Origin of the sequence: Xanthomonas axonopodis pv. maculifoliigardeniae (genome assembly GCF_041519315.1) — a bacterium.
GTDB lineage: Bacteria > Pseudomonadota > Gammaproteobacteria > Xanthomonadales > Xanthomonadaceae > Xanthomonas > Xanthomonas euvesicatoria.
This window is the reverse complement of the sequence record NZ_CP167998.1, coordinates 4,816,170-4,873,070: the sequence shown is the minus strand read 5'-3', so window position 1 is coordinate 4,873,070 and position 56,901 is coordinate 4,816,170. Positions and strand designations below refer to the sequence as shown.

The window sequence follows — 56,901 nt, the reverse complement described above, 5'->3', positions numbered from 1 at the left end:
CAACGTGTGATCATCTGTTGCCGGCCGCGGGGCGCAGAAAAGCGCCGTGCTCGCAGCCCGGTAGTGAAAAGAGGATGGACCAGACTAGCACCGAGGGCAGGGTTTTCCCAGAGTTATTCACAGGGCCATCCACAGGCCGCCGCCGTCCTCCTCCGCGGTAAGGCAAGCAGGGTGTTGACCTGCGGCGCGGCAGGCCTATAGAATTGCCGGTTCTATTCGTCTCCATTCATGCAGAGGGCCCCATGGCCACCAAGCGTACTTTCCAACCCAGCAATCTCAAGCGAGCACGCGACCATGGTTTCCGCGCACGTATGGCAACCGCCGACGGCCGCAAGATCCTGGCTCGCCGCCGCGCCAAGGGCCGCAAGCGCCTGAGCGCTTGATTGCCGCGCCGCTCCCTGCGGCCGAGGCAGTCCCTACCGTGAACGCATCGAACCCGTGCAGGCGATTTCCTCGCTCTGCGCGGGTTCGTACGCGTGCGCAATATACGATCGTTTTCGATACTGCACGTCGCACCTCGGACCCACTTCTAAGCCTGCACTGGCGCACCGGCGATACACCGCCGCGCCTGGGCATGGCCGTGTCGCGCAAGGTCGATACGCGCGCGGTCGGACGTAACCGCATCAAACGTGTGCTGCGCGATGCCATGCGGCATCTATTGCCCGAGCTGGCCGGTGGTGACTACGTCATCGTGGCGCGCTCGGCGGCGGCAAAAGCGACCAATCCACAGATCCGCGATGCCTTCGTGCGTCTGCTGCGCCGTGCCGGCGCATTGCCCCTGCCTGCTGCGCCCGGCACAATGCCGCCCGCCAGGACGGTGCGCCCATCCTCCCCTTCCCCGACAGAGCCGGAACTGTAGTTCCGACTGAGCGAGTTGCTGCCCGATGAACCAGACCCGTGTTTTCCTGATTTTTGCCTGGCTGATGGTCGCGGCGTTGCTGTGGATGGAGTGGGGCAAGGACAAGGCGGCTGCCAATGCGCCGGTGGCCGCGGCGACCCAGGCGGTGCCGGCGGCGCGCGATCCGGATGCGGCAGCGCCGAGCGCGGCCAATGTGCCTTCGGCCCAGCCCATTCCGCAGGCCGGCGCGCCGGGCACGGTGCCGGCGACCAGCAGCACTGCGGCAACACCGGCTGCAGCCGGCGCTGCGCCGGTGGTGACCCTGACCTCGGATGTGCTGCGCCTGAAGCTGGACGGCCGCAGCGTGCTCGATGCCGAGCTGCTGCAATTCCCGCAGACCAAGGACGGCACCGCGCCGGTCAGCCTGCTGACCGAAGATCCGGCGCACCCGTATAACGCCACCAGCGGCTGGGCCAGCGAGCATTCGCCGGTGCCGGGTGTAGGCGGCTTCCGCGCCGAGCAGCCGGGCACGACGTTCGAAATGGCCAAGGGCCAGAACACGCTGGTGGTGCCGTTCGTCTGGAATGGCCCCGACGGCGTCTCGATCCGTCGCACCTTTACCCTGGAGCGCGGCCGCTATGCCATCTCGATCAAGGACGAGGTGATCAACAAGAGTGGCGCGCCGTGGAACGGCTACGTGTTCCGGAAGCTGAGCCGGGTGCCGACCATCCTCAGCCGCGGCATGACCAATCCGGATTCCTTCAGCTTCAATGGCGCGACCTGGTACAGCCCGCAGGAAGGCTACGAGCGGCGCGCGTTCAAGGACTACATGGACGACGGCGGCCTGAATCGCCAGATCACCGGCGGCTGGGTAGCGCTGCTGCAGCACCACTTCTTCACCGCGTGGATTCCGCAGAAGGACCAAGCCTCGCTGTACGTGCTGGCCCAGGACGGCCCGCGCGACGTGGCCGAGCTGCGCGGCCCGGCCTTCACCGTGGCACCTGGCCAGACCGCCAGCACCGAAGCGCGGCTGTGGGTAGGCCCGAAGCTGGTCAGCCTGATCGCCAAGGAAGACGTCAAGGGCCTGGACCGCGTGGTCGATTACAGCCGCTTCTCGATCATGGCCATCATCGGCCAGGGCCTGTTCTGGGTGCTGAGCCATCTGCACAGCTTCCTGCACAACTGGGGCTGGGCCATCATCGGCCTGGTGGTCCTGCTGCGCCTGGCGCTGTATCCGCTGTCGGCTGCCCAGTACAAGTCCGGTGCCAAGATGCGCCGCTTCCAGCCGCGCCTGGCGCAGCTCAAGGAGCGCTACGGCGACGATCGCGTCAAGTACCAGCAGGCGACGATGGAGCTGTTCAAGAAGGAAAAGATCAACCCGATGGGCGGCTGCCTGCCGCTGCTGATCCAGATGCCGATCTTCTTCGCGCTGTACTGGGTGCTGGTGGAGTCGGTGGAACTGCGCCAGGCGCCGTGGCTGGGCTGGATCCAGGATCTGACTGCGCGCGACCCGTACTTCATCCTGCCGCTGCTCAACATCTCGATCATGTGGGCGACGCAGAAGCTGACCCCGACCCCGGGCATGGACCCGATGCAGGCCAAGATGATGCAGTTCATGCCGCTGGTGTTCGGCGTCATGATGGCCTTCATGCCGGCCGGCCTGGTGCTGTACTGGGTGGTCAACGGCGGGCTGGGCCTGTTGATCCAGTGGTGGATGATCCGCCAGCACGGCGAGAAGCCGAGCAAGATCATCCAGGCCAACGCCAAGTAAGTACACGAAGGCCCGCCGCAAGGCGGGCTTTCTGCATATCAGCCCGCATTGAGTGCCTGTTGTCTCTTTCGCCAAGGACGCCGTCGTGACCACATCGCCGTTGCATCGCCTGTTGCTGTGCGCAAGTTGCGTCGGAGTGCTGGCACTGGCCGGCTGCGGCACGCAGGACGCCAGCGATGCTGCCGGCGCTGCGAAGCCCGCGGCTGCAACGAGCGCTGGCACGCAGGCGGACAAGACCGGGAACGCCACCGGTGCATTGATCGCGCAACTGCGCGAACAGCTGGACCGGCACCGCCGCATCATCGTGCTGCTGGCCGATGAGGACAAACAAACGCCACGCGATCGCGCCACCTCCAGCAGCGTGGGCCAGCAGTTGTTTCATGAAAACCTGGAGCAGCGCGAACGCATTGCCGCATCGTTGGACACGATTCTGGCTTCCAAGGATGCACGCCGGTTCGCGACGATTGCCGCAGTGCTGGACGAGGTGGAATCTGCGTCGGATCTGTTCGATGCCGACCGCCTGGCATTTGCCGAGGTGCTGCGCGATCTGCATGCGCGCATCGGCCGCGACTCTGCATTGCCGGCGGTGAAACTGCATCAGCGCATCGGCGAGGATCTGGAGGCGCTGGACGAGATCGAGCGCAGCTACAACAAGGAGTTGACGCAGATCTTCAGCCGTTTCGATCGCAGCCGCGCCATCGTGCCCAAGCGCGAGAAATGGGGCGACTACGTGGCGCAGTTGCGCACGCTCTATACGCGCGAGAACATCCTGCGCGACCATGGCGTGGTCGAGCCGTACCCGTTCGCCGCGCGCGACAGCGACAGCGAAGTGTTCGGCCGCGACCTGCCGCCCAAGACAGTGGTGCTCACCTTCGACGATGGCCCGCACAAGGCCTACACCGAAGAGATCGTGGCGATTCTCAAGCGCTACGATGTGCCCGGCGTGTTCTTCGAAGTGGGGCGCAACCTCGGCAGCCTGGATGCCAACGGCAAACCGCAACTTGCGCCGCTGTCGAAGATCAGTCATTCGCTGATGGAAGAAGGCTATGCGGTGGGGAACCACAGCCTCACCCACGCACAGTTGTCCAAGACCACCGGCGATGCACTGCGTCGCCAGGTTCTGGATACCGACACCTTGCTGCGTGCAGTGGACGACAAGCGCGCGCCGCTGTTCCGGTTTCCGTATGGCGCACGCAATGCGGAAGGCTTGCAGCTGCTGGGCGAAGCCGGCCTGAAATCGATCATGTGGAACATCGACTCGCTGGACTGGGCCGATCCGGTGCCGGAATCCATCGTGCAACGCGTGCTCGATCAAGTGAACAAGGAGCAGCGTGGCATCGTGCTGTTTCATGACATCCACGACCGCGCAGTGAAGGCGCTGCCGCAGATTCTGGATCGTCTGATCGCCGACGGTTACCAGTTCGCCGGCTGGAATGGCCGTGAGTTCTCGGTCGCGCGCGCACCCGGCGCGGCGGCCGATGCCACGGTGACCACCGGCTATGCGAAATCGTGGGCGATCGTGATCGGCATCGACGACTACGCGCATTGGCCCAAGCTGGAATATGCGGCCAACGATGCGCAGGCGATTGCCAGTACCCTGACCGGGCCGTTGGGATTTCCGTCCTCGCAAGTGATCGTGCTCAAGGACGGGCAGGCCACGCGCAACAATATCCTGGCCGCATTCCACGACCGCCTCGGCGAAGGCCGTGCACAAACCAACGACCGCGTGTTCGTGTTCTTTGCCGGGCATGGCGCCACACGACGGCTCGCTTCCGGTCGCGATCTGGGTTACATCATTCCGGTCGACTCGGACCCGCAGCATCTGGCCAGCGATGCGATCGCAATGAGCGATTTGCAGAACATCGCCGAAAGCCTGCAGGCCAAGCACGTCTTGTTCGTGATGGATGCGTGCTACAGCGGGCTGGGATTGACGCGTGGCGGGCCGACGTCCAGCGCGTATCTGCGCGAGAACGCGCGGCGCATCGCGCGCCAGATGCTCACCGCCGGCGGCGCCGATCAACAGGTGGCCGATAGCGGGCCCAATGGGCATTCGGTGTTCACCTGGGTGCTGTTGCAGGCATTGGCTGGCAAGGGCGACCTCAATGGCGATGGCTTGATCACCGGAACCGAACTGGCCGCGTACGTGGCGCCCGCGGTGTCGGCAGTCTCGGCGCAGACGCCGGCATTCGGCAGCCTGCCCGGTTCGCAAGGCGGCGAATTCGTGTTCCAGGTTCCCAGCGGCGAAGAATTTCTCACTGCGCAGACCGCGCAGCTGTCGGCCGATGCGATTGCGCTCAACTCACGTGTGGACGCAGCGCGCCCTGTGCCGGCCGCAGCCGGTGTGGCAGTGGCTGCAGTGCCGGTGACGGTGAAGACACTGCAAGGTGGCCAGGCCACGCTGGTGTTGCCCACCGCAGCAAAGAGCAGCGATCGCCAACGTGCACAACTGGCCAACGAACGCGGCCTGCAGTTGTACAAGGAAAAGCGCTATGCCGATGCGGCCGAGCAATTTGCCGAGGCACTGAAGCTGCGTCCGGATTTCGCGCTGGCGGCCAACAACCTGGGCTTTGTGTATTACCGTCAGGGGCGCTTTGCCGAATCGGCGCGCTGGCTGGAAAATACCTTGAAGATCGATCCCTCGCGCGCGGTGGCCTATCTCAATCTCGGCGATGCATATGCCAAGGCAGGCGATCGCGACAAGGCGCGCAAGGCCTATGCCACCTACCTGGAATTGCAGCCGCAAGGCAGTGGTGCCGAGCAGGCGCGCGCACAGCTGCAATCGTTGTGACCGGACGCGCGACACGACATGGCGTGCAGACGCCAGACAGCGCGGATGTCGTCATGGGAGGTGATTCAAAAGTGCCCGCAAATATGTGGGTCGGCGTTGTTGACTGCGCCGTTTAAACTACAGGTGTCCTTTTTCAATCCACGTAGAGCAGTGCCCATGTCGTCTTCCGCTTCGACCATCGTTGCCATCGCCAGTGCTGCCGGAATCGGCGGCGTGGGCATCGTGCGCCTGTCCGGGGCGCAGTCGGTGCAGATTGCAGCGCAACTGGGAATTGCGCGGATGCAGCCGCGGCATGCGCACTACGCGCGTTTTCGCGACGGGCAGGGCGCCATCATCGACGATGGCATTGCGCTGTGGTTCAACGCGCCGCACAGCTTTACCGGCGAAGACGTCGTCGAGCTGCAAGGCCATGGCAGCCCGGTGCTGTTGCGGCAACTGGTTGCCCGTTGCATCGAACTGGGTGCCCGCCAGGCACGCGCCGGTGAATTCAGTGAGCGTGCATTTCTCAACGGCAAGCTCGATCTTGCGCAGGCCGAAGCGATCGCCGACCTGATCGCAGCCGGCGACCTGCGGGCGGCACGCGCCGCGCGGCGCGCACTGGACGGGGTGTTTTCGCGACGGGTCGATGCGGTGGCGGACACACTGACCCGCCTGCGTATCCACGTGGAAGCGGCCATCGACTTTGCCGACGAGCCGCTCGACACCTTGGGCGGCAACCAACTACGCGATGGTCTGGGTCAGGCGCGCAACGTGCTCGCCCAGCTGCTGCGCGATGCCGAACGCGGACGCAAGTTGCGCGACGGCCTGCATGCGGTGTTGATCGGCCCGCCCAACGCCGGCAAGAGTTCCTTGCTCAATGCGCTGGCCGGAAGCGACCGGGCGATCGTCACCGATGTCGCCGGCACCACCCGCGACACCTTGCACGAAGCCATCCAGCTCGACGGCTTCGAGTTGACCCTGGTCGATACCGCCGGCCTGCGCGATGGCGGCGATGCGATCGAACGCGAAGGCATGCGCCGTGCACGCGCCGAGCTGGAGCGCGCGGACCTGGCACTGGTGGTGCTGGATGCACGCGACCCGCAGGCCGCCCGCGATGCCATTGGCGATGCCATCGATGCCGTGCCGCGTCAGCTGTGGATCCACAACAAATGCGATCTGCTCGGCAATGCCGCATCGCTCGATGCCAATGCGATCGCTGTCTCTGCCGTGACCGGACAAGGACTGGAGCAATTGCACATCCGCCTACGCGCGCTTGCGCTCGGCGATGGCGTGGACAGCGTCGAGGGCGAATTCTCTGCCCGCACGCGGCATGTTCAGGCGCTGCGTCGCGCCGAACAACACGTGGACGCTGCCGATCTGGAACTGGGTTTCGAGCAGCTGGAACTGGCTGCCGAAGAACTGCGCCTGGCACATGAAGCGCTCGGCGAGATCACCGGAAAGCTCAGTGCCGATGACCTGCTCGGCAAGATCTTCTCGAGTTTTTGCATCGGCAAGTGATGCGGCGATGCCCAGCGCGATGAGGCGCGCGGGAACCGTCGGAACCGGGCCGCACCCAGACGCAGCTGCCGCCGCACATCATCTGCGTGGACGGCGATGCGGGCGCAACCTCTCGCACGTCGTCCGAGCACCGCAGGCGCATCCGCCGTGCGCGTGCGGTGGACTACATCACCCCAGGCAATGCGGTCCCTAGCGCTTGGTTTTCCGCGTTGCACGCAGCCACCGAGGACGCAGCCGGCTGCTTGGCCTGCGCCTGTTCGATCTCGCGGCGTGCGGCGGCCAGGTCTTTTTCGAACGCAGGATTGGCGTGCAATGCGGCGACCGTGGCAGCGCCCACCACGCGGCCCTGGGTCACATCGCTCTGCCAGTGCACGTTGCAGACCAGGCGGCTGTCGCCGAAGGCGCGGCCGCGCGCGAGCAGGGCGTCGCGGTGGGCGGGGGCGATTTCGGACAGGATCAGACCCCAGGTCCAGCCGATGGCGGTGTGGCCGGAGGGGTAGGAACCGTTCTTGCGCAGGGCCGCGTCATCGGCCGGGGTGCACATCGGTTGCGCGTTGCGCATGAACGGGCGTGGACGCTGATAGCGTGCCTTGGCGGCGCTGGTCGCGGTGCTGGCATCGCGCATGCTGCGTTCGAGCAGACGGATCAGATGCGGGGTGCTGGTCTGGTCGATCTGTATGCCGAGCGCGCAGCTGAAGTGCGTGGCCGCAGCCGGAAAGCTCAGCACCGCGTCCTGCGCGGCCAGCTCCCAGCGCGGTGTCCCGCGCAGGGCGAGCATGGCCTTGGCCACTGCCTCGTCGTTGGCGAGCGCAGCGCTGCCCTCCTGCGGTGGCGGTGGCACCAGCTGCACGCTGTCGGGCAGTTGTTGTTTCTCCAGGTACCCATGCGCATCGGTGGCGAGCACCGAATCTTTCGCGGCTGCCTTGTCCCGTGCACTTGCGATGCCGCTGCCGATCAACAGCGCGGCGATGGCAACGCTGACCAGCGTCCGGTGAGAGTGGCAAGCAATGCGCTGCGACATGGCAACCTCAGACAACACGAATGGAAGAGCCCGCAGATTACGACGGCTCGATGACAGCTGCATGCCAACGCGACGCAGCAACGGCCAGGGATGCGAAACGGTTGTCGTTGCACTGTCATGTTTCGGTCGCATCGACGCAAGACAACTGTCGCACGCTTGCCGCCATCTTTTGACTCGTCCCCAACGCCGCTCATGCCCAAGACCCATCAGTTAAGTGCCGCCGTTCTCGCCGCGCTCGTGCTCGCGCCTGCCGCTTACGCCGCCGACCCTGAGGTGTCTGCCGATACCGGTGCGACCGTGCAGCAACTCGATGCGGTGTCGGTGATCGGCCAGGGCGAAACCCGCCAGGTGCAGCGCATCACCCCGCAGGACATTGCGGTGCTGCCGCCGGGCACCAGCATCCAGAAGCTGCTCAACCGCATGCCGGGCGTGAACGTGCAATCCAACGATGCGTTCGGTGCCAACGAAGAATCGCAGACGATCAGCCTGCGCGGCTTCAACGGCACGCGCCTGGGCTATACGCTCGACGGCCTGCCGCTGGGCGACAACGCCTATGGCAACTACAACGGCCTCAACATCAGCCGCGCATTGATTGCGGAAAACTTCGGCGGCGTGGAGCTGGCTTCGGGCATCGGTGCGTTGGGCACGGCGTCGACCAGCAACCTGGGCGGCACCATCCAGTATTACTCGGCAGATCCGTCCAGCGTATTCGGCGGGCAGGTATCGCAGACGGTGGGCTCCGATGCCAATCGGCGTACCTTCCTGCGCGTGGATACCGGCGATTACAACGGGTTTTCGGCATATGTGTCGGGCATCAACGCCGAAGCCGACATGTGGGCGCGCCCGGAATCGCCGACCACCACGCGGCAGTTCAATGCCAAGGGCGTGTACCAGTTCGATGGCGGCAAGCTGACCGCATTCGCCGATACCTCGCGTACTTCGCAGGCCGACTATGCGTACCTGTCCAAGAGCGGCATGGCACGCGGCCTGGGCTGGGACTGGAATCTGTACGCGCCGGACTGGAACCGCGCATTGGCTGCAGCGTATTGCGCACCGGCCACGCGCAATGCCGCGCGTTGCGGTTTCAGCGGCGGTGTCGACAACATCGACGATGCGTATTACCAGAGCCGCGCCTTGCGCGACGACGACCTGTTCTACGTGGCCGGCGATTTCCAGCCCAACGATGCGATCAGCCTGCATACGCAGGTCTATCACCATGAAAACAAGGGCCAGGGCCACTGGTGGTCGCCGGGCCAGGCGTCCAATCCGGGTACGCCGCAGGCATTGCCGATTTCCATCCGCAGCACCAATTACTGGATCAACCGCACCGGCGGCATCGCCTCGCTCGGTTGGGATCTTGGCCCGCATCATCTGGAAGCGGGCCTGTGGTACGAGCGCAATCATCACGATGTGGAGCGCAATTTCTACTGGATCGATGGTCCGGTCAGCGACGACAAGTTCCTTCAGAATCCCAATCGCCGTTTGTTCTCGCAGAACTACATCATCACCACGCGGCAGTTCTACGTGCAGGGCAATTTCAGGTTCCTGGATGAGCGTCTGAGCCTGGACCTGGGCGTCAAGAGCCCAAGCACCGAAATGACCGCGCGCGAGACGCCGGGCGTGGCAGTGGAAGCGCCGGTGGCCACCGGTTCGCTCAAGGCCAGCGAATCGGTGTTGCCGCAGATCGGCGTGGGCTATCGCCTGGCCGAAGGCCAGGAAGTGTTCGCCTCGTACGCGGAAAACATCGCCGCGTTCCAGGGCGGCGGCGCCGGCGGTCCATTGCTGGTGACCCAGGCCTCGTTCGATGCCAGCGTCGGCGCATTGGAGCCGGAGAAATCGCGCACGCTGGAAGCGGGCTATCGGTTCGTGCGCGACCGCTTCGAAGCCTCGCTGGTCGGTTACGACGTCACCTTCGATAACCGCCTGCTTTCGCTCAACCCCTGCGCCAGCATCCAGCAGGGCACCACGCCCGCATGCACCACGCGCTTCTTCAACGTGGGCTCGGTGAGCAGCCGCGGCGGCGAACTGACGGTGATCTGGAAGCCGACCAGCTACCTGCAGTGGTACAACTCGGCCTCGATCAACCGTTCGACCTACGACGACAACTACGTGCAGAACGGCGTGGTGATTCCCACCGCCGGCAAGTACACCGTCGACACGCCCAAGCGCATGTTCGCCAGCGAACTGGCCTTCAATTACGGGCCGTGGAATCTCAACCTGCGCGGCAAGTACACCGGCCAGCGCTACTACACCTACACCAACGACCAGGGCTTCGGCGGCTACACCGCCTTCGATGCGGGCGGTGGTTATGACTTCGGCCAGGTTGGCGTGCTGCAGGGGCTCAAGCTTTCGCTCAATGTCACCAACCTCACCGACAAGCGTTACGCCTCCAACCTGACGGCCTTCGCCAATAGCGATCCCAACGGCCGCCAGCTGGCCTTCCATGCCAGTGCGCCGCGGCAAGTGTTCTTGACGCTGGATGCGAAGTTCTGAGGACGGGAATCGGGATTGGGGAATCGTAAGAGCCGGTCTTGCGGTTGCTTACCGAATTCCGGTTTCGATCGACGCAGACAGTTTCAGGCTGGCGAACAAGACGTCGCGAGTGATGTTCCGGCGGGTGCTGACGATGCAGCGGAAGCGGGATGTACAGTCGTACCTCCCGCGCCGCCTATCGACCAGACTCGCCCGGCGGTCATACGTCGATTCGGTACCTGTTTTTCGTTGGAGAGATGCATGATGCAGTTCGGTCGTATCTGGTTGGTGGGAGCGATGATGGTTGGCATGAACGGCCCGGCAGTTGCCGAAGCGCCGCTGGCCAAGACGGTGCAGATCTTTGCGCACCGCGGCGCCAGTGCGCTGCGTCCGGAACACACCCTGGCCTCCTATGCCAAAGCCATTGTCGATGGCGCCGATTTTGTCGAGCCGGATCTGGTGTCCACCAAGGATGGCGTACTGATCGCGCGGCACGAGAACGAGATCGGCGGCACCACCGATGTGGCCAGCCACCCGGAATTCGCTGCGCGCAAGACCCGCAAGACCATCGACGGTCAGGCGATGGAAGGCTGGTTCACCGAAGATTTCACCCTGGCCGAGTTGAAGACGCTACGTGCGCGCGAGCGGCTGCCGCAGCTGCGCGGCACGCGCTGGGACGGGCAATTCCAGATCGTGACCTTCGAGGAGATCATCGATTTCGTCGCCGCAGAATCGGCAGCGACCGGCCGCACCATCGGGCTGATTCCGGAGATCAAGCACCCCAGCTATTTCAAGGCGCTGGGCCTGCCGATGGAAGACAAGGTGCTGGCCACCTTGCAGGCGCATGCCTATACCCGGACTGCGCCGGTGATCATCCAGTCGTTCGAGACCGGCAACCTGCGCTATCTGCGCGACAAGATCGGGCGCACCAGCAACATCGGCCTGCTGCAGTTGCTCGGTGGCGCGCAGATGGCGCTGCCCGCCGGCACGGACGATGCGCCGAAGACCTACGGGCAGATGATCACGCCGGACGGCCTGAAGCAGGTCGCGACATATGCCGATGCGATCGGCCCCGACATCCGCAGCATCATCCCGCTGGATGCGCAGCAACGTTTGGGCGCGCCCACCAGCCTGGTGCACGACGCACATGCGGCCGGGTTGCAGGTGCAGCCGTATACGTTCCGTCCAGAAAATTATTTTCTGGCCGCCAACAACCGCAGCGGCGGCGCGGTGACCGAGCGCAACGACGCCGGTGCGTTGGTCGAGTTGAAGGCGTATCTGGATGCGGGCATCGATGCGTTCTTCGCCGACGACCCGGGCCTGGCGCGGCGCGCATTGAGCGGGCGCCCCGCGCGCTAATCAGCATCTGTAGGAGCGCGCCAGAGCGCGACGGGTTCTATCGGTACGGCCCGTCGCGCAGGCACGCTCCTACGCAGGGCAGCGCAGCGCGATCGACCGATTCGTGGTTGCCTGATCCGTCTCAGGTACCTGGTGGCCGTTCGCGCGGCGGGAAATGCAGCACCACGTTGTCTGAGCCATCGTCCTGGCGCTGCCACAGCACCGGCACCTGACGCGGCGGTGGCGGTTCCAGCATCGCGTGCTCAGGGTTGCTCACCTCCCAGGCGGCGTCTTCGTCCTCGTCTTCCCAGCTGTAGCGCGGCCTGGCCTGTTGCGGGTCGCGCAGGCGCAGCAGCAGGGCGGCGATCAGGCCGGCCACCGCACCGCCCAGATGCGATTGCCAGGACACGCCGGCTTCGTGCGGCAGGATGGTCATCAGCATGCCGCCGTAGAACAGGAAGGCGATCATGCTGGTGGCGATCGCGGGGCGGTCGCGGCGCAGCAGGCCCAGCACGAACACCAGGAACATCAGCCCGTGGGTCACGCCGCTGGCGCCCAGATGCCGGCTGCCGGGTTCGCCCAGCAGCCATGCGCCCAGGCCCGAGCCCAGCCACAACAGCGGCAGCGCCATGACGGTGGCACGTGGATACACGCTGCCGGCCAGCGTGCCCAGGATCAGCAGCGCCGCGGCGTTGGCGCCCAGGTGGGCCAGCGAACCATGCAGCAGCGGTGCGGTGAGGATGCCGCGCAGGCCGTCGGCCTGCAGCGGTGCCACCGCCCAGGCGCGCAAGTCGAACATGCCCTGGGCGGTGAACACCGCCACCAGCAGCAGCACGGCGGCAAGGCTCACATTGAAGGCGCGCAAGACCCGGGAACGATCCAGGCGAGCTTGGGCGGTGGTGTCGGCGGCGGCAACAGGATGCGGTGTCATACCTTCACGGATGGCGTCGCGCGGGTTTTTTTACAAGCCTCTCAAACTCGGGATAAGCAGGCCCGGCGGCGGGATAATCCAATCCCGCCGCCGAATCCTGGCGTCGTCTGCCGCGCATGACGCAAGTGGATGAGGCGCGGCACCGCACGTGCCGCGCCATCCGCCATCTGCAAAGTCCACTTCCGGCCGATCTGCAGCTTGGCTGCAGGGCCCTTGCCCGCCCACCATCGCGGGACACGCTGCAAGTACGTCCTTGTAAGCTCTGGCGCGGCATCCATGCCGCTCAAGGTCCCGCGACGGTGGGCGGGCAAGGACCTGGCGAGATGGTCGGTGCGCATGGTTGCCAGCAGTGCAGGCTGCGCCACGATTCCCGATTCCCGATTCCCTCAGTGCCCGGCAGGCCTGGGCGGGCGCAGCAGGCTCAGCACGATGGTCGCCACCAGGATCGCAACCACCACGCCCAGCGACACCAGCACCGGGATCTTGTACAGATCGATGATCATCATCTTGATGCCGATGAACACCAGGATCACCGCCAGGCCGTAGGGCAGCAGGTGGAAGCGGTCGGCCATGCCGGCCAGCAGGAAGAACATCGCGCGCAGGCCCAGCACCGCGAACACGTTGGAGGTGAGCACGATGAACGGGTCGGTGGTGATCGCGAAGATCGCCGGGATGCTGTCCACCGCGAAGATCACATCGATCACCGCGATCAAAATCAGCACCACGAACAGCGGCGTAAACCAGCGCTTGCCGTCCTTGATCACGCTGAGCAGGTTGCCGTGGTACTGCGGGCTCAGGCGCAGGTGCCCGCGCATCCAGCGCAGCACCGGGTTGGCTTCCAGATCCGGCTCCTTGCCGGCGGAGAACCACATCTTGATGCCGGTCAGCAGCAGGAACGCACCGAACACGTAGAGCAGCCAATGGAACTTGGCCAGCAGCATCGAGCCGGCAAAGATCATGATCGCGCGCAGCACGATCGCGCCCAGCACGCCGATGATCAGCACGCGCTGGCGCTGTTCTTCGGGCACGCCGAAGTAGGTCATCACCATCAGGAAGACGAAGATGTTGTCGACCGCCAGGGATTTTTCCACCAGGTAGCCGGTGAGGAACTGCAGCCCGATCTGGTCGGCCTGGGCGTCGCCGACGCTGCCTTGCAGGTACCACCACAGCCCGGCATTGAAGGCCAGCGCCAGCAGCACCCAACCGATGCTCCACCAGGTGGCCTCCTTGAAGGTGACCTTGTGGGCGCCGCCGTGGCGCATCAGCACCAGATCGATCAGCAGCGCGGCGATCACCACCACCGCGAAGCCACCCCATAACCACACGTTGCCAATGGTTTGCATAAGAATCCCGAAAAAAGTGAAAGCGGCCTGGACAGCCGGCGGGCTGAGGCCTTGTGACACGGAAATCGTGGATTCCGGGTGACGGACCTTCGCCTGCGCGGCGAAGGTCTCGCTCGCAACCGGCCGGGCCGGTTGCCGTTGCACCGGAGCGCTGCACATGGCGGGCTCGTAATGACGGCGACAACGCTGGGAGCTACTCCCCTTCTGCGCCCGATTCTGCGTGCACGGCGCAGGCACGTCAATCCAGCCGGATACAATGGACCGATGAATATTCCAGTCCCCGTCGTCCGTCTCAAGAATGCCTGGCGCTCCAGCCACCCGTGGATCTTCCAGAAGCTGGTGGAAAAGCCCGCCGCCAAGCCCAAGCCCGGCACCATCGTCGATGTGGTCGGCGTGGATGGGGAATGGATTGGCCGCGGCTTCTACAACGGCCATTCGCGCATTGCCGCGCGCATCCTGGAAACCGACCGGTCGGTACCGGTGGATGCGGGCTGGTTCTCGCGCAAGATCGCCGCGGCAGTGAGCCTGCGCCGCGACTGGCTCAAGCTCGATGGCGTGTCCGACGCTTGGCGCGTGGTGCACAGCGAAGGCGACGGCCTGTCCGGCCTGGTGGTGGACCGCTACGGCGACCTGGTGGTGGTGGAGTTCTTCGCCGCCGGCATGTTCCGTCATCGCGAATGGATCTACGAGGCGCTGCGCGAACAGTTCCCTGGCTGCCGCTTCCACAGCTTTGCCGACGAACATGTGCAAAAGCAGGAAAGCTTCGATTTCCACAGCAACACCACCACCGAAGCGGCGGTGATCACCGAGCACGGCATCAAGTTCCGCGCCGACCCGGCCGGTGCGCACAAGACCGGTTTTTTCGCCGACCAGCGCGACAACCGCCAGTGGCTGAGCGAGCAGGTCGAAGGCAAGAGCGTGCTGGACCTGTGCTGCAACACCGGCGGCTTTGCGGTGTATGCGGCCGCCCGCGGTGCGGCCGAAGTGCTGGGCGTGGACATCGACGAAGACGTGATTGCCATTGCCAAGGGCAACGCCAAGCTCAATAACGTGCGGCCCAAGTTCGTGCAGGCCGACATCTTTCCGTGGCTGCGCGATGCGGCCAACCGCGGCGAGCAGTTCGATGTGGTGATCCTGGATCCGGCCAAGATGACCCGCGACCGCGATCAGGTGATTCCGGCGCTGAAGAAATACCTGGACATGAACAAGCTGGCCTTGGGCGTGGTCAAGCCGGGCGGCCTGTTCGCCACCTTCTCGTGCACCGGTCTGGTGGCCGAGCAGGAGTTCCTGGACATGCTGCGGCGCGCCTCATATTTCTCCGGGCGCACCATCCAGATCCTGAAAGTGGCCGGGGCCGGTCCCGATCATCCGTTCATGGCGCACGTGCAGGAATCGCGCTATCTGAAGGCGGTGTTCTGCCGGGTGATGTAGCAGCGCGTTGCGGCGAAAGACGCCCGCTGCCGTGTGGCAGGTAGCGTCTTTCGCGGCGCGATGCCATCGTCGGCCAGCAGTAGGTCAACGCAGACATGCAACCAGGAGCCGGCAGCCGATGACCTCCAGCGACGAAGACGAACGCAAGGCCCTGCGCCGCTTGCTGCGGCAGATCGAGCGGCCCAATGCCAGCCTGCTGGCCAGCAACTGGCCGGTGTTCGGCGTCTGGCTGCTGTTTTCCGGGGCTTTCATGTATCTGTTCCAGACCGGCGACGGTTCGCCGCTGCACCCGTTGCTGCTGGCGCTGGGCTCGACCTGTCTGGGCGTGTTCGGTGCGTGGATCGTGTTCCGTTCGGTGTGGGCGCGGCAGTGGCCGCATGTGCGCGAACACATCGATGTGGACAGCGTGCGCGCGCGTCTGGCAGAACTGGACGACTGAGCGATATAGCGCGCGAGGCGGTTTGCGCGCGCTGCCAGGCAGATCAAACCGATCTGCAACGACGAGCGGCCGCCCGCGCCGTGGTTGCCGGCATGGCGGCGTCGCTCGACAGCATCGCGCGTGCGCACGCCATCGGCATCGCCGCAGAACTGCGCTTGCATCGCGCGTATCGCACGCCACGCCGTGCGGATCGACCGCAGCGCTGCAGCGTCCCACGTGTGGCCGCAGTGCGTGTAGCCAGCCGCTATGATCGGCTCACCCCCACTGCCTGTGAGATCGCATGCACCTGCGTTCGCTTTGCCTGTCTGCCACGTTGTTGCTGGCCGCTGCGCTGCCCGCACATGCGCTGGAGTTTTCCAAGGCCGAACTGGCGCGCGCGACTGCCCTGCAGAAACGCCTGGTCACGCTGGATTCGCATCTGGACACGCCTGCCAATCTGGAACGCGCCGACTTCGACGTCTTGCAGGCGCATGCCGGCAACCGCCTGTCCCAGGTGGATTACCCGCGCATGGTCGAAGGCGCGCTGGATGGTGGGTTCTGGGCGGTCTACACCGGGCAGGGCGATCGCAGTGCAGCCGCGCACCTGGACGATCGCGATGCCGGTCTGCAGCGCCTGCTGAAGATCCACACATTGGTGGCCGCGCAACCGCAGCGTTTTGCACTGGCCACCACGCCGGCCGACGCCGCGCGCATCAAGGCCGCCGGCAAGCGCGTGGTGTACATCAGCATGGAAAACGCCAGCCCGCTGGTAGCCGACCCCACCTTGCTGCGCTTCTATTACGCGCAGGGGCTGCGCTTGATGAGCACCGTGCACTTTCTCAACAACGAGTTCGCCGACTCGGCCACCGACCCCAAGGGCGCGGAGTGGAACGGCCTGAGCCCGGCCGGCAAACAGCTGGTGCAACAGGCGCAGGCGTTGGGCATCGTGATCGATCAATCGCATGCCTCCGATGCGGTGTTCGACCAGTTGATCGCGCTGTCGCCGGTGCCGATCGTGCTCTCGCACAGCGGTGCGCGCGCGGTCTACAACCACCCGCGCAATATCGACGATGCGCGCCTGAAGGTGCTGGCCGCGCATGGCGGGGTGATCCAGGTCAATTCCTACGGCGGCTACCTGGTGGACAGCGGCGCCAGCCCCGAGCGCAAGGCCGCCGAGAAGGCGCTCACCGACCAATACGGCGGCTGGGAGCACGTCAAGATCGCCGACGGTACCAAGCTCAGCGCCGCGCTGAAGGAGCTGGATGCGCGCTACCCGATCAAGCGCGCCACCGAAGAAGACTTCTTCGCGCATCTTGAGCACTTATTGGCAGTGGTCGGGCCCGAGCACGTGGGCATCGGCATGGATTGGGACGGCGGTGGCGGGGTGGTGGGCCTGGAAGATGTCTCCGACCTGCCGCGCATCACCGCGTGGCTGTTGCGCAAGGGCTACACCGAGCAGCAGATCGCCGGCATCTGGGGCGGCAACCTGTTGCGGGTGATGGGCCAGGCGCAGGCGTATGCGGCCGGGAAACGGGAATCGGGAGTGGGGAGGTAGTGCTGGGGGACCAGGGATTCGGGATTCGGGAATCGGGATTCGCAAAGCCGAGGCGGTGTGTCGTGTGGGGCTGGGTGCTGGCCGCCGGCTTGGTTGTGGGTGCAGGGCTGGGGTAGAGGCAGCGTTGCTGCCGCGGGCTTCTTCGCCGGATGGGCTGGTTGGGGCGCGCGCGGAGTGCGCCGGCGCTAGGTGTCAGCCAAGCGGTTGGGTGGCGGGGCGCCGTCGCTGCATCGGGGCGGCCAGCCCTGCACCAACAGCATGGTGGCTGTTGCGTTCCGAGCCCGGCACACGCCGGGAGCGGTTGCAGTTGATTTGGGCATTTGCACGAAAATTTGCGCGTGCCAGCCGGCAGACAGGCAACACCCTGACGATGATTCCGGGAAAACGCTCAATCTAAAATGCGTCGACCACCTGCCTGGTGTCGGTGCTGCCGCACTGCGCACCGGCTGGCCTTCCGACTGCTGGAGCGTGCGATGACCCAAGCCACCCGGCCCCTGCCGCCCTCCGATGACATGGGTCCGACCTACCGCAAGATCCTGTGGCGGCTGATCCCGTTCCTGTTCGTCTGCTACCTGTTCAATTACCTGGACCGGGTCAACGTGGGCTTTGCCAAGCTGCAGATGCTGGGCGACCTGGGCATGAGCGAGACCGTGTACGGGCTGGGCGCGGGCATTTTCTTCATCGGTTACCTGGCCTGCGGGGTGCCGAGCAATCTGATCCTGCAGCGCATCGGTGCCCGACGCTGGGTGGCGATCATGATGGTCAGCTGGGGCCTGCTCTCCACCTGCCTGCTGTTCGTGCGCACCCCGGCCGGGTTCTACACCCTGCGCCTGCTCACCGGTGCGGCCGAGGCGGGCTTCTTTCCCGGCATCGTGCTGTACCTGACCCGCTGGTTCCCGCGTGCCCGGCATGGCCGGGTCATGACCGTGTTCATGTCGGCGATCCCGATCTCCGGGGTGCTGGGCGGGCCGTTGTCCGGCTGGATCCTGGATCACTTCTCGGCCGGGCAGGGCGGCCTGGCCGGCTGGCAATGGATGTTCCTGCTGCAGGGCCTGCCGACCGTGTTGCTGGGCATCGGGGTGTGGTTCCTGCTCAGCGACGGCGTGCAACAGGCTAGCTGGCTCAACCCGCAGGAAAAACAGGCCTTGGCACGCGTGCTGGCCGAGGACGAAGCAGGCAAGCCGGCCGGCGCGTCCACCTCACTGGGCGCGGTGCTGCGCAATCCGGCGGTGTGGCTGCTGGGCACGGTGTACTTCTGCATCCAGAGCGGGGTGTATGCGATCAACTTCTGGCTGCCGTCGATCATCCAGGGCAGCGGTGTCACCGACCCGATCCGCATCGGTCTGATGAGCGCGATCCCGTACCTGGCCGCGGCGGTGTTCATGGTGCTGATGGGCCGCTCGGCCGATCGCCGCTGCGAGCGCCGCTGGCACCTGGTACTCCCGTTGCTGATGGGAGCGGCCGGGCTGTGCATCGCCGCCAGCGTCACCGACAACCTGGCTCTGGCCCTGTTCGGCATGACCCTGGCCACGATGGGCGCGGTCAGTGGCTTGCCGCTGTTCTGGCCGCTGACCAACGGCTTTCTCACCGCCGCCGCCGCGGCTGGTGGGCTGGCGCTGATCAACTCCACCGGCCAGGTCGCCGGCTTCGTCAGCCCGTACCTGGTGGGCTGGATCAAGGACGCCACCCACAGCACCGAGCTGGCGCTGTATGTGCTGGCCGGGGCCATGCTGCTGGGCGCCGCGCTGGTGCTGCGGGTGCCGGCACGCGCGGTGAACCAGTGATGCGTCCGTCCCAGCGAGTGTGCCCATGAAGATCGTCATCGCCCCCGATTCCTACAAGGAAAGCCTGTCCGCGCTGGAGGTCGCCACCCAGATCGAGGCCGGTTTCCGCGAGGTGTTCCCCGACTGGCAGTACCGCAAGGTGCCGGTCGCCGATGGCGGCGAAGGCACGGTCGATGCGCTGGTGGCGGCCACCGGCGGGCGGGTGATCGACTGCACGGTCAGCGGCCCGCTCGGCACCCCGGTGCAGGCGTTCTTCGGCCTGACCGGCGACGGCCGTACCGCGGTGATCGAAATGGCCGCCGCCAGCGGCCTGGCCCTGGTGCCGCCGGCCGAGCGCGCGCCGCTGCGCACCAGTACCGCGGGCGTGGGCGAGTTGATCCTGGCCGCGCTGGATGCCGGCGCGCGGCGCTTCATCATCGGCATCGGCGGCAGCGCCACCAACGACGGCGGCGCCGGCCTGGCGCAGGCGCTGGGCGTGCGGCTGCTGGATGCGCAGGGCGAGTCGATCGGCCCCGGTGGCGGCGCGCTGGCGACGCTGGCGCGGATCGATACCCAGGACCTGGACCGGCGGCTGCAGGACTGCCAGTTCGAAGTGGCCTGCGATGTGGACAACCCGCTGATCGGCCCGACCGGCGCCTCGGCGGTATTCGGCCCGCAGAAGGGTGCCACCCCCAGCATGGTGCGCCAGCTCGACAGCAACCTGCAGCGCTACGCCGATGTGCTGCAACGCGACCTGGGACTGCGCCTGCACGACCTGCCCGGCGGCGGTGCGGCCGGCGGCCTGGGCGCGGCGCTGGTGGCCTACCTGGGTGCGCAGTTGCGGCCCGGGGTGGAGATCGTCGCGCAGGCGCTCGGGCTGGATGCCCTGGTCGCCCAGGCCGATCTGGTCATCACCGGCGAAGGCCGCCTGGACAGCCAGAGCCTGCACGGCAAGACCCCGGTGGGCGTGGCGCGGGTGGCGCAACGACACAGCAAGCCGGTGATCGCCATCGCCGGTTGCCTGGGCAACGGCGCCGCGCTGCTGCATGGGCACGGCATCGACGCGATGTTTGCGGTGGTGCATCGCGCCTGCACGGTGGAGCAGGCTCTGGCCGAAGCCGCCAGCAACGTGCGCATCGCCGCCCGCAATGTGGCCGCGGCGCTGCAGCTGGGCGGGGCATTGGCACAGGTCGGGTCGGGGCGCGAGCGGGGCTGACGGCAGTGCCCGGGTGGCTCGGAGGGGTGGGGCACCTGCGCTTGCGTTCGGGGCGGCCTCCTGGACAGGGTGCGTGCCCACTGCATGTACGGCCGATCCGCAAAGGTAATCAGCGTTCTTCGCACCGATCCCGGGCATCGGCCGCAACTGCTCCCGTCACACACCTGCCAAACATCCGCGAAGCGAACATGCCACCGTGACCGCCCCTGATCGCGGCAACAGACCCCCGCCCATGCTCACGCTCGACCGCACCCTGGCGCAGTCCATTGTCGACCGCGCGATGACCATCATCGACGGCAACGTCAATGTGATGGACCACTCCGGCGTCATCATCGCCAGCGGCGAGCCGGCCCGGATCGGCCAGCTGCACGAAGGTGCGTTGCTGGTGCTGTCCCGGCAGGGCCGGGTGGAGATCGACGCCGCCCTGGCGCAGCAGCTGGATGCGGTGCGCCCCGGCGTCAACCTGCCGCTGATCGCCGAGGGCCGCATCGTCGGCTGCGTCGGGCTGACCGGCGACCCGCAGCGCATCGGGCAGCAGGCCGAGCTGGTGCGCATGGCCGCCGAAGCGATGCTGGAACAGGCCGGGCTGCTGCGCCTGCTGGCACGCGACGCGCGCCTGCGCGAAGAGGTCACGCTGGGCCTGATCCGGCCCGATGGCCCGACCCCGGCGCTGGCCGGCTGGGCCGAGCGGCTCGGGATCGCGCTGGACCTGCCGCGCGTGGCCGCGGTGATCGAAGTGGAAAGCGATAGCCTGGACCTGGACGCGATGCTGGTGGAACTGCAGCGCCTGCACACCCTGCTGTCCACGCCCGAGCGCGGCAACCTGATCGCCGCCACCGCGCTCAACGAGCTGGTGGTGCTCAAGCCGGCACTGGACCGGCGTGGCCACTGGGACGTGGAGGAGCAACGCCGTCGCGCGCACAGCCTGCTCGAGCGCATGCGCGCCAGCAGCCGGCTGCGCATCCGGCTGGCCCTGGGCCAGTATTTTCCGCAGGCCAACGGCCTGGCGTTGTCGCATCAGATCGCGCGCACCACCATGCGCATCGGCAAGGCGCGCACCCCGCATGCCGACGCCTTCTTCTACGACGATTACCGCCTGCCGGTGCTGGTGGACGACCTGCGCCAGGCCTGGCAGGCCGAGGAATTGCGCAAGCCGCTGCAGGCACTGCTGGCGCAGGACCGTCGCAGTCAGTTGCTGAAGACCTTGTCGGTCTGGTTCGGCGCCGGCATGCGCATGGCCCCCACCGCCAAGGCGCTGGGCATTCATCGCAACACCCTGGATTACCGCATGCAGCGCATCCAGGAACTGTGCGCGGTGGACCTGGGCAATACCGACGACTGCATGCGCCTGTACCTGGCGCTGCAGATGCGCCACGACAGCGCCGCAACCACGCCGGACACCGACGCGCACGCCCCCGACTGAGCGAGGCCACAACCGCCGCAACGCTGCCCTGTGCAGTGGCGCACGGAACGCCGCCTTGGCTGGTATGCGCAGTCCGCTAGACTGCGCGGATTGCCCGGCCGCGAGCGCTCCGTTGAACCAGTGCGATACCGTCGTGTCATCTGCGTCTAGCGAGGCCCAGCGCCTGGCACGTCTGGCGCTGTTGCAGGTGGTCGACACCGCCGCCGAGCCGTTCTTCGACGCGCTGGCCGCTGCCGCGCAGGCGATCGCCGGTACCCCCATCGCACTGGTCTCGCTGGTGGACGAACATCGGCAGTGGTGGAAGGCCAACATCGGCCTGCCGGGGGTTTCGGAAACCCCACGCGAGCTGGCGTTCTGCGCCTACACCATCCAGGGCGATGCGGTGATGGAAGTGCGCGATGCGCCGGCCGACCCACGCTTCCACGACAACGCCCTGGTCACCGATGCGCCCGGTATCCGTTATTACGCCGGCGCCCCCATCGTGCTGCCGGATGGCTTACGCATGGGCACGGTGTGCGTGATCGACCAGCGCCCGCGCGCGCTGGAGCCGGCGCAGTTGCAGGCCTTGCAGCAACTGGCCAGGGTGGCCGCCGAAGGCCTGGAGCAACGCCGTGTGATGCTCGAGCGCGAGGCGGCCAATGCCCAGCTGCAGCAGCGGCTGCGCGAGAGCGAAGCGTTTCTGGAGCGCACCGGCCGGGTGGCCGGGGTCGGCGGGTGGGAGGTGGACGTGGCCAGCGGCACGCTGATCTGGTCGGACCAGACCTGCCGCCTGCACGATGTTCCGCCCGGTTACCGGCCCAGCCTGACCGAGGCGATCGGCTTCTATCCGCTGGAGGCGCGCGCGGTCATCACCGAAGCGGTCGAAGCCTGCGTGCGGGACGGCACGTCCTGGGATCTGGAGCTGCCGCTGACCAGCGCCACCGGGCGGCGGCTATGGGTGCACAGCACCGGATCGGTGGAACACGTGGATGGGCGCATGCGCCTGATCGGTGCGGTCCAGGACGTGACCGACCGGCACCAGGCCGTGGACGCGCTGGCCGCCAGCGAGCGCAAGTTCCGCAAGATGTTCCAGTACAGCCTGGGCCTGATCTGCACCCACGACATGCATGGCCGGCTGGTCAGCATCAACCCGGCCGCCGCACGCTCGCTCGGCCGCAGCGTCGAGCAGATGGAAGGCCGCTCGCTGGTGGAATTCGTGCGCCCCGAGCGCCACGCCGCCTTGCGCGGGTACCTCTCGCGGATGGTGCTCGATGGCCAGGATTCGGGAGTGATCGAACTGGTGGCCGGCGACGGCAGCCTGCGCCATTGGCAGTACCACAACGTGCTGGACGTGGAATCCGACGCCACGGTGGTGCTGGCGCATGCCCAGGACATCACCAACCAGTACCGGCAGGAGAAGCAGCTGCTGGAATGGTCGTTCACCGACCCGCTGACCAACTGCTACAACCGCCGCTTCCTGGACGAACTGGACAAGCGCGACCCCAGCGTGCGCTGGGGCTGCATCGTGGTGGACCTGGACAAGTTCAAACTGGTCAACGACACCCATGGCCATCAACGCGGCGACGAGGTGTTGGTGCAGATGGCATGGTTCCTCAACCAGCCGCTGCGCACCCAGGACCGCCTGGTACGCCTGGGCGGCGACGAATTCCTGGTGTTGCTGCACCAGGCCACCCAGGCACAGCTGGATGCGTTGACGCGCGACTACATGGGGGCCATCGAGGACGCGCCGATCCGCTTCACCCTCGGCACCGCCCTGCGCCAGGACGGCGAAGCGCTGGCGGCGGTGGTCGATCGCGCCGACCACTCGCTGTACTCGCTGCGCCGCGCCCGCCGCGGCACCGGCACCAGCGACCAGCGCTGAGCCTGCGCACACCCGGAAGCTGCACCGGACCCATGTGACCGGCTGCGGGGAAGCGTGCCGATGAATACGCGATCGCCTATCATGTAAACGTTTACAACTACATGGATTGGAATGGATACCTTCGATCGCACCCAGCTCAGCCCCAAGTGGCAATTCCGCTTCGCCTTCTTCGACCGTCACGGCGGTCCCAGGGACCCTGCCTACAAAGAGGCGCTCAAGACCCTGCCGTTCGGGGAGAAGCTCAAGGTGGGCATGAACTTCTACGCGTTGTTCTTCGGCTTCATCTATTTCTTCATCCTGGGCCTGTGGCGCAAGGCGCTGGGCCTGATCGGCGTCGGCCTGGTGGTCGGCATCGTAGCCTCGTTCCTGCCCGCATCGATCGGTAACGCGCTGAGCATTCCACTGGCCCTGCTGGCCGGCATGAGCGCCAACTACGCCTACTACCTGGACAAGGTGAAGGGCAGCACCAGCTTCAACCCGTTCGAAGGCATGCGCTGGTAAGCCACCGCCGGGCCGCGGACCCTCCCACCGACGCCCTGCCGCCAAGCCCGGTCCTGTGACCGGGCTTTTTTGTGGGCCAAGCGCGCCGGCCTGAGGACAAACGTGTGGGCATCATTTGCATGCCAGATGGCAGGGGATCGCGGGAAAAGCGCATTCAATCCTCGCCGTACGCGACTCAGGCCGCGCGGGTGCAGACGCGATCGCAGCAACGCCAGGATTTGAGAATAGGCCTCGCTGCACGGCCATGCGTCCTGGGCAGCCTCCCGCGCACGCTGCGAGCGGGGTTGTCGGCGCAGAGCACCCTCCGATCCGGCAGCGCCACGGCTGCCGCAGCGGCGTTTGGCCCTGGAAATGGGCGCCGGACCAACTGCCGTCCCGGCAGCGTCGGAAGTCACAGCCGGACTCATCCGTTAGCGAAGCTGGCAAGGCGTTTGGGTTAATACTCCAAACCATTGATCCAAAAGACGTCTCTACCTCGAAGACGCGCTTGAGACCGCCCGGATTGTTGCGTCGCGGCGTGGTGTGGGTGCTGCCGCATGCTTAATCTTTGCCAACACATGACACACCGCCCTCCTGGGTTTAGATCGATCCAAGCGCGCCCATCGCCCGCAAGTGTTTGAAAAGAAATTGTCTTTCCGTCGCACTATCATCCTCGACGAGACGCTTGAATGACCGCTTTTCGCCATTGCCGCCACACCCGCCTGTCGCAGGCGCTGCTGCTCGCATCACTGTCGCCCCTGGCTGGCCTGGCCCAGCAGACCCCCGCCCCGCAACAGCTGGACGCGGTCACCGTCACCGGCTCGCGCATCAAGCGCGTGCAGGCCGAAGGCCCGGCGCCGGTGCAGATCATCGGCGCCGACGAGATCCGCGCGCAGGGCTTCACCACCGTCTACGACATGCTCGGCACCCTCAACCAGGCCATCGGCACGGTGGAGGCGGACGTCAGCTGGGGCTCGCATACGCCCAATGCCAGCCCGCTCAACCTGCGCAACCTCGGCCCCAACCGCAGCCTGTTGCTGGTCAACGGCCGCCGTGTGGCCGATTACCCGTTGCCGTACAACGGCCAGAGCAACGTTTCCAACTACAGCAACATCCCGGCCGCGGCGGTGGACCGGGTGGAAGTGCTCACCGGCGGCGCCTCGGCCATCTACGGCTCGGACGCGATCGCCGGCGTGGTCAACGTGATCCTCAAGCAGAACTACAGCGGCGACCAGTTCCGCATGCGCGGTGGCACCTCCACCGAGGGCGGCCGCGACACCGCCGACGTGTCCTGGGCCGGCGGGCGCACCGGCGACCACTGGAGCGTGACCTACGCGCTGCAGTACACCAGCCGCGACCCGCTGTTCGGCCGCGACCGCCCTCAAATGGACGATGCCAGCGATGCGCCCTACAGCGCCTGGACCACCGAACAGCGGCGGGTGGGGTTTCGCCCCAGCAGCGGCATTGCGCTGATCGACAATGCCACCGGCACCCGCCAGGCGCCGCCGCCCGGTGCCTGCGATCAGTTCGGCGGCGAGTACTACCTGGCCGACCGGCTGCTCTACAACCGCAATACCGGCGTCACCACCAATACCGGCCAGCTGTGCGGGCTGAGCGCCGACTACGGCCAATGGCTGCTGCGCAGCGGCGGCAAGGACCTGTCCGGGTATCTGTACGGCACCTGGGAGTTCGGCAACGGCGTACAGGCCTGGACCAACCTGGCGGTGTTCGACTCCGAAGCGCAATGGGGCACCTCGCCGCCCTATGTGCAACTGCCGGCCGAGCTGGACTATCCGGCCTTTTACGATACCGCCAGCGGCCAGCAGCTGATCGGCGTGCGCCAGTTCACCGCCAGCGAGGTCGGCAGCCAGGCCGGCCTGCGCAACCGCAATCGCGAGCGCTCCTGGGACATCAGCGCCGGGCTGCGCGGCACCCTGGCCGACGGCCGCCTCGACTGGGAAGCCTCGCTGGGGCGCTCGTACTACCGGGTACAGGAGCGCATTTCCACGGTCGATTGGCAGCGCGCCAACGACTACTTCCTGGGCCCGCAGCAGGGCACGGTGGACGGGCTGCCGGCCTACACGCTGGACCGCGCGCGCTGGTGGACGCCGCTGACGCCGGGCCAGTACGCGCAGATCGGCGCGCATTCGGTCAACCGCGCCGCGTCCTGGGTCAACCAGGGAGCGCTCAGCCTGAGCGGTCGGCTGTTCGAGGGCTGGGCCGGGCCGGTCGAATTCGCCGCGGTGCTGGAAGCGGCCCAGCAAGGGTATCGGCTCAATCCGGACCCGCGTGCCAATGTCGATTACGAAGTGCAGAACGTCGACCGCGGCGGCGGCGAGCGCACCCGCTACTCGGGCGGCCTGGAGTTCGGCGTGCCGTTGACCGCCACGCTCACCGCCACCCTGGCCGGCCGCTTTGATCGCTATGGCGACTACACCGCATTCAACGACGCCGCCGACCAGTTGGACATCGGCACCCAGAAGGAATCCACCTGGAGCGCCGGCCTGCAGTGGCGGCCGATCGACAGCCTGCTGCTGCGCGGCAGCTACGCCACCAGCTTCCGCGCCCCGGACATGCATTACCTGCTCGGACAACCCAGCTCGGCGCAGGTGCGCACGCTCGACCAGTACCGCTGCATCGCCAGCGGTGCCTACCAGATCAACAACTGCACCGGCGACAACACCGAGGTGACCTATCCCTTCGCGATCAATCGCCGCGGCACCCCGGATCTGGAGTCGGAACTGGGCAATTCCTGGACGGTGGGGTTTGTCTGGGATGCGTTCGAGAACCTGTCGTTGACCGCCGACTTCTGGCGCATCCATCTGGAAGAAGAGATCCGCGACATCGATGAAACCACCATCCTGCGCGACGAGGCCGGCTGCCGCACCGGGCTGACCATCACGCCTGGGCAGGCCTGGTCCAACCCGGGCGGCGCCGATTACTGCGCCTCGATCCTGGCGCGCGTGCAGCGCAATGCGGCCGGCGCCATCACCGCCATCGAGCGCGGTCCGATCAACCTGGCCCAGCGCGATGTCAGCGGCATCGACCTGTCGGCGCGCTACCAGCTCAAGACCGGTGTCGGCGATTTCCAGATGGGGCTCGACTACACCAACCTGCGCTCGATGCGCGAGCAGACCTACCGTACCGACCCCAACCCCGAGCGTCGCGACCGCGACATCCGCAGCAAGCTGCGCGGCAGCGTGAGCTGGCTGTACGGCAACTGGAATGCCACCGTCTATGGCGATCGCGTCGGCGCGGTGCCGGGCGTGCGTTCGCACTGGGGCCTGGACCGGCTGGACAACCCCGGCGGCTGCGTGCCGTTTGCCGATGGCGGCGTGCCCGACGACCGCGCCAACTGCACCGACACCGATCCGGCCAGCCCCACCTTCGGCCAGAGCACCCGCAAGTACTACGGCCGCATCGGCCCGGCCATCACCTGGAATGTCAATGTCGGCTACCGCATCACGCCGGCGATGAAGCTCAACCTGTACGTCAACAACGTTTTCAACAGCACCGGCTACAACCACAAGGATCCGTACAAACTCGATTACGAGTTCTATAACAGCCGCCTGTTCAGCCCGGCCGGGCGCGAGATCGCGGCAGAATACGTGTTCGATTTTTGAAGCGCGCAATCGGCGACGCGTGCGTCGGATATGGACAGGTGGTGTTTGCGGCATCGTCCGGGCACGCAAGATGCCTGTCGATTCCGGGCACGGCCAAAACGCACGACGATGCCGGCGCTTGGTGTCTCGTGTTGCGCGCACGTGTCGTGCGTCGGTCGCTGCGCATCGCAGCGGCGGGCACGCGCCTTCCACCTGCGGCTTTGGCCGCCCTCTCCCCCAAGGGGTTCTGCATGCTGTCAGTCGTACCGCCCAACCGTTCCACCGCGCGTGCTGCGCGCACGCCGTTCTGGCGCCGCGCCGCGGTCGGTCTGTGCCTGCTTGGCGTGGCCATGTCCGGCCCGCTGGCCGCGCAAGACCCGGCGCAGGTCAACACCTTCATCGGCAGCAAGGACGACGGCAATACCTATCCGGGCGCCTCGGCGCCATTCGGCCTGATCCAGGTCAGCCCGATCGGCGCGCACTACGCCGGCTGGCGCTATGACGACCCCAGCATTCGCGGCTTCGGCCATTCGTTCCTGTCCGGCGCCGGCTGCTGGGAGCAGGGCGGCCAGGTCTCGGTGCTGCCGGTGACCGGCCGCATCGGCCCCGGCGGCCACTTCGACACCAACGATGCCAAGGCCTTCGACCAGAAACGCTATGCCGCGCGCTACACGCACGATGGCGAAGTCGGCCAGGCCGGCTATTACAAGGTGCGGCTCACCGATTACGGCGGCATCGACGCCGAAGCCAGCGCGCTGACCCGCGCCGCGACCGAGCGCTACACCTTCGCGCCGGGCGCCGACACCGGCCATGTGCTGGTCAACGTGGCGCAGGCCAACGACCGCCATGTGGTGATCGGCAGCCAGGTGCAGATCGTCGGCGACCGCGTGGTCGAGGGCAAACTGACCACGCAGAGTTTCTGCGGTGGCCACGAATACACCACCTGGTTCCGGCTGGAATTCGATCGCCCGTTCACCGCGCATGGCGTCTGGGGCGAAGAGGGCGGTGTGCCCGGCGCGCGTCACGGCATGGGCGGCGAACTCAAACCCAACGGTGCCTGGCTCAGCTTCCCGCTGGGCAAAGACAAGCGCGCGCGTGCGGTGACTGTGGTCAGCGCCATCTCGCATGTGGATGCGCAAGGCGCCCGCAGCAACCTGCGTGCCGATGGCATGCAGGGCGGCAAACTGCTCAGTCTTGAACAGATGCGCCAACGCGCGCAGCAGGCCTGGCGCAATGCGTTGGCCAGCATGCAAGTGGAAGGCGCCAGCAACGACGAGCGTTCCGTGGCCTATACCGCGCTGTATCACGCCTTGCTGCAGCCGCTGACCGGCAGCGATGCCGATGGCCGCTATCGCGGCTACGACGATGCGATCCATCGCGCCGATGGCTGGACCTACTACGAGTATTTTTCGCTGTGGGATACCTACCGCTCGCAAAACCAGCTGCTGGCCTTGCTGCAGCCAACGCGCGCGCGCGACATCGGCCGCTCGTTGCTGGCGATCCGGCAGCAAGGCGGCTGGCTGCCGCGTTGGGGCTATGCCAACTACGACACCAACATCATGACCGGCGACCCGGTCACCCCGTTCCTGGTGGATCTGTGGCGCTTCGGCGCGTTGCAGGGTAACGAGGCGCAGGCGTATGCAGCGCTGCGCCAGAATGCGTTCGGCCAGCCGCCGATCAATTCGCGCCACGCCGGGCGCTCGGGCAATGCCAACTATCTGGCCAACGGCTTCGTGCAATACGACCGTGCGTTTCCCTCCAAGGGCATGGACGTGGACCCGCATCACGGCGGTTCGGCCACGCTGGAATACGCGCTGGCCGATTGCGCGCTCGCACAGATGGCGCAAGCGCTGGGCCACGGCGATGACAGCGCGCAGCTGCGCAAACGCGGCGGCAACTGGCACAACGTCTGGGATGCGGATGTGGGCGATACCGAGACCGGCTTTGCCGGCTTCCCGCGCCCGCGGCTGGAAGACGGCAGCTGGTATGCGCCATCCGACGATCGCTACAGCCCACGCTCCGAGCACGGCTTCCACGAAGGCACAGCCTGGCAATACCAGTGGCTGGTCCAGCAGGACATCCCCGGCATGCTGCAGGCCATGCATGGCCGCGAACACACCGGTAAACGCCTGGACGCTTTCTTCGCCTACGACGATCTACTGAAAGATCCGCTCACTGCCGCACGCACGCACTGGGTGGTCGGCCCGTACAGCTATTACAACCAGTACCGCTACAACCCCAACAACGAACCGGACCTGCACGCACCGTGGATGTACACGCTGATCGGGCAACCATGGAAGACCGCCACCGTGGTGCGCGCCGCGCAGCAGTTGTTCACCAATGCGCCTAACGGCGTCACCGGGAACGACGACCTTGGCACCATGTCGGCCTGGTATCTGTTCAGCGCGCTCGGCCTGTATCCGGCAGTGCCGGGCAGCGGGCAATTCCTGCTGCATGCGCCGCGTTTCAAGCGGGTCACGCTGAATCTGGGCAACGGCAAGCGCCTGCGCATCGACGCGCCCGGGGCCAACGGCCGCGCGCTGCAATACGTGGACAGCGTGCGTTGGAATGGAAAGCCGCAGCCGCAGGTGTTCCTGGATTGGGCGCAGCTGCAGCAGGGCGGCACGCTGTCGTTTGCGCTCACCCCGCAGGCGCCCACCCAAGGCTGGGGTACGCAAGCGGATGCATTGCCCACTTCATTCTGCGCCACACCTCAGGCGCAGTAACACCACGGCGGTTGAAGCCCTCTCCCTGCGGGGCGAAAAGGCACAGCTTGCGCGCTACTGGCGCGCGTGCCTTGGAGAGAGAAGGACGCTCAGCCCGCCTGATTCAACCGGCTATTGCGTCGCCCATATGCCAGGTACACCACCACGCCCAGCGCATTCCATAGCAGGAACCAGACCTGCGTCTTGCTCGGCAAACTCCAGAACAGGTACAGACAGCCGCCGATCGCCACCGGTCCCACCACCCACGCCAGCGGCGTGCGGAAGGCGCGCGCGCGGCCGGGCTCGCGCACGCGCAACACCAACAGGCAAGCCGCCACCGCGGTGAATGCGGCCAGCGTGCCGGCATTGGCCAACGCGGCAATTTCGTCCAGCCGGGCCACGCCCGCCAGTGCTGCCACCAGCACCGCGGTGAACAGCGTGATCGCCACCGGCGTGCCGGTGCGTGCATTGACCTTGGACAGGCCGCGCGGCAACAAGCCATCGCGCGACATCACGAAGAAGATGCGGCTCTGCCCGTACAAGAACGCCAACAACACCGTCGGCAACGCAATGATCGCCACCGCACCGATCACCAGGGCCGCCTTGCCGTGGCCGAGTTCGCGCAGGATCAGCGCCAACGGCTCGGGGCTCTTGCCGAACACGGTAAAGCTCATCGCACCCACCGCCGCCAGCGCCACCAGCACATAGATCAAGGTGCAGCCGATCATCGAACCGACGATGCCGATCGACAGATCGCGTCCGGGGTTCTTGGTTTCTTCGGCGGCGGTGGAAATCGCATCGAAGCCATAGAACGCGAAGAAGATGATGGCCGCCGCTGCCATCACGCCGCGCTCCACGCCATCGGGACCCATTGCCTTGGAGAAGCCATACGGCATGAACGGCTGCAGGTTGGCGCTGTTGAAGGCCGGCAGCGCAATGGCCACGAACACGCCCAGCGCGATGATCTTCAGCACCACCAGCACGGCATTGAGCGTGGCGCTTTCCTTGGTACCGGCCATCAACAGGCCAGCCACCAGGAAGGTGATCACCACCGCCGGCAGGTTCACGATGCCGCCGGCATGCGGCCCGGCAATGAGTTCATGCGGCAAGCCCACTCCCAGCCATTGCAGGAACCCGACGAAATAGCCCGACCAGCCGACCGCCACGGTGCTGACCACCAGCGAGTATTCCAGCACCAGGCTCCAGCCCACCACCCAGGCAATGCTCTCGCCCAGCGCGGTGTAGCTGTAGGTATACGCACTGCCGGCAGCCGGCATCATCGTGGCCATCTCCGCATACGCCAGCGCCGCGCAGGCGCAGACGATGCCAGCCGCCACGAACGACAGCAGCACCGCGGGGCCGGCCTTGTCGGCGCCCACGCCGATCAGCGTGTAGATACCGGTACCGACGATGGCGCCGATGCCTAGCGCGATCAGATGCGGCCAGCTCAGGCTGCGGACCAGTTGCCGGCCAGTCTCGTGCACGGTGACCTGATCGATGGATTTGCGCCTGAGCCAAGACGACATGCGGACCTCGCAGGAATCAAAAGAATGCGCGAGTGTCGCCCAACGCAGCGCAGCAAAGCTATCGGTCCAAGGTCATGCGGTGGCTATGCCCGGGCAAGGCGGGCACGCGATGGCATCAACTCATGCGCGGCGCATCGTGCCTATCCTTGGCCAAGCACCACCATCCATCACGGCGTGCGCGATCGACGGCACGCGTTCGCCCACCACACTGCCGCTCACTCAATCGAGGCGCGATGCGGCGGGCGCGCGTTGCGATAGATCAGCTGCACCGCCCAGGCACCGGCAAGCCCGACTACACCGGCAGCGAAGTGGCTCCAGTCCAGCACCCGCGGCGCCGCGCCATTGGCGTCATGGCCCCACAGGTTAAACCACAGCAGCACCAACGCGGTGATGCCCATGCCCATCCAGAACCACAGCCGGGTTCCGCCGATTGCGTAGATCAAAAACGGCAACGCCGCTCCGATCAGAAAATGCACCGGAAAAAAATACGCCGTGCCGTAGGGGCGCATCAGGTACCAGACGATCGCTGCGAACGTGCCCAGAAAAACGAACAGGCCAAGCGCCAGCAGGCGGGTTTGGTTGGTGGCAGTGGTCATCGGCAAGTCTCGCAAAAGCAGACCCTCACCCTACCCATGCCCAGGTCAATGCAGTGCGAGCGTGCTGCATGCATCGCTTCGGCGGTCTGGTTCGCTTCGCACAAAGGCGACGTGCAGCATCACGGTGCCGTGCAGCCATGGCGCTGAAATCCGGCGCGTGTCTGCAAGTGTGCGTAATACGCCGCCACCGCAGGCAATGCCGCATGCGCGATGGGGCTGGCGACCCAGCGCTGTGTCGACACCCCCAGCACGATGTCGGCAAGCGTAAAGCATGCGCCCAGGACGAACGGACCGCCGCGCTGCAGCTGCGCATCGAGGATCGCCATGTGGCGGTTCCACTGCTCCACGCTCGCCGCAATCGCCTGCGCATCGGTATGCGCGGCGCTGCCACGCACGGTGGCCATGAATGCGTAGCGCCAGGCGGTATTGAGTTCGGTGGCCTGCCAATCCATCCATTGCTCGACCAATGCGCGCGCGGCGGGCGCGGCCGGCAGCAGATCATCGCGTTGGCTGCGCGCGGCCAGGTAGCGGCAGATCGTGTTCGATTCCCACAGCACCAGTTCACCCGCGCGGATGACCGGCACCAACGCATTGGGGTTGAGTGCGCGAAATTCCGGCGTCTGCACCGACGCAAAACCGCTGCCATAGGCATGCAGCGTGTAGTCCAGCCCCAGCTCATCGCACAACCACAACACTTTGCGCACATTGATCGAGCTCGGCTTTCCGTAGATCTCCAGCATGTGTTCCTCAGTGACGCGCGTAATGGCCGGCCGTTGGCGGTGGTGATCCGTGCTGCCTGCAACCCCGCACGCGCCTTGTGCAGCGCGTGCAGCCGGGTGCATCCATGCACGCTGCGGTCAGTCGCAGAGCGGTGCATTCTCGCCGCTGCACTCTTGCGCCGCTACAGCTCGATCTTGCCCGCGTATGCATCGCGCACGCTCTGGCTGATGTAGGTGCTCAGCCCGCGTCCGGCCGTGGCAAGCCGCTGCATGGTCGCGACCGCCTCGGCACCGGCGCTATCGGCGGTATACACATAGGTCTCGCCGCTGCGAAAGCGCACGGCGATGGCGTCGTCGGCCAGCGCGTAGGCCACCACGCCCGAGTGGCCGTCGCGATTGCCATAGCGCTGCATGCGAACCGGGCGGGGTGCGGTCATGCCGGCAGGCTAGAACCGCTGCAGTGATGGGCGCTTCAACGAACACGGCAATAACGCGCTACAGCCCGCAGGCCATGCGACATCGAAACAGGTGTGCTGGCCATTTCAGCGTCATGGCCCAGCCGTGCAGCCACCGTTTGCACGCCGGCCACGCGAGGGCCGCCGTGATGGCAGGTACCGCGCGTGTGGCAGATGGCGCAGCGCATGCAGGTGTGGCGTGTGGATGATGCGCGTCTGCGCGCATCGCATCGACCGCCGGCCTTCTGTCTAGCCAAGCGATCGCGCCGATCGCGCCACTGCGATCACCGCATCACCCCATACCAACCCCATCGGCCTGCAGCGGGTACAACGCCGTCAGCGCCTGGCAGCGCTGCGCAAACAGCGCATGCAATTGCCGGATCGCTGGCGAAAACTGCTTGCGGTGCGGGCACACCAGCTGCAGCGGCAGCCGATCGCCGTACTCGGGCAACAGCGCCTCCAGCCGCCCGGCCTGCACGTCTGCGCACACATCCAGCCACGACTTGTAGGCAATGCCTTCGCCGGCGACTGCCCAACGCCGCACCACATCGGCGTCGTCGCACAGCATCGCCCCGCGCACCGGCACCACGTGGCGGCGGCCGTCCAGGTCGAATTGCCAACGGTCGTAGGCGCGCCCGGCCAGCACGTACAGCAGGCAGGCGTGCTCGCGTAGCGCATCCAGCGTGGCGGGGCGCCCGTGGCGCTGCAGGTAGGCGGGCGCGGCCACCAGTACGCGGCGGTTGTCCGGTGCCAGCGGCAATGCCACATGCTCTGCATCGTCGATACGGCCGAGCCGAAATGCCACATCCACCGGCGCGCGATACAGGTCGGCCACCTGATCGGACAGGTGCAGGCGCAGGGTCAGCTTCGGGTGCGCGGCGCGGAATTCGGTCAGCCACGGCAGCAGCACGTTGCGCCCCAGGTCCGACGGCGCCGTCACCTGCAGCAACCCCTGCAGCGCACTGTCGGCGCCCCGCACATGCTCGCGCCCGTCGCGCAGCAACTCCAGCACGCCGCGCGCATAGGGCAGGTACTGCTCGCCCTCGGCGTCAGCCGCAGGCTGCGCGTAGACCGGGCGAACAGACGCAGATCCAGCGCGCGTTCCAGCCGGGCCACCGCCGCGCTGGCCTGTCCCGGCAACAGATCGGCCTCGCGCGCTGCGCTGGAAAAACTGCCCAGCGCCGCGGTCCGCACGAACAGCGCCAGGTCGTCGAAGCGGACCATCTTCACTCCAGTGGTGAAAGTGCTTGTGCAGTTTGCCGGTTTTTCCGTGAATCCAGGTGGTTGACGATGCAACTCCCTCCCGCACGACGCCTGCCATGAAAGCCATCGCCTACCCGCAACACGGCCTGCCCATCGACGATGCGCGCGCGCTGATCGAACTCGAGCTGCCGCTGCCCACCCCCGGCCCGCGCGACCTGCGCGTGCGCATCCACGCCGTGTCGGTCAACCCGGTCGACACCAAGGTGCGCAGCAACGCGGCGGTGGATGCCCCGCGCGTGCTGGGCTGGGACGCCAGCGGCGTGGTCGATGCGGTCGGCGAGGCGGTCAGCCTGTTCCGCCCCGGCGATGCGGTGTACTACGCCGGCGCGCTGACCCGCCCGGGCACCAATGCCGAGTTCCACCTGGTCGACGAGCGCCTGGTCGGGCGCAAGCCGGCCACGCTCGACGACGCTGCGGCCGCCGCATTGCCGCTCACGGCCATCACCGCCTGGGAGCTGCTGTTCGACCGGCTCGGCATTGCCGAAGGCGGCGGCGAAGGCCAGGCATTGCTGGTGGTCGGTGCGGGCGGGGGCGTGGGCTCGATCCTGGTGCAGCTGGCGCGCACGCTGACCAAGCTGACCGTCATCGGCACCGCCTCGCGCCCGGAAACCCAGGATTGGGTGCACGCACTCGGCGCGCATCACGTGATCGACCACAGCCAGCCCCTGGGCGAGGGCCTGCAGCGGATCGGCATCGCGCAGGTGCAGCACGTCGCCAGCCTCACCCACACCGACCAGCACTTCGCCCAACTGGTCGAGGTGCTGGCCCCGCAAGGTCAGCTGGCGCTGATCGACGACCCGGCCACGCTGGACGCACTGCCGCTCAAGCGCAAGAGCCTGTCGCTGCACTGGGAACTGATGTTTACCCGCTCGCTGTTCGAAACCCAGGACATGATCGCCCAGCACCATCTGCTCAATCGCGTCGCCGAGCTGGTGGACACCGGCGTGCTGCGCACCACCCTGGGCGAGCACTACGGCCGCATCACCGCCGACAACCTGCGCCGCGCCCACGCCGCGCTGGAATCGCACCGCACCCGCGGCAAGCTGGTGCTGGAAGGCTTCTGAGCGCAGAGGCCTCACGCACGACAGCGCTCTGTCATGGCCGCTGTCGTGCAGCCGCACCCTGCAGCGTTGGCACGCGATCGCCGCTGGCCAAGATCCGCGACGCAGCTATTGCGACAGGCGCCGCTACACTGCGCGCATGTCATCTCAATCCCTGATCCTTCTCGGGCTGCTTGTCGTAGTCCTCGTGTTGCAGCTGCTGGCGCTGCTGCGACGTCCGTCCACCACCGCGCTGGAACATGCACTGCGCGCCGAGCAACGCGATGGCCGCGGCGAATTGCGCGAGCAACTCGAAGGCCTGGCGCGGCAGCAGGACGCCCGCCTGGAAACCTTCGCGCGCAACCTCACCGAGTTGTCCACGCGCACCGACCAACGCCTGGACCTGCTGCGCGACGCGCTCGGCGAAGACGCCCGCAAGGCGCGCGAAGAAAGCGGCCTTGCACAACAACGCACCGGCGAGCTGCTGACCCTGCGGCTCACCGAATTGCGCACCCAGCTCGAAGGCTTCGGCCAGCAACAGGAAACCCGCATCCACGTGTTCGGCCAGCAACTGACCGAGCTGATCGCGCGCACCGATACGCACATGGCCGCGCTGCGCGACGCGCTGGCCGAAGACGCCCGCAAGGGCCGCCAGGAAGCCGGCCAATCGCAACAACGCTTCACCGAAGCGCTGGGCCAGCGCTTGAACGAACTCACCCAGCGCAACGAACTGCGCATCGGCGAGATGCGCGCCACGCTCGAGCAACAGCTGGCCAACCTGCAACACGACAACGCCAGCAAGCTCGAATTGATGCGCGCCACCGTCGATGAAAAACTGCAGACCACGCTTAACACACGCCTGGATGCCTCGTTCAAGCTGGTCTCCGAACGGCTGGAACAGGTGCAACGCGGCCTGGGCGAAATGCAGCAGCTGGCCACCGGCGTGGGCGACCTCAAGCGCGTGCTCACCAACGTCAAGGACCGCGGCGGCTGGGGCGAAGTGCAGCTGGACAACATCCTCGAGCAGACGCTGACGATGGAGCAATACGCCCGCGGCGTGCGGGTCAAGCCCGACAGTGCCGAAGCGGTGGATTTTGCGATCCGCCTGCCCGGACGCGGCGACGAGCAGGTGGTCTGGCTGCCGGTGGACGCCAAGTTCCCGCGCGAGGACTACGAACGCCTGATCGACGCGCAGGAAAAGGGCGACCTCGACGCGATCAAGCAATCGACCGCGCAACTGGAACGCGCCATCCGCATCCAGGCCAAGTCGATCAGCGACAAGTACGTCTGCCCGCCGCACACCACCGATTTCGCGGTGATGTTTCTGCCCACCGAAGGGCTGTATGCCGAAGTGATCCGGCGTGCCGGCCTGGTCGATCTGCTGCAGCGCGAACACCGCGTGGTGCTGGCCGGCCCCACCACGTTTACCGCCTTGCTCAACAGCCTGCAGATGGGCTTTCGCACGTTGGCGATCGAAAAGCGCTCCAGCGAGGTCTGGCAGGTGCTGGGCGCGGTGAAGAGCGAGTTCGGCAAGTTCGCCGGCATTCTGGAAAAGGCCGAGCGGCAGATCAGCACCGTCGGCAAGAGCCTGGGCGAAGCCAGCCGCAAGACCCGCACCATCGAACGCCGCCTACGCGGAGTGGAAACCCTGGCCGGCGAGCAATCGCAGGCGCTGCTGGACGATGGCAGCGACGACACCGGCAACAGCAGCGAAGACGACAGCACCGACGAGCAGGCGTGATTGGCTGCCGACGCCAATGCATGGCCTGCACAGGCGACAGCACACGTAGGAGCGCACCCGGGCGCGAGCCGCTTTACCGATAACGCTTCATCGCGCCCGGGTACGCTCCTACGAATGCAGGTTTGCGGCACGTGCTTGCGCCGATCGCCAGCACATCGTGCAGACATCGCCACCGCGATGCTTGCATCCACCTGATTCAAGACGAGAGTTTCAACATGGCGACCCGATGGATCCACGCAGGGCTCTGCGCGCTGCTGCTGACTGCCTGCAGCAATGCGCCAACCGCCTCCCCTGCCTCGCCAGCCGCGCAGGCCCCTGCTGCACAGACGAGCGCCGACGCCGCTGCCTGCACCGCAAAGGGTGGCCAACTGCGGCCGGTCGGCCGCATGCAGATTCCGCGCTGCATCGTGCCGTATGCCGATGCCGGCAAGACCTGCACCGACAACAGCGATTGCAGCGGCGACTGCCTGGCCACCAACATCGTGCCGACCGGCGCGGCGGCCACCGGGACCTGTCAGCGCGACAGCGATCGTTTCGGTTGCCGCCAGGAGGTGGTCGGCGGCAAGGGCCAGGCGGCGTTGTGCATCGATTGAGGGCTTCGAAAATGGCCGGACGCGTGTCCTGGCCGGTCAGCCGTTCGGCCCGTGGGCGTCGCTGCAGACAACCGCCAGCCGCCTGAGCCAGCGGCATCGCTCGCTCCACCCTGGCCGTTTATGCTTTCGGCTCTACCTGTCCAGGACGCATCGATGAGCCAGACGCTGTATGACATTCCCGTGACCCGCATCGACGGCCAGCCCACCACCCTGGCCGACTACCGCGGCAAGGTGCTGCTGGTGGTCAACGTCGCCTCCAAGTGCGGCCTGACCCCGCAGTACGAAGGCCTGGAAGCGCTGTATCGCGACAAGCGCGCACAGGGCCTGGAAGTGCTGGGGTTTCCGGCCAACGACTTCAACGGCCAGGAGCCGGGCAGCGAAGCGGAAATCGCGCAGTTCTGCCAGCTCACCTACGATGTCACCTTCCCGATGTTTGCCAAAATCGCCGTCACCGGCGACCAGGCGCACCCGCTGTATCGCGCACTGACCAGCACGCACCCGCACACCACCGGCGAGGGCCCGATGCGCGAAAAACTGGCTGGCTACGGCATCGCCCCCAACCCCGCGCCCGGGGTGGTGTGGAACTTCGAAAAATTCCTGATCGGCCGCGACGGCAAGATCGTCGACCGCTTCGCTCCGGACATCCCCGCCGACGATGCGCGCCTGCGTGCGGCAGTGGATGCGGCGCTGGCCACCCACGCATAGCGCGCTGGCGGTATTGCGATGACGCGTCACGTTCTTATCGGGAGCCAGGGAACAGGCAATGACCTTCAATCACTTCTTCAGCTCTTCAATACTCGCGTTGTCGATGGTGACTGGCTGCTCGCACATGCCCGGCACGGCGTCCACCCCTGACACGCAGGCGGAGCGGTACATCGTCGACTGTTCTCGCGACTGGGCAGAGTCTGTCGTGACAGGAGATCGGTCAAAGCGCAGGATTTACTTTGCCGACGACTTCATCGGGACTGACACCAAGGGCCGCAGATACGATAAATCCCAGGTCACTCGCGAGACTGGTCCTGCCAAACAGATCATGTCCAACACACTCGACGAGATCAACGTCAGATTCTTCGGAGAGACCGCAATCGCGCACGGGAGCGAAACGTGGACCCGTAAAGACGGGTCTACGGGCCGGTATGTCTGGACCGATATCTGGATCAAGCGGAGTGGTCGGTGGCAAATCATCGCTGCGCAGGATGCAGCGGTACCGGTACCGACACCGCCTCGCAACGACGGCACCTAGCACTGCTGTCACACCGAGGCGCTTGGCAATGCGGGCGTTCGTCGTGACGTCGCAACGGGTCCGCCTGGTGCCCAACACACAAAAAGCCCGGGATCGCTCCCGGGCTTTTACATTCATCACTCGCCAAAACCCTAACCGCTCAACGCACCCAGTTCGGGATCGGCATGGCGTTACCCGGCACGGTATTGTCCTTGTCGTCGCGCAGGTATTCCGGCAGCTCGTTGTTCTTTTCGCGATGGCTGCGCAGATCGCGGGTGATCTGGTAATTGCGGCGCTGCATCCACGCATCGCGGGTCAGCGCGTATTCGTCCGGCGCCTGGTCGCGCAGCGAATCCAGAGACATCAGCTGCGCGCGCGTGTCCACCAGCTGCAAGCCCTGCAGGGCGAAGCGCGTACCGCCGTCGTCCACCTGGCGAATCCACGACAGCGGAATATCGCCCGCCAGCCCGAAGGTGTCGCGCACGGTGCGCGGGCCGAACAACGGCAGTTCGAAGTAACGCGAGTTACGCCAGCCCCACGCGCCCAGCGTCTGGCCGAAGTCTTCGCTGCGCCGCGGGATGCCGGCCGCCGAGGCGGGGTCGAACAGCCCAGCCACACCCAGGGTGCTGTTCATCACAAAGCGCCCCAGCGACTGCATCGCATGGACCGGGTGGCCTTGCAGCAGCTGGTTGACCATGGTCAGCGGCGTGCCCAGGTTGTCGAAGAAGTTGGTCACGCCCAGACGCGCCGGGCTCGGCACCACCTTGGTGTAGGCCGTCGCCAACGGACGCGCCACGCCACGGTCAACCGCCATGTTGAAGCGGTGCATGCCGCGGTTGTAGCGCTCCCACGGGTCGTATGCCGGCGCCGCGCCCGGTTGTGCCGGCGCACCGTTGGCACCTGCTTGCGGGGTGGTCGGGCCATACAGCGCATCGAAATCGCTTTCGGCATCGGTGGGCGCGCCTGCAGCGGCGGTGCCGGTACCCGCCGCTGCAGGCGCATCGGCAGGAGCAGCAGCGCTCGCCGGCAGCGCGTCCGGGGCGGCCATCCCGGCGGCGGCCGGCTGCGCGGTCACTCCGGCATCGTCGCGTACCGGCGCCTCGGTCGCAGGCGCGATGGCGGTACCGCCCGACGGCGGTGCGGATTTGGGCGCCTGGCTGGCGCAGGCACCCAGCAGCAGGCTGGCCAACAACGGGAGAGAACGGAACTGGGTCATGGGCTGGCGCTCAGGCCTGAAAATCGAGAGTGGGGGACAACCGGTAGGCGGCGCGCAATTCGTCCAGACCGGACGCCTCGCCCACCACCGCGCCGCTGCCGGCTTGGCGTAACCGGGCAGCCAGTTCGGCCAGCATCGCCACGCCGGCACTGTCCAGGCGTTGTACACCCGACAGGTCCAGCGTGCGCGCGCCATCCAGCTGTGCGATCGCCTGCGGCCAGGCCGCGGTGACCGCCGCACGGTCGAGCACGCCGGTGATGACCAGCGTGTCGCCCGAGCGTTGCACGGTATCAGTTGCCATTGGCCGGTGCCGTACCGACCTGCAGGTTGCCGCTACGCAGCTCGGCGGCCACCTTGGCGATGCCCTTCTCGCGCAGCGGGCCGTCGAACTGGGTCTTGAAGGTCTGCACGTAGGAAATGCCTTCGATCATCACGTCGAAGATCTTCCACTGGCCGCCGGTATTGCGCATCAGGTAGTCGACCGGGGTCGGGTCGTTGCCGGCACGCAGCAGGTCGGTGGAGACCTTGACGCCGCGGTTGCCCGGCAGCGCGCTCTCGGACTTGGCGCGGAAGGTCGGCTTGCCTTCGAAATTCAGCAGCGCGGTGCCATACCGCTGCATCAGGTTGTCGGCCAGCGCATCGGCAAACAGCTTGACGTCGGCATCGGAGGCGCCACGGCCATGCACGCCCAGCACCAGGCGGGCCGAGTAGTCGCGGTCGAAGGCCTTGTTCAATTCGCCATTGATGAACTGACGCAGCGCCGCCGGATTGCTGCGGAACTCGGCACGGCGCTGGTCCAGCGTGCTCAGGATGCGGGTGCTGCTGTCGATGACGGTCTTGGTCGCCGCGCCCTGCGCAGGTGCGCTGGCAGCGGCCGGCTGCGCCAGCACGGTGGCCGGTGCGCACACCAGCAGGGTCGAGGCCAGGACGGCAGAAAGCACAGTGGTCTTCATTGGTGTGGTTCCGTAGAGGGAGGAGCGGTTTGGGCAGGCGCAGGCGCCTGGCCGTTGGCGGCGGCCGGGGCATTGCTGCCGCCACCGCCACCACTGAACATGTATTTGCCGACCAGCTGCAGCAGATCCACCGCCGGCTGGGTGAAGCCGATTTCGTCGCCCGGCTTGAGGGTGTCCGGGTCGCCGCCCGGCTGCAGCCCGATATAACTCTCGCCCAGCAAGCCGCTGGTGAAGATGCCGGCCGAGGTGTCGGCCGGCAGGTCCTTGTATTTGGTATCCAGCGACAGGGTCACGATCGAATCGAACTTGGTCGGGTCCAGGCTGATGTTGGACACCTTGCCGATGGTCACCCCGCCGATCTTTACCGGTGCCTGCGCGCGCAGCTGGCCGATCTGGCTGAAGCGGGCGGTCAGCGTGTACTGGCTGGAGCCAAAGCCCCAGCGCTGGTTGGTCGAGGCCACCGCCAGCACCAGCAGCGAGGCCAGGGTCAGCAGCAAAAAGGCGCCGACGGCGAATTCGAGTCGTGGTCCACGCATGGCCATAGTTATTCCACTCACCTAAACAACATTGCAGAAAGGACGAAGTTGAACATCAGCACCAGCAAAGAGGCATTCACCACCGCGCGGGTGGTGGCGACCGAGGTGCCTTCGATGGTCGGTTCGGCATGGAAGCCCACGTAGGCGGCAACCAGTGCAGCGGTGCCGCCGAAAATCGCCGACTTGAGCATCGCCACGCCGAAGTCGTCCCAGACGTCCACGCTATTGCTCAGCCCGGACCAGAACGTGCCGTTGTCGATCCCCAGCACATGCACCGCTTCGAAATAGCCACCGGTGATGGCCAGCGAGCAGAACACGCCGGTGAGCAACGGCACCGTCAGCACCGCCGCCCAGAAGCGTGGCGCCACGGCCTTGGCCACCGGGTCGATGGCCATCAGCTCCAGCGCCTTGATCTGGTCGGTGGCGCGCATCAGGCCGAGCTCGGCGGCGATCGAACTGCCGGCGCGGCCAATGAACAACAAGGCGGTCAGCACCGGCGCCAGTTCGCGATACAGCGACAGGCCCAACAAGGTGGACAACGCATCGGACGCACCGTAGGTGGTGAGCGTGCGGTAGCCCTGCAAGGTCAGCACCAGGCCGACGAAGGCGCCGCCCACCGCAATGATCGGCAGCGAGCGCGCGCCGACCTTGTAGATCTCGCGGACCAGTTCGGCAATGAAATCGCGCGTGGGCAGCGAGCCGCGCAGCACCGTCAGCGAAAACAGCCCGGCGCGGCCGAAGGCGCGAATGGAATCGGCGAAGGCCATCAGGCAGCACTCCGGTCGCGGCGCGGGGCGGCATCGAAGGCGATCGGGCCGTCCGGCTGGCCGTGCAGGAATTGCTGCACTAGCGGGTCGGTACTGTCCTGCAGCTGCGCCGGCGTGCCGGCGAACACGATGCCGCCATTGGCGATCACCACCGCCTGGTCGCAGATCGGCAGCGTCTCGTGCACATGGTGGCTGACGATGATGCTGGTCAGCCCCAGGCTGTCGTTGAGGCGCTGGATCAGGCTCATGATCACGCCCGAGGCGATCGGGTCCAGTCCGGTCAGCGGCTCGTCGTAGATCATCAGCGGCGGGTCCAGCGCCAGCGCGCGCGCCAGTGCCACGCGCCGTGCCATGCCGCCGGACAACTCGCGCGGCCAGGCATCGGCTGCGGCCAGCAGGCCCACTGCATGCAACTTCATCTGCACCAGGCGCTGCAGCACCGCTGCCGGCAACCGCGTGTGGGTGCGCAGCGGCAGTGCGACGTTCTCGGCCACGCTGAGGTCGGTGAGCAGGCCATTGCCCTGCAGCAGCACGCCGACGTTGCGACGCATCTCCAGCAACGCGCGGCTGCCGGTGGGAATGGGATTGCCGAACAACGTGACCGTGCCTGCGACCGGGCGCAGCTCGCCGGTCAGCGCCGCCAGCATGGTGGATTTGCCGCTACCGGACGGACCGAGCACGGCCGTGATGCTGCCGCGTGGCACCTCCAGCGACACATCGCGCAGGATCGTGCGCCCGCCGCGATCGATGCGGACACCGGACAACTGCACGACAGGGGAAGTGGAAGCCGTCATCGGTGCCTTTAACAAAATTACAACGCGATAGAGTAGCCCGTGCACCGCTGAACATAACCAGACTGGCGCGTGCAGTATTGTCGCATTCACCGAAGGGCGATGTGCGGGTTGCGTGTCGCTGTCTGCGTAACAGCGTGTCCTGCAACGCAACCAGGCCCACGCATACGGGCGTGATCGGCAAACGTACGCTGCGGTAGGGACGTAAGCGAGGTTGCCACAGCACGCAGTGTGTACCTTGAGACTGGCAGGTGCCCCTGGTCGTCTTGCCTGTCGCAGTTGCGCAACGATCTGCCTAGCATGTCGCGTTGTCGGCAGCGGCATCTTGTCGAACCGGCCACAAAACGTGACGATCCACGCTACTTCGTCGCTGCAGGAATCTTCCATGGAGTTGCTGACGCTTGAACACTTTGCCGGCAGCGTCAACGAGACCTTTGCCGCCGCTTTGAATGAGGGCGAGGTGCCGTTCGTGCTGGTGGAGGCGCGGCCCTTGCAGCACGCGCGCAATTCGCAACGTGCGCCGTTCTCGCTGCTGTTTCGGAATGGTTCGGCCTTTTTGTTTCCGCAGCAGACCTATCAGATGCGGCATGCGCGGCTCGGCGAGATCGGTATCTTCCTGGTGCCGGTGGCGCGCGAGCGCGACGGGTTCTTGTATCAGGCCGTATTCAATTGAATACGGCCAGCTGCACGTTCAACTGAGCAGGTGATCGTGCCGATGCCAGTGCATCTGCAGATGGGTCTGGGTGCTGTCGCCTGCAACGAATCCGAGGCGGGCATACAGGCGTTGCGCGGCGGGGTTGGCGTGCAGCACATGCAATGACAAAGCACATCCCGCATCGCGGGCGCACGCCTGCGCATGTGCAATCAACTGCGTGCCGATGCCCTTGCCATGCCAGTCCGGCAGCAGGCTGATATCGACCAGCGTGTGGTGTGCGGCGCCGCGGTGCAGATACAGCCGGCCGATCGCTAGAGCTTTGGTCTGCACGATCAGAAAGTCCGCATCGGCAAACTGCTGCCGGTAATGCGCGCGCTGCAGGGCGAACTGCTGCTGCAGGAAGGCGCGCTTGGTCGCTTCCGGCCAAGGCACCGGTGCCAGCTCCTCGCGACGCGTGCTGGCGTACAGATCCTGCAACCAGGGCAGATCCGCATCCTGCTCTTCGCGCAATGCAATGGCGTGCGCACCCGGCAACGTGGTCTGGCTTGCGCCGCCGGATGCCTTCACGACCTCGCCGGAAAGCGGGCGTGTCATGACATCAACTGAAGACAGGGTAGTCGCCGGACAGCGCGATGCAGAAGTTTACCGCCAGATACGGCTGCCGGTTCTCGTGGGCCTGGCCGTTGCCGGTGGGAATCAACATAACGGGAGAGAACTGCTTGTCGGGCGCAATTGCGTTATATGGACGTGCGCTGCTGCTACCTGGCGACGACAGCGCGGCGCCGCCGACGGGCGCACCGCTCTTCTTCGTCTGGTCCGCTAAGGAGAACGAGTTGACGCCGTGCTGGTGCATCGGCATCTCCGAGCCCGACAGATTCACCCCTGCGGAACCAAAATTGCTGCCCAGCGTGTGCGGGGTCAGGCCAGGGCCCGGGCCCTGCTGACAGCCAGCGCGCGCGGTGAAGTTCGGCAGCTGAAACGTACTGGAGCCATTGCCGCCGTAGGCGATGCCGAGCAGCGAATACAGCGCGCTGTTCTGCGTGATCGGCAGGACGGCACCATTGCACAGGGCCCAGCCGTAAGGGTTGTAGTCGAAGCCGAACAACTGGATTTCGCCGAGATAGGGTTCGGTCATGAGCGGATTCCTCCGATGGAGCGGATGCGTGCCGCAGCCACGTCGACGCGGCGCATGGGATCAGGCTTGCTGCGGAAAGATGCCGGTGGTGGCAATGCAGTACTGCACCGTCAGTGTGGGCATGACGTTGTCGTGCGGCTGGTTACCACCGGCGAATGAGGTGCTCTGCCCCGACATCGCTTGCGCCGTGGCGCCGCCGGTGGTGGTGAGATAGAAAGTGTCGCCGCTCACCGCTGCAGGCAACAGGCCCGAGGGTGCCGTCGCTGTCGCCCCCGCGGTGGTAGCTTGCGCGACGTGCGTATGCGCCGGCATCTGCAGATCGGTCAACGTCACCGTCTCGGTACCGGCACGCTGGGCAAGCACGTAGTTGCTCAGTCCCGGCCCCTGGCCCTGGTGGACCGGCACGCGGCCGCGCAGGTCAGGCACTGCAAAGGTGCTGGTGCCATTTCCACCGTAGGCGGTGCCGAGCAGGACATATAACGGCTCGTATTCGGAGATCTGCAGCAATGAGCCATCGCACGCTTGCCAGCCCTGAGGAGTGCGGCCAAAGCCGAACAGGCGGATTTCGCCGATGAAGGGAGTACCCATGAGATTCTTCCTGGTCGATGAGGTGATCCGCGCACCAGTGCGCTGCGCACCCGAGTGCGGATGCGCCTAGCTGCGCGAAGGGAAGATGCCGGACAGCGCGATGCAGAAATTGATCGTGGTGTATGGCTGCACGTTCGGATGCGCCTGGCCGCCGCCCTCTGCGCCTACCGTGGCTTGCGAGAGCGGGACCACGCTCCCCGGCGCGGCGTACAGCGGTGTCGCCGTTCCCGACGTGGCGCCATTGTTGGCGAATAGGCGCCCGGTTGGGTTGCGGTTATTGCCGGCGGCGCTGGCGCATTCCATCAGATGGAGGTGTGCAGGCAACTGGTTTTCCACCAGCGTCACCGTCTCCGCACCAGCGGCCTGACCCATTGGCATCGCCGTCGGCTGCCATGCCGGATCCGCCGACGGCCCATAGCCCATCGGCGTGCGGCCGCGCATGTCCGGCAGCGCGAAATTGGTCTTGCCGTCGCCGCCGAACCGCGTGCTGAGCAGACTGAACAGGGCCTGGTTTTGATTGATCGGCAGCAATTGTCCGTTGCATTGCGCAAAATACTTCGGCGCAAACGCGAAACCGGTCAGCATGATCTGACCGATGAAGAACTCGCTCATGCGGATCTCCCCTAGGGTGTTTGACGCCGACATCGCGCCTGGCGCTGCTCTACTTAATCACGTCTTCTGCGCAATGCAAGCATTGATAATGCTGAATCGGACAGGGGCGACGTATTTGGTGCTTTACGAATACGTAAATTTACTGTTCAAATGCTAGCGCAGCATGGTGGGGAATATGCCTTTCAAGGCCTATAACCATGCTGTCTGAGGCACCAGGAGCGTTGCCGGCGCCAGCGGGTGGCGTGATTTTCCGGGGAAATGGAATATGTCTACGAATTGCACCAATATGGCTGCAGGCGTGCGCGTCGTTTTGCGTTGGCCGCTGGTGTTCGCGCTGCTGCTGTTGAGTACGCTGTATTCCGGCAAGGCCGCAGCAGCGGCGTCGCAATATTGTCCGACGTTGAACGCCACTGTAGTTCAGGGTGGCTCGGTGCAGATCGACGTCACCACCTGCGACGGCACTGGCGTAGACGACATCGGCGTTGGCTGGGACGGAGTGCAGCCTCCCCACGGCACTCTGACCGTTCCTAATCCAAGCGGAGCACAGGGAACGCAGATCGTCACATACACGCATAATGGCGACAGCGCCACCAGTGACACGTTTCCGCTGGAAGACGGCGCTGGCGATACCATCACAGTCAATATCACGATTACCCCCTCGCGGACCGCCAGCATCGCGGTTAGCCCGTCCGCCGCCAACGAGGACAGCGGTACCTCCTTGGTCTACACGGTGACGCTGAGCCAGACCAATACCTCGGCGACCACGGTCAACCTGACCCGCAGCGGCACCGCGACCAGCGGCACGGACTACTCCGGCGCTGTGACCAGCGTGGTGGTGCCGGCCAATACCGCCTCGGCCAGCTTCAGCGTTACCCCGATCGCCGACACCGCGGTGGAAACCGACGAAACGGTGATCTTCAGTGTCGCCAATGGCACCGGCTATTCCACCGGCAGCCCGTCCAGCGCCACCGCCACCATCGTCAACGACGACTTCCCTTCCGCGAGCATCGCCGTCTCCCCGGCCAGCGTGTCCGAGGACGGCGCCACCAATCTCCTCTACACGGTCACCCTGAACCAACCGTCGCCCACCGCGCTGTCCATCGGCTTTGGCGTGAGCGGCACCGCGACCTCGGGCACCGACTATGCGGCCGTCAGTTCGCCGCTGGTGATCGCCGCCGGCCAGACCACCGGCACCATCACCATCAATCCGACCGCCGACAGCACGGTCGAGCCCGACGAAACCGTGGTGATCAGCCTCAACACCGGCAGCGGCTACACGGTCGGTTCGCCGAACAGCGCCACCGGCACCATCCTCAACGACGACCAGCCGGCGCTGTCGATCAACGATGTTTCGGTCAACGAAGGCAATGCCGGCACCACCAATGCCACCTTCACCGTGTCGTTGAGCGCGCCGGCCGGCGCCGGCGGCGTCAGCTTCGATATCGCCACGGCCGATGGCACCGCCACTGCGGGTGTGGACTATGTCGCCTCCAGTCTGATCGGGCAGACCATCCCGGCCGGCAGCAGCAGCGCCACCTTCACCGTGCTGGTCACCGGCGACACGCTGGCCGAGCCGAACGAAACGTTCTTCGTCAACCTCAGCAACGTCACCGGCGCCAGCGTGAGTGACGGGCAGGGCCTGGGCACGATCGTCAACGACGATGCGCAGCCGGCCTTGTCGATCGACGATGTGAGCGTCAACGAAGGCAACAGCGGCACCACCACGGCCACCTTCACGGTGAGCCTGAGCGCTGCCAGCGGCCAGACCGTCACGGTCAACTACGCCACCGCCGACGGGACCGCCACCGCCGGCAGCGACTATGTCGCGCGCTCCGGCACGCTGAGCTTCGCGCCGGGCGTGACCGCGCAAGGCGTGGCCGTCACCGTCAATGGCGACACCGCGGTCGAGCCCAACGAAACCTTCAGCGTTGGCCTGTCCGGCGCCAGCAATGCGACCATCGCCCGCGCCACCGGCACCGGCACTATCCTCAACGATGATGCGGTGGTGACGATCTCGCCGGCGTCGCTGCCCGCAGCAACCGCAGGCAGCGCGTACAGCCAGACGCTGAGCGCCAGCGGTGGCACCCCCGGCTACAGCTTCGTGATCAGTGCCGGTACGTTGCCGGCCGGAATGACCCTGAACGCCGCCGGGGTGCTGTCCGGTACGCCGACTGCCAGCGGCAGCTTCAACTTCACCGTCACCGCAACCGACAGCGGGGCACCGACCAGCGGCAGCCGCGCCTATACCCTGACCGTGGCCGGCGCCAACGTGATCTTGCCGGCCACCACCTTGCCGGCCGGCACCGCGGGCCAGGCCTATTCGAGTGCGATCACTCCGGCCGCCGGCGGCATTGCGCCCTACAGCTACGCGCTCACCGCCGGCGCGTTGCCCGCCGGCATCACGCTCAATAGCGGTAGCGGCGCATTGAGCGGCACCACCACCAGCGTGGGCAGCTTCAGCTTCACCGTCACTGCGACCGACAGTACCAGCGGCACGCCTTCGCAGGGCACGCGCGGATACACGTTGAACATCGCCGCGCCGACGATTGCAGTGGCGCCGTCCACGGTTCCCACCGCAACACGTGGCACCGCCTACAGCCAGACGCTGACCGCCAGCGGCGGCACGGCGGCCTACACCTACGCGATCACGAGCGGTGCATTGCCGGCCGGGATCACCTTGGCCAGCAACGGCACCTTGTCGGGCACGGCCACGCTGGAGGGTACGTTCAACTTCACCGTACAGGCCACCGACGCCAACAGCTTCACCGGCACGCAGGCATACAGCCTGACCGTGGCTGGCCCGAACCTGGTGTTGCCGGCGTCGACCTTGCCGGCAGGGACGGCCGGGCAGGCCTATGCGGCTGCGGTCACGCCGGCCACCGGCGGCACCGCGCCGTACAGCTATGCAGTCACTGCCGGCGCGCTGCCGGGTGGCGTGGGACTGGACGCTGCCACCGGCGGCCTCAGCGGAACGCCGACGGTGTCGGGGACCTTCACCTTCACCCTGACGGTCACCGACAGCACGCCCAGCCCCGCCGCGCAGGCCAGCCGGAGCTACTCGCTGACCATCAACGCCGCAACGCTGGTGCCGGGGCAGCCCACCTTGCCGCCGGCCGTGCGTGGCACCGCCTACAACCAGGTGCTCACCGCCAGCGGCGGCGTTGCGCCGTACCGCTACAGCATTGCCAGCGGCACGTTGCCGGCCGGATTGACGCTGGCCAGCGACGGCACGCTGTCGGGCACGCCAACGGTACAGGGCACCACGTCGTTCACCATTGCGGTGGCCGATGCGGGCAATGCCAGCGCCACGCAGGCCTACACCTTCACGGTGAACGATGCGGCGCCGGTGGCGGTGGCCGATGTTGCCGCCACCATGACCGACACCGCCGTGACCGCAGCGGTCACCGCCAACGACACCGGCAGCATCACCGCGATCGCCATTGCCAGCGCGCCCACCAACGGCACGGCCGTGGTCAACGGGCTGGAAGTGGTCTATACGCCGAACGCCGGCTTTGCCGGCACCGACGTGCTGAGCTATACCGCCAGCGGCGCAGGCGGCACCTCGGCAGCGGTGACGCTGACCATCACGGTCAACGTGCGGCCGGTGGCGGTGTCGGTGACTGCGGCGGCAGTGCCGGGCGAAGCGCAACAGGTGGACATCACCCGTAACGCTACCGGCGGGCCGTTCGTGGCGGCTGCGGTGGTTGCGGTGTTGCCGGCCTCGGCCGGCACCGCCACCATCACCCGCGTGGGCGGCACCGCCAGTGCGGCGGCGGCGCGTGCCTCCGGTCTGTCGCCGGCGGCCGCTGCAATGGCCGAGACGCCGACCTTTACCCTGACCTTTACACCCAACCCGGCCTTCGTCGGCCAGGCCACGGTGCAGTTCACCTTGTCCAACGCATTCGCCACCTCGGCCCCGGCCAGTGTGGTGTTCAACATCGCGCCACGGCGCGACCCGAGCGTGGATGCGGAAGTGCGTGGCCTGATCGATGCGCAGTCCGAGTCCACGCGGCGTTTTGCGCGGGCGCAGATCGACAACTTCCAGCGCCGTCTGGAGGCCACCCATCGCGGCGGCGGCAGCTTCACCAACGCAGTGAGCTTCCAGCCGACCTCGCATTGCCGCCAGGCCGAGCGCGGCATCAGTGCGCAGCCCTGCAGCCCGGACACGCAGGACGTCGACAACGACTTCCGCGATGCGCCCGCGGCGACCGGCACCACCGGCAGCAGCGCGCAGACGCAGGGTGACCTGGGCCTGTGGGTGGGCGGCGCTATCCGCTCGGGCAGCCTGAACCGCCAGACCAACAGCAACGGCGTGGATTTCCAGACCGATGGGTTGAGCGTGGGTGCCGACTACCGGGTTGCCTCGTCGCTGGCGATCGGCGCGGGCCTGGGTTGGGGCCGCGACGACAGCGACGTGGGCAACAACGGCAGCCACAGCAAGGCCACTGCCTACACGATGGCGTTGTACGCCAGCTTCCATCCGGGCAAGGCGTTCTTCTTCGACACCTTGGTCGGCTACCAGCTGCTGTCTTACGACCTGCGCCGCTTCGTCACCGATGACAGTTCGCTGGCCGAGGGCAACCGCGACGGCACGCAGTGGATCGCCTCGCTGTCCACCGGTGCCGACCTGCAACGCGGCACGCTGCAGATCACCCCGTACGCGCGGGTGGATGTGGCACGCGCCACCTTGGACGGCTATGTGGAAGCAGGCGTGGCCCCGTTCGCGCTGCGCTATGCCGACATGGATGTGGCCACCACCACCGGCAATCTCGGCCTGCGTCTGGAATGGCGTCGCGAGGTTGCCTGGGGACGGCTGACCCCGCAGTTGCGCGTGGAGTACCAGCGCGACTTCCAGGGCCGTGGCGATGCGATCCTGAGCTACGCCGACCTTACCGGTGGCCCGTTCTATCGCACGGCGCAGAGCGCGTTCGACCGCAACCGCCTGATGATGGGCATCGGTGCAGCGCTGTTGACCGAACAAGGCCTGTCGACGCGGCTGGAATACCGCGGCATCACCGACGGCGACAGCAACAACGATCAGACCTGGATGATCAATCTGGAAAAGAAATACTGATCGGGTTGTAAGCCACGCGGTCATGCAACGCGATGGGCCGGGCGAACGCCCCGGCCCATCACGTTTGTGATGTCGGCGGCGTGTTGCGCGCGTGGTTGCGATGACGCTCGCGGACGCAGTGAATGGCTGCGTTGGGCGCCTCGAAGGTTGCACGTAACGACCGCAGTACGTCGAATGTGGTGTTGAGCCTGATGGCAGTGGGTGACGCACGGTGTGCGGCGCGCCGTCGATCGGCATCTCCCGCGCAGCGCTGTTGCACGGTGCCGTGCGGCCTTGCGTCCCAGCGCGGCGACCTGGCCGCCGACACGGCGGCCAACAACGCCTCACGCGCGCATCCGGCACAATGCGCCACGCATGCACGCCACTTCCGCGCCCGATTTCCGTCTTTATCCATCCAATGCGCTGGATACCCTGGCCGCCTTGCTCGCGCAGGAGTTGCGCCGGCCGATGCCGGGGCAGCCGTTGCTGCAGCCGGAGGTGGTGCTGATTCCGCAGGTGGCGATGCGGCGCTGGTTGCAGTCCACGCTTGCGGCCGAGCACGGTGTTGCGGCGAATCTGGAATTTCTCACGCCCGGCGAATTCGTCGCGCGCGCGCTGGAGCGCAACCTCGGCGCGGCCGACGACGACCTGGACATGGCCACCACGCAGTGGCGGTTGTATGCGGCCCTGCAGTCGGACCTGGGCAGCGACGCGGCCCTGGCCCCGCTGGCCGGATACCTGTCCGATGGCGATGCGCTCAAGCCATGGGCGCTGGCCGGCGAGCTGGCCAGCGTGTTCGAGAAATACCAGGCATGGCGCCGCGACTGGCTGCTGCGCTGGGAAGCAGGCGCCGACCCGGACGACCCGCAGGCACGGTTGTGGCGCAGCATCGCCACCGGCCGGCAATACCGCGCCCGGCGCATCGGCCAGTATCTGGATCGCCATGCGCGTGCCGACGGCCCGTTGCCGCAAGGCCTGCCGCCGCGCGTATTCGCGTTCGCCATCTTGAACATCTCGCCGGACGTCCTGCGCGTGCTGGCCACGCAGGCGCGCGTGGGCACGCTGCACTTCTATCTGCCCACGCCGACGCAAGGCTACTGGGGCGACCTGCAGACCTTGTGGCAACGCCGGCGCGAAGACGGCGCCGTGCAACTGTTCGCCGAGCAGGTACAGGAAAACCCGTTGCTGCAGGCCTGGGGCGCAGCCGGGCGCGATTTCATGGCGTTGGTGGGCGATTACGAAGTGGTGCACCCGCTGGCCGAAATCGCCGCCTACGCCGACCCGCTCGATTCCGGCCGCCGCACGCTGGCCGCTGGCGGGTTGGGCGACAGCCTGTTGCGGCGCATGCAGAGCGATCTGTTCCATCGCCGCGCGCCTGCGGCGCACGCGGTATTGCCGGCGGTGAATCTGCACGACCCCAGCCTGCAGGTGCATGCCTGCCACACGCGGCTGCGCGAGTTGCAGGTGTTGCACGACCAACTGCGTGCGCTGCTCGACGATGCACGCTTCGACCCGCCCCTGCAGCCGCGCGAGATCGCGGTGCTGTCGCCCAATATCGACCCGTACGTGCCGTATCTGGATGCGGTGTTCGGCAGCCATGGCAACGACGACGCGCTGCCCTATGCGCTGGCCGATGCCAGCCCGTTGGCGAGCGAGCCGCTGGCCGAGGTGTTCCTCACCTTGCTCGGTTTGCCGATCGCGCGTTTCGGGCTGCATGAGATCCTCGACCTGCTGGCCAGCGCGCCGATCGCCGAAGCGGCCGGGTTGGACGAAGCCGGGCTGGAACGCCTGCGCAGCTGGCTGCACGCGGCCGGCGCGCGTTGGGGCCTGGACGCAGCGCACCGGCGGCAGCACCAGGCACCGGGCGACGATGCCTACACCTGGCGTTTCGCGCTGGACCGGCTGCTGCTCGGCCATGCCAGCGGCGCCGACGAGGACATCGATGGGGTGGCGCCGTGGCCGCAGCTGGAAGGCAGCGCGCTGGCCGCACTGGACACCTTGTTGCGGTTGTTGCGCGTGCTCGAACGGCATCAAGCCGCGCTGGCCGAGGCGATGACACCGGTCGAGTGGCGCGAGCGGCTGCTGGGCCTGCTCGAGGCATTGATTCCGACCACGCCGACTGCGCCGCGCGCGCAACGCGCGCTGGATCGCTTGCGCGCGTTGATCGATCAATTCGCCCGCGACGCGATACGCGCCGAGTACGCCGGCAAGGTGCCTGCCGAGGTAGTGCGTGCGCATTTTGCGGCGGTGCTGGGCGAATCGGATACGCGCGCGCCGCTGCTTACCGGCGGCATCAGTTTCGGGCGCATGGTGCCGATGCGCTTGCTGCCGTTCCGCGTGATCTGCCTGCTCGGCATGAACGATGGCGACTTCCCGCGGCGCGACCCGGCCGCCGGGCTCAATCGCCTCACCGCGGAACTGGGCACCGAGCGTCGCCGGCACGGCGACCGCTCCACGCGCGAGGACGACCGCTTTTTGTTCCTGCAGTTGTTCGCTTCCGCGCAGGACGTGTTTTATCTGAGCTATCTCGGCGCCGATGCGCGCGATGGCAGCGTGCGCGAGCCGTCGGTGCTGGTCAGCGAATTACTGGCAAGCGCTGCGCAGTACCACGCCGCCAGCAACGCGCTCGACACGCTAGTGGTGCGACACCCGTTGCAACCCTTCGCCGCTGCCGCGTTCGGCGCGCTGGGCGACGACGGTGCCGACCCGCGCCGTTTCAGTTATCGCCGGCAGTGGCGGCCGGCGGTAGACAGCCTGGTCGGCCAGCGGCAACCGCTGGCGCCGTGGGTGGCCGGTGCATTGCCGGCCGAAGGGATCGCCTTGCCGGCCAGCATGTCCATCGACGCGCTGCGCCGCCTGTTGACCGACCCGGCCGGGCAGTTCCTGCGTCATCGATTGGGCATGCGCCTGCCCGATCCGGCCGGAGAGGACGCCGATCTGGAGCCGTTGCTCGCCCCCACGCGTGGGCTGGATCAATACGGGTTGCAGCAGCAGATATTCGACGCTGCGTTGGCCGGCGACACCGAGCACCTGTACGCGCGTCTGCGTGCCCGCGCGCTGCTGCCATCCGGCCCGCTGGGGCGGCGCCAGCTCGACGAGCGCGTGGCGCAATTGCGCCCGTATGCCGATGCGTTCCGGCAGTGGCGTGGCGAATCCCCGGCCCAGTCGCGCCGCCTGCAGGTGCAGATTGACGAGATCGAACTGCACGGTCGTGTGCCGGGCTGGTACGCAAGCGGCGTGGGGCGCGTGCAGGTCGGCGCGCTCAGCGGCCGTAGCGCCATTCGCCACGGCCTGGAATGGCTGCTGCTGCGCGCCGCCGGTGAGCACGCGCCGTACGTGCGTTTCTTCGAACACGACGACGGCCTGGGCCCGCATCCCATCGACGCGCAGCCGCTGTCGCAGACACAGGCGCGCACCGCGTTGGCCGAGCTGCTGCAGCTGTATCGCCAGGGCTTACAGATGCCGCTGGCGTTCGCGCCGTACAGCAGCTGGAAATATCACCAGGCCGCACGCGGCGGCGACCTGGACAAGGCCATCAAGGAGGCGGCCGGGCAGTGGCAATCGGGCTTCGGCTGGAGCGAATCGCACAGCCCGGAACTGCGCCTGGTCACCCGCGGCCGCGACCCGTTTGCCGACGCGCAACGCTTCGCCGAGTTCGCCGCCACCAGCCATCGGGTGTATGCATTGCTCGAACAGGGAAACACTGGCGCGCCGCTGGAGACCGAGCGCGTGATCGACAGCTGGCGACACTGGCACGGCGCGCAGGAGGATGGCGAATGAGCGTCAGCCCCGTCACCGACCCGTATCTGCAGTTGCCGCTGCACGGCGTGCGCCTGATCGAGGCCAGCGCCGGCACCGGCAAGACCTTTACGCTGGCCACGTTGTTCACCCGGCTGGTGGTCGAGCGCGGCTTGCGCATCGGCCAGATCCTTGCGGTGACCTTCACCGAAGCGGCCACGCAGGAGCTGCGCCGCCGCATTCGCGAACGCCTGGTGCTGGCCGCAAGCCTGGTTCCCGAGGCGCCATCGCCTCTCGCAGGAGCGGCTTCGGCCGCGACCGAGTCGTCCGCAATCCAGTCGCCCGACGCCCCATCGGCTTCTGCAGGAGCGGACCTGGGCGCGACCGACCTCGCCGATGCCCCGTCGCAGCCAGGGCCGCTCCTCCATGAAGCGCCCGACGTGTTACTCACCCGTGCCATCCTCGCCACCCATCTGGGCGGCGGCAGCGAAACGCCCGTCGCCTTGCGTCGCCGCCTGCAGCAGGCGGTGGAAGAAATCGATCTGGCCGCGGTGTTCACCATCCACGGCTTTTGCGCGCGCGTGCTGCGCGAACACGCACTGGAAAGCGGCCAGGCGTTCGCCGCGCCGGAACTGCTCGCCAACGATCGCCAATTGCTTGGCGAAGTGGCGGCCGATCTGTGGCGGCAGCGCGCCGCCGATGCGGTGATGGCCGAAGATCTCATCGCCCTGTGGTCGGGCGGCCCCGAGGCCTTGGCCAGCGATCTGCGCGCGCTGGTGCGGCACCCGACGCTGTTGCCGGCAGTCGCCACAACCACCGACGATGCACCTGCCTTGCTGCAGGCCGCGCACGCGGCAGCCAACGCACTGGCCGCCGCATTCCAGACGCACGGCACCGCATTCTTCGACGCCATCATGGCGGCCATCGAGGGCGGCATCCTGAGCAAGGTCAGCTACAAACCCGAGTGGCTGGCATCGCTGTGGCACTGGTTCGAAACCTTCGCCGCTGCGCCTGCGCTCAACACCGCGCCGCATGCCAAGTTGCTCAAGTTGACCGCGGCGGAACTGGCTGCCGGCACCAACAAGAAGTTCGTCGATCGCACGCCGTCTTCGCCGATGAGCCACCAGATCGATGGCTATCTCACTGCGCTGGCGCGCGTGGAAGAATGGCGCAGCCGTCGCCGTATCGCATTGCTGCACGCGCTGCGCGACGATGCCATCGCACGGCTGGCGCTGCTCAAGCGGCAACG

43 protein-coding genes and 1 pseudogene (1 of these 44 cut by a window edge) are annotated in these 56,901 nt (G+C 66.6%); 26 read left to right on the top strand and 18 right to left on the bottom strand.

Annotated elements, in window-relative coordinates:
* Positions 1 to 242 precede the first annotated feature (242 nt).
* From rpmH to mnmE, 5 genes are all read left to right on the top strand, one after another.
* Positions 243 to 383, top strand: a complete 141-nt coding sequence (gene rpmH, locus ACDH77_RS20625; protein WP_002805908.1) for a 50S ribosomal protein L34 — start codon at positions 243 to 245, stop codon at positions 381 to 383.
* 38 nt (positions 384 to 421) lie between these two features.
* The gene (gene rnpA / locus ACDH77_RS20620; protein WP_007968218.1) at positions 422 to 859 is read left to right on the top strand and encodes a ribonuclease P protein component; all 438 of its coding nucleotides are present in this window, start codon (positions 422 to 424) and stop codon (positions 857 to 859) included.
* Between the two features lie 25 nt (positions 860 to 884).
* Positions 885 to 2,609 (top strand): membrane protein insertase YidC, encoded by a 1,725-nt coding sequence (gene yidC / locus ACDH77_RS20615; RefSeq protein WP_008573001.1) that lies wholly within the window; start codon positions 885 to 887, stop codon positions 2,607 to 2,609.
* A gap of 85 nt (positions 2,610 to 2,694) precedes the next feature.
* Entirely contained in the window at positions 2,695 to 5,397 is a 2,703-nt protein-coding gene (locus ACDH77_RS20610) for a polysaccharide deacetylase family protein (RefSeq protein ID WP_122273461.1), read from the top strand.
* A 156-nt stretch (positions 5,398 to 5,553) separates the two neighbouring features.
* Entirely contained in the window at positions 5,554 to 6,894 is a 1,341-nt protein-coding gene (gene mnmE / locus ACDH77_RS20605) for a tRNA uridine-5-carboxymethylaminomethyl(34) synthesis GTPase MnmE (RefSeq protein WP_029820540.1), read from the top strand.
* A gap of 163 nt (positions 6,895 to 7,057) precedes the next feature.
* Here mnmE and ACDH77_RS20600 read toward each other — a convergent pair whose 3' ends face one another.
* The gene (locus ACDH77_RS20600; protein ID WP_109290577.1) at positions 7,058 to 7,915 is read right to left on the bottom strand and encodes a phosphatase PAP2 family protein; all 858 of its coding nucleotides are present in this window, start codon (positions 7,913 to 7,915) and stop codon (positions 7,058 to 7,060) included.
* A gap of 192 nt (positions 7,916 to 8,107) precedes the next feature.
* On the opposite strand from ACDH77_RS20600, the gene ACDH77_RS20595 reads away from it, so the two are divergent.
* Together ACDH77_RS20595 and ACDH77_RS20590 are read left to right on the top strand one after the other, a co-directional pair.
* Entirely contained in the window at positions 8,108 to 10,408 is a 2,301-nt protein-coding gene (locus ACDH77_RS20595; protein ID WP_057682036.1) for a TonB-dependent receptor, read from the top strand.
* 240 nt (positions 10,409 to 10,648) lie between these two features.
* Positions 10,649 to 11,746, top strand: coding sequence for a glycerophosphodiester phosphodiesterase (locus ACDH77_RS20590; RefSeq protein ID WP_126952612.1), 1,098 nt, complete (start codon positions 10,649 to 10,651; stop codon positions 11,744 to 11,746).
* Positions 11,747 to 11,867: 121 nt separating this feature from the next.
* Here ACDH77_RS20590 and ACDH77_RS20585 read toward each other — a convergent pair whose 3' ends face one another.
* Together ACDH77_RS20585 and ACDH77_RS20580 are read right to left on the bottom strand one after the other, a co-directional pair.
* Positions 11,868 to 12,656 (bottom strand): rhomboid family intramembrane serine protease, encoded by a 789-nt coding sequence (locus ACDH77_RS20585; RefSeq protein WP_109290574.1) that lies wholly within the window; start codon positions 12,654 to 12,656, stop codon positions 11,868 to 11,870.
* Positions 12,657 to 13,042: 386 nt separating this feature from the next.
* Positions 13,043 to 13,999: a TerC family protein gene (locus tag ACDH77_RS20580; protein WP_011349210.1), complete on the bottom strand. Its 957-nt coding sequence runs from the start codon at positions 13,997 to 13,999 to the stop codon at positions 13,043 to 13,045.
* Between the two features lie 264 nt (positions 14,000 to 14,263).
* On the opposite strand from ACDH77_RS20580, the gene ACDH77_RS20575 reads away from it, so the two are divergent.
* The 10 genes from ACDH77_RS20575 (at position 14,264) to ACDH77_RS20530 (ending at position 30,474) form a co-directional block, all read left to right on the top strand.
* The gene (locus tag ACDH77_RS20575; RefSeq protein WP_372353648.1) at positions 14,264 to 15,430 is read left to right on the top strand and encodes a class I SAM-dependent rRNA methyltransferase; all 1,167 of its coding nucleotides are present in this window, start codon (positions 14,264 to 14,266) and stop codon (positions 15,428 to 15,430) included.
* Positions 15,431 to 15,548: 118 nt separating this feature from the next.
* A complete protein-coding gene (locus ACDH77_RS20570; protein WP_003482258.1) occupies positions 15,549 to 15,869 on the top strand; it encodes a hypothetical protein in 321 nt (106 codons plus the stop codon).
* A gap of 280 nt (positions 15,870 to 16,149) precedes the next feature.
* On the top strand, positions 16,150 to 17,403 hold the full coding sequence (locus ACDH77_RS20565; RefSeq protein WP_008573114.1) for a dipeptidase: 1,254 nt from the start codon (positions 16,150 to 16,152) through the stop codon (positions 17,401 to 17,403).
* A 473-nt stretch (positions 17,404 to 17,876) separates the two neighbouring features.
* Positions 17,877 to 19,187 carry an MFS transporter gene (locus ACDH77_RS20560; RefSeq protein ID WP_372353647.1) on the top strand — a complete coding sequence of 437 codons (1,311 nt, stop codon included), beginning with the start codon at positions 17,877 to 17,879 and terminating at the stop codon, positions 19,185 to 19,187.
* Between the two features lie 25 nt (positions 19,188 to 19,212).
* Complete coding sequence (locus ACDH77_RS20555) at positions 19,213 to 20,382, top strand: glycerate kinase (RefSeq protein WP_031425264.1); 1,170 nt, start codon at positions 19,213 to 19,215, stop codon at positions 20,380 to 20,382.
* A gap of 232 nt (positions 20,383 to 20,614) precedes the next feature.
* A complete protein-coding gene (locus tag ACDH77_RS20550) occupies positions 20,615 to 21,805 on the top strand; it encodes a sugar diacid recognition domain-containing protein (RefSeq protein WP_014091572.1) in 1,191 nt (396 codons plus the stop codon).
* Positions 21,806 to 21,917: 112 nt separating this feature from the next.
* Positions 21,918 to 23,666, top strand: a complete 1,749-nt coding sequence (locus tag ACDH77_RS20545) for a diguanylate cyclase (RefSeq protein WP_029820551.1) — start codon at positions 21,918 to 21,920, stop codon at positions 23,664 to 23,666.
* Between the two features lie 111 nt (positions 23,667 to 23,777).
* The gene (locus ACDH77_RS20540) at positions 23,778 to 24,167 is read left to right on the top strand and encodes a DUF2628 domain-containing protein (RefSeq protein ID WP_008573104.1); all 390 of its coding nucleotides are present in this window, start codon (positions 23,778 to 23,780) and stop codon (positions 24,165 to 24,167) included.
* 668 nt (positions 24,168 to 24,835) lie between these two features.
* Positions 24,836 to 27,769 (top strand): TonB-dependent receptor domain-containing protein, encoded by a 2,934-nt coding sequence (locus tag ACDH77_RS20535; protein WP_218488978.1) that lies wholly within the window; start codon positions 24,836 to 24,838, stop codon positions 27,767 to 27,769.
* A gap of 230 nt (positions 27,770 to 27,999) precedes the next feature.
* Positions 28,000 to 30,474 carry a GH92 family glycosyl hydrolase gene (locus ACDH77_RS20530; protein ID WP_218488979.1) on the top strand — a complete coding sequence of 825 codons (2,475 nt, stop codon included), beginning with the start codon at positions 28,000 to 28,002 and terminating at the stop codon, positions 30,472 to 30,474.
* A gap of 89 nt (positions 30,475 to 30,563) precedes the next feature.
* On the opposite strand, the gene ACDH77_RS20525 is transcribed toward ACDH77_RS20530, so the two are convergent.
* The 5 genes and pseudogenes from ACDH77_RS20525 to ACDH77_RS20505 all read right to left on the bottom strand — a co-directional run bounded on the left by ACDH77_RS20525 (position 30,564) and on the right by ACDH77_RS20505 (position 34,973).
* Positions 30,564 to 31,979 carry an amino acid permease gene (locus tag ACDH77_RS20525; protein WP_011349201.1) on the bottom strand — a complete coding sequence of 472 codons (1,416 nt, stop codon included), beginning with the start codon at positions 31,977 to 31,979 and terminating at the stop codon, positions 30,564 to 30,566.
* Between the two features lie 215 nt (positions 31,980 to 32,194).
* Positions 32,195 to 32,575, bottom strand: coding sequence for a hypothetical protein (locus ACDH77_RS20520; protein WP_008573095.1), 381 nt, complete (start codon positions 32,573 to 32,575; stop codon positions 32,195 to 32,197).
* A 119-nt stretch (positions 32,576 to 32,694) separates the two neighbouring features.
* A complete protein-coding gene (locus tag ACDH77_RS20515) occupies positions 32,695 to 33,315 on the bottom strand; it encodes a glutathione S-transferase family protein (RefSeq protein WP_042774040.1) in 621 nt (206 codons plus the stop codon).
* 161 nt (positions 33,316 to 33,476) lie between these two features.
* Positions 33,477 to 33,707: a hypothetical protein gene (locus tag ACDH77_RS20510; protein ID WP_029820556.1), complete on the bottom strand. Its 231-nt coding sequence runs from the start codon at positions 33,705 to 33,707 to the stop codon at positions 33,477 to 33,479.
* A gap of 334 nt (positions 33,708 to 34,041) precedes the next feature.
* Positions 34,042 to 34,973: pseudogene (locus tag ACDH77_RS20505) on the bottom strand (LysR family transcriptional regulator).
* Between the two features lie 95 nt (positions 34,974 to 35,068).
* On the opposite strand from ACDH77_RS20505, the gene ACDH77_RS20500 reads away from it, so the two are divergent.
* The 5 genes from ACDH77_RS20500 (at position 35,069) to ACDH77_RS20480 (ending at position 39,629) form a co-directional block, all read left to right on the top strand.
* Positions 35,069 to 36,076 carry a zinc-binding alcohol dehydrogenase family protein gene (locus tag ACDH77_RS20500; RefSeq protein ID WP_057682046.1) on the top strand — a complete coding sequence of 336 codons (1,008 nt, stop codon included), beginning with the start codon at positions 35,069 to 35,071 and terminating at the stop codon, positions 36,074 to 36,076.
* A gap of 184 nt (positions 36,077 to 36,260) precedes the next feature.
* Positions 36,261 to 37,793, top strand: coding sequence for a DNA recombination protein RmuC (gene rmuC / locus ACDH77_RS20495; protein ID WP_218491664.1), 1,533 nt, complete (start codon positions 36,261 to 36,263; stop codon positions 37,791 to 37,793).
* Positions 37,794 to 37,984: 191 nt separating this feature from the next.
* Positions 37,985 to 38,386, top strand: a complete 402-nt coding sequence (locus tag ACDH77_RS20490) for a hypothetical protein (protein ID WP_029820560.1) — start codon at positions 37,985 to 37,987, stop codon at positions 38,384 to 38,386.
* Between the two features lie 153 nt (positions 38,387 to 38,539).
* A complete protein-coding gene (locus tag ACDH77_RS20485; protein WP_029820561.1) occupies positions 38,540 to 39,091 on the top strand; it encodes a glutathione peroxidase in 552 nt (183 codons plus the stop codon).
* A 58-nt stretch (positions 39,092 to 39,149) separates the two neighbouring features.
* Positions 39,150 to 39,629 (top strand): nuclear transport factor 2 family protein, encoded by a 480-nt coding sequence (locus ACDH77_RS20480; RefSeq protein WP_277574218.1) that lies wholly within the window; start codon positions 39,150 to 39,152, stop codon positions 39,627 to 39,629.
* Between the two features lie 139 nt (positions 39,630 to 39,768).
* On the opposite strand, the gene ACDH77_RS20475 is transcribed toward ACDH77_RS20480, so the two are convergent.
* The 6 genes from ACDH77_RS20475 to ACDH77_RS20450 are packed head-to-tail and all read right to left on the bottom strand — an operon-like array spanning position 39,769 to position 43,874.
* Positions 39,769 to 40,824: a VacJ family lipoprotein gene (locus ACDH77_RS20475; RefSeq protein ID WP_014091559.1), complete on the bottom strand. Its 1,056-nt coding sequence runs from the start codon at positions 40,822 to 40,824 to the stop codon at positions 39,769 to 39,771.
* A 10-nt stretch (positions 40,825 to 40,834) separates the two neighbouring features.
* Positions 40,835 to 41,125 carry a lipid asymmetry maintenance protein MlaB gene (locus ACDH77_RS20470; RefSeq protein ID WP_029820564.1) on the bottom strand — a complete coding sequence of 97 codons (291 nt, stop codon included), beginning with the start codon at positions 41,123 to 41,125 and terminating at the stop codon, positions 40,835 to 40,837.
* A complete protein-coding gene (locus tag ACDH77_RS20465; RefSeq protein WP_011349189.1) occupies positions 41,115 to 41,777 on the bottom strand; it encodes a phospholipid-binding protein MlaC in 663 nt (220 codons plus the stop codon). Before ACDH77_RS20465 ends, ACDH77_RS20470 begins: the two co-directional genes overlap by 11 nt.
* Complete coding sequence (gene mlaD / locus ACDH77_RS20460; protein WP_008575276.1) at positions 41,774 to 42,319, bottom strand: outer membrane lipid asymmetry maintenance protein MlaD; 546 nt, start codon at positions 42,317 to 42,319, stop codon at positions 41,774 to 41,776. Before mlaD ends, ACDH77_RS20465 begins: the two co-directional genes overlap by 4 nt.
* 11 nt (positions 42,320 to 42,330) lie before the next feature.
* A complete protein-coding gene (locus ACDH77_RS20455) occupies positions 42,331 to 43,080 on the bottom strand; it encodes an MlaE family lipid ABC transporter permease subunit (protein WP_011349188.1) in 750 nt (249 codons plus the stop codon).
* Complete coding sequence (locus ACDH77_RS20450; protein WP_008575273.1) at positions 43,080 to 43,874, bottom strand: ABC transporter ATP-binding protein; 795 nt, start codon at positions 43,872 to 43,874, stop codon at positions 43,080 to 43,082. The genes ACDH77_RS20455 and ACDH77_RS20450 overlap by 1 nt, the downstream gene beginning before the upstream one ends.
* Before the next feature lie 382 nt (positions 43,875 to 44,256).
* Between ACDH77_RS20450 and ACDH77_RS20445 the strand changes: the two genes are divergently transcribed.
* Positions 44,257 to 44,544, top strand: coding sequence for a DUF6916 family protein (locus tag ACDH77_RS20445; protein WP_011257259.1), 288 nt, complete (start codon positions 44,257 to 44,259; stop codon positions 44,542 to 44,544).
* 18 nt (positions 44,545 to 44,562) lie between these two features.
* Here the strand turns inward: ACDH77_RS20445 and ACDH77_RS20440 are convergent, their stop codons facing one another.
* The 4 genes from ACDH77_RS20440 to ACDH77_RS20425 form a co-directional block, all read right to left on the bottom strand.
* On the bottom strand, positions 44,563 to 45,120 hold the full coding sequence (locus tag ACDH77_RS20440; RefSeq protein ID WP_014091557.1) for a GNAT family N-acetyltransferase: 558 nt from the start codon (positions 45,118 to 45,120) through the stop codon (positions 44,563 to 44,565).
* 4 nt (positions 45,121 to 45,124) lie between these two features.
* Positions 45,125 to 45,661 (bottom strand): phage tail protein, encoded by a 537-nt coding sequence (locus tag ACDH77_RS20435; protein WP_011349185.1) that lies wholly within the window; start codon positions 45,659 to 45,661, stop codon positions 45,125 to 45,127.
* A gap of 60 nt (positions 45,662 to 45,721) precedes the next feature.
* Complete coding sequence (locus ACDH77_RS20430; RefSeq protein WP_008575266.1) at positions 45,722 to 46,249, bottom strand: phage tail protein; 528 nt, start codon at positions 46,247 to 46,249, stop codon at positions 45,722 to 45,724.
* A 66-nt stretch (positions 46,250 to 46,315) separates the two neighbouring features.
* Entirely contained in the window at positions 46,316 to 46,861 is a 546-nt protein-coding gene (locus ACDH77_RS20425; protein WP_011349183.1) for a phage tail protein, read from the bottom strand.
* Between the two features lie 265 nt (positions 46,862 to 47,126).
* Between ACDH77_RS20425 and ACDH77_RS20420 the strand changes: the two genes are divergently transcribed.
* From ACDH77_RS20420 to recB, 3 genes are all read left to right on the top strand, one after another.
* Entirely contained in the window at positions 47,127 to 51,935 is a 4,809-nt protein-coding gene (locus ACDH77_RS20420; RefSeq protein WP_372353646.1) for a putative Ig domain-containing protein, read from the top strand.
* A 354-nt stretch (positions 51,936 to 52,289) separates the two neighbouring features.
* Positions 52,290 to 55,694, top strand: coding sequence for an exodeoxyribonuclease V subunit gamma (gene recC / locus ACDH77_RS20415; RefSeq protein WP_372353645.1), 3,405 nt, complete (start codon positions 52,290 to 52,292; stop codon positions 55,692 to 55,694).
* On the top strand, positions 55,691 to 56,901 hold the beginning of the coding sequence (recB, locus tag ACDH77_RS20410) for an exodeoxyribonuclease V subunit beta (protein ID WP_372353644.1). Its footprint extends 2,842 nt past the window's final position; 1,211 of the gene's 4,053 nt are visible here — the first part of the coding sequence; the start codon lies at positions 55,691 to 55,693; its stop codon lies beyond the right edge, outside the window. The genes recC and recB overlap by 4 nt, the downstream gene beginning before the upstream one ends.

Bases quoted from the DNA above. Each gene is read 5' to 3' on its own strand.
- ACDH77_RS20555 (WP_031425264.1), top strand. From the start codon at position 19,213: ATGAAGATCGTCATCGCCCCCGATTCCTACAAGGAAAGCCTGTCCGCG.
- ACDH77_RS20595 (WP_057682036.1), top strand. From the start codon at position 8,108: ATGCCCAAGACCCATCAGTTAAGTGCCGCCGTTCTCGCCGCGCTCGTG.
- mnmE (WP_029820540.1), top strand. From the start codon at position 5,554: ATGTCGTCTTCCGCTTCGACCATCGTTGCCATCGCCAGTGCTGCCGGA.
- ACDH77_RS20500 (WP_057682046.1), top strand. From the start codon at position 35,069: ATGAAAGCCATCGCCTACCCGCAACACGGCCTGCCCATCGACGATGCG.
- ACDH77_RS20570 (WP_003482258.1), top strand. From the start codon at position 15,549: ATGACCTCCAGCGACGAAGACGAACGCAAGGCCCTGCGCCGCTTGCTG.
- ACDH77_RS20575 (WP_372353648.1), top strand. From the start codon at position 14,264: ATGAATATTCCAGTCCCCGTCGTCCGTCTCAAGAATGCCTGGCGCTCC.
- ACDH77_RS20565 (WP_008573114.1), top strand. From the start codon at position 16,150: ATGCACCTGCGTTCGCTTTGCCTGTCTGCCACGTTGTTGCTGGCCGCT.
- ACDH77_RS20530 (WP_218488979.1), top strand. From the start codon at position 28,000: ATGCTGTCAGTCGTACCGCCCAACCGTTCCACCGCGCGTGCTGCGCGC.
- ACDH77_RS20475 (WP_014091559.1), bottom strand. From the start codon at position 40,824: ATGACCCAGTTCCGTTCTCTCCCGTTGTTGGCCAGCCTGCTGCTGGGT.
- ACDH77_RS20590 (WP_126952612.1), top strand. From the start codon at position 10,649: ATGATGCAGTTCGGTCGTATCTGGTTGGTGGGAGCGATGATGGTTGGC.
- ACDH77_RS20420 (WP_372353646.1), top strand. From the start codon at position 47,127: ATGTCTACGAATTGCACCAATATGGCTGCAGGCGTGCGCGTCGTTTTG.
- ACDH77_RS20510 (WP_029820556.1), bottom strand. From the start codon at position 33,707: ATGCAGCGCTATGGCAATCGCGACGGCCACTCGGGCGTGGTGGCCTAC.
- ACDH77_RS20540 (WP_008573104.1), top strand. From the start codon at position 23,778: ATGGATACCTTCGATCGCACCCAGCTCAGCCCCAAGTGGCAATTCCGC.
- recC (WP_372353645.1), top strand. From the start codon at position 52,290: ATGCACGCCACTTCCGCGCCCGATTTCCGTCTTTATCCATCCAATGCG.
- rpmH (WP_002805908.1), top strand. From the start codon at position 243: ATGGCCACCAAGCGTACTTTCCAACCCAGCAATCTCAAGCGAGCACGC.
- ACDH77_RS20585 (WP_109290574.1), bottom strand. From the start codon at position 12,656: ATGACACCGCATCCTGTTGCCGCCGCCGACACCACCGCCCAAGCTCGC.
- ACDH77_RS20525 (WP_011349201.1), bottom strand. From the start codon at position 31,979: ATGTCGTCTTGGCTCAGGCGCAAATCCATCGATCAGGTCACCGTGCAC.
- ACDH77_RS20550 (WP_014091572.1), top strand. From the start codon at position 20,615: ATGCTCACGCTCGACCGCACCCTGGCGCAGTCCATTGTCGACCGCGCG.
- ACDH77_RS20445 (WP_011257259.1), top strand. From the start codon at position 44,257: ATGGAGTTGCTGACGCTTGAACACTTTGCCGGCAGCGTCAACGAGACC.
- ACDH77_RS20470 (WP_029820564.1), bottom strand. From the start codon at position 41,125: ATGGCAACTGATACCGTGCAACGCTCGGGCGACACGCTGGTCATCACC.
- ACDH77_RS20485 (WP_029820561.1), top strand. From the start codon at position 38,540: ATGAGCCAGACGCTGTATGACATTCCCGTGACCCGCATCGACGGCCAG.
- yidC (WP_008573001.1), top strand. From the start codon at position 885: ATGAACCAGACCCGTGTTTTCCTGATTTTTGCCTGGCTGATGGTCGCG.
- ACDH77_RS20465 (WP_011349189.1), bottom strand. From the start codon at position 41,777: ATGAAGACCACTGTGCTTTCTGCCGTCCTGGCCTCGACCCTGCTGGTG.
- ACDH77_RS20515 (WP_042774040.1), bottom strand. From the start codon at position 33,315: ATGCTGGAGATCTACGGAAAGCCGAGCTCGATCAATGTGCGCAAAGTG.
- ACDH77_RS20430 (WP_008575266.1), bottom strand. From the start codon at position 46,249: ATGGGTACTCCCTTCATCGGCGAAATCCGCCTGTTCGGCTTTGGCCGC.
- ACDH77_RS20425 (WP_011349183.1), bottom strand. From the start codon at position 46,861: ATGAGCGAGTTCTTCATCGGTCAGATCATGCTGACCGGTTTCGCGTTT.
- ACDH77_RS20535 (WP_218488978.1), top strand. From the start codon at position 24,836: ATGACCGCTTTTCGCCATTGCCGCCACACCCGCCTGTCGCAGGCGCTG.
- ACDH77_RS20450 (WP_008575273.1), bottom strand. From the start codon at position 43,874: ATGACGGCTTCCACTTCCCCTGTCGTGCAGTTGTCCGGTGTCCGCATC.
- ACDH77_RS20600 (WP_109290577.1), bottom strand. From the start codon at position 7,915: ATGTCGCAGCGCATTGCTTGCCACTCTCACCGGACGCTGGTCAGCGTT.
- ACDH77_RS20560 (WP_372353647.1), top strand. From the start codon at position 17,877: ATGACCCAAGCCACCCGGCCCCTGCCGCCCTCCGATGACATGGGTCCG.
- ACDH77_RS20435 (WP_011349185.1), bottom strand. From the start codon at position 45,661: ATGACCGAACCCTATCTCGGCGAAATCCAGTTGTTCGGCTTCGACTAC.
- mlaD (WP_008575276.1), bottom strand. From the start codon at position 42,319: ATGGCCATGCGTGGACCACGACTCGAATTCGCCGTCGGCGCCTTTTTG.
- ACDH77_RS20480 (WP_277574218.1), top strand. From the start codon at position 39,150: ATGACCTTCAATCACTTCTTCAGCTCTTCAATACTCGCGTTGTCGATG.
- ACDH77_RS20455 (WP_011349188.1), bottom strand. From the start codon at position 43,080: ATGGCCTTCGCCGATTCCATTCGCGCCTTCGGCCGCGCCGGGCTGTTT.
- ACDH77_RS20440 (WP_014091557.1), bottom strand. From the start codon at position 45,120: ATGACACGCCCGCTTTCCGGCGAGGTCGTGAAGGCATCCGGCGGCGCA.
- ACDH77_RS20520 (WP_008573095.1), bottom strand. From the start codon at position 32,575: ATGACCACTGCCACCAACCAAACCCGCCTGCTGGCGCTTGGCCTGTTC.
- ACDH77_RS20580 (WP_011349210.1), bottom strand. From the start codon at position 13,999: ATGCAAACCATTGGCAACGTGTGGTTATGGGGTGGCTTCGCGGTGGTG.